At 67.9% G+C, this 53901-nt stretch carries 60 protein-coding genes, 2 tRNA genes and 1 pseudogene (1 of these 63 only partly in view); 31 read left to right on the forward strand and 32 right to left on the reverse strand.

The window, feature by feature from the left end; translation table 11 throughout:
• A pseudogene (locus ACTF4R_RS20015) lies at window positions 1-81 on the forward strand (phosphate ABC transporter ATP-binding protein); the annotation flags it as partial.
• 23 nt (window positions 82-104) lie between these two features.
• On the opposite strand, the gene ACTF4R_RS20020 reads toward ACTF4R_RS20015, so the two are convergent.
• Window positions 105-1061 carry a diacylglycerol/lipid kinase family protein gene (locus tag ACTF4R_RS20020; protein ID WP_440010226.1) on the reverse strand — a complete coding sequence of 319 codons (957 nt, stop codon included), beginning with the start codon at window positions 1059-1061 and terminating at the stop codon, window positions 105-107.
• 56 nt (window positions 1062-1117) lie between these two features.
• On the opposite strand from ACTF4R_RS20020, the gene ACTF4R_RS20025 reads away from it, so the two are divergent.
• The 4 genes from ACTF4R_RS20025 to ACTF4R_RS20040 all read left to right on the forward strand — a co-directional run bounded on the left by ACTF4R_RS20025 (window position 1118) and on the right by ACTF4R_RS20040 (window position 5671).
• Window positions 1118-1825: a CehA/McbA family metallohydrolase gene (locus ACTF4R_RS20025; protein ID WP_440010228.1), complete on the forward strand. Its 708-nt coding sequence runs from the start codon at window positions 1118-1120 to the stop codon at window positions 1823-1825.
• Between the two features lie 104 nt (window positions 1826-1929).
• Window positions 1930-3423 carry a heme-binding protein gene (locus tag ACTF4R_RS20030; RefSeq protein WP_440010231.1) on the forward strand — a complete coding sequence of 498 codons (1494 nt, stop codon included), beginning with the start codon at window positions 1930-1932 and terminating at the stop codon, window positions 3421-3423.
• Between the two features lie 124 nt (window positions 3424-3547).
• Window positions 3548-4447 carry an acyltransferase gene (locus ACTF4R_RS20035; protein ID WP_440010233.1) on the forward strand — a complete coding sequence of 300 codons (900 nt, stop codon included), beginning with the start codon at window positions 3548-3550 and terminating at the stop codon, window positions 4445-4447.
• A 141-nt stretch (window positions 4448-4588) separates the two neighbouring features.
• Window positions 4589-5671, forward strand: a complete 1083-nt coding sequence (locus ACTF4R_RS20040) for a PQQ-dependent sugar dehydrogenase (protein ID WP_440010236.1) — start codon at window positions 4589-4591, stop codon at window positions 5669-5671.
• Between the two features lie 70 nt (window positions 5672-5741).
• On the opposite strand, the gene ACTF4R_RS20045 is transcribed toward ACTF4R_RS20040, so the two are convergent.
• Window positions 5742-7025 carry an aryl-sulfate sulfotransferase gene (locus ACTF4R_RS20045; RefSeq protein ID WP_440010237.1) on the reverse strand — a complete coding sequence of 428 codons (1284 nt, stop codon included), beginning with the start codon at window positions 7023-7025 and terminating at the stop codon, window positions 5742-5744.
• A gap of 201 nt (window positions 7026-7226) precedes the next feature.
• On the opposite strand from ACTF4R_RS20045, the gene ACTF4R_RS20050 reads away from it, so the two are divergent.
• Window positions 7227-7451, forward strand: coding sequence for a hypothetical protein (locus ACTF4R_RS20050; protein ID WP_433625727.1), 225 nt, complete (start codon window positions 7227-7229; stop codon window positions 7449-7451).
• Window positions 7452-7499: 48 nt separating this feature from the next.
• On the opposite strand, the gene pyrF is transcribed toward ACTF4R_RS20050, so the two are convergent.
• On the reverse strand, window positions 7500-8345 hold the full coding sequence (pyrF, locus tag ACTF4R_RS20055; RefSeq protein WP_440010240.1) for an orotidine-5'-phosphate decarboxylase: 846 nt from the start codon (window positions 8343-8345) through the stop codon (window positions 7500-7502).
• 99 nt (window positions 8346-8444) lie between these two features.
• Here pyrF and ACTF4R_RS20060 point away from each other — a divergent pair, with 99 nt between their 5' ends.
• From ACTF4R_RS20060 to ACTF4R_RS20070, 3 genes are all read left to right on the forward strand, one after another.
• A complete protein-coding gene (locus tag ACTF4R_RS20060) occupies window positions 8445-9092 on the forward strand; it encodes an HAD family hydrolase (RefSeq protein ID WP_440010241.1) in 648 nt (215 codons plus the stop codon).
• Between the two features lie 71 nt (window positions 9093-9163).
• Window positions 9164-9748, forward strand: a complete 585-nt coding sequence (locus tag ACTF4R_RS20065; RefSeq protein ID WP_433625735.1) for an FxsA family protein — start codon at window positions 9164-9166, stop codon at window positions 9746-9748.
• Between the two features lie 36 nt (window positions 9749-9784).
• Window positions 9785-9858 (forward strand) — tRNA-Ile (locus ACTF4R_RS20070).
• 730 nt (window positions 9859-10588) lie between these two features.
• Here the strand turns inward: ACTF4R_RS20070 and ACTF4R_RS20075 are convergent.
• Window positions 10589-10969: an SHOCT domain-containing protein gene (locus tag ACTF4R_RS20075; RefSeq protein WP_440010243.1), complete on the reverse strand. Its 381-nt coding sequence runs from the start codon at window positions 10967-10969 to the stop codon at window positions 10589-10591.
• Window positions 10970-11069: 100 nt separating this feature from the next.
• Between ACTF4R_RS20075 and ACTF4R_RS20080 the strand changes: the two genes are divergently transcribed.
• A tRNA-Val gene (locus ACTF4R_RS20080) sits at window positions 11070-11143 on the forward strand.
• Between the two features lie 152 nt (window positions 11144-11295).
• On the opposite strand, the gene ACTF4R_RS20085 is transcribed toward ACTF4R_RS20080, so the two are convergent.
• The 4 genes from ACTF4R_RS20085 to ACTF4R_RS20100 all read right to left on the reverse strand — a co-directional run bounded on the left by ACTF4R_RS20085 (window position 11296) and on the right by ACTF4R_RS20100 (window position 13198).
• On the reverse strand, window positions 11296-11922 hold the full coding sequence (locus tag ACTF4R_RS20085) for a DUF7978 family protein (RefSeq protein ID WP_440010245.1): 627 nt from the start codon (window positions 11920-11922) through the stop codon (window positions 11296-11298).
• 76 nt (window positions 11923-11998) lie between these two features.
• Window positions 11999-12439, reverse strand: coding sequence for a DUF7344 domain-containing protein (locus ACTF4R_RS20090; protein ID WP_440010247.1), 441 nt, complete (start codon window positions 12437-12439; stop codon window positions 11999-12001).
• A complete protein-coding gene (locus ACTF4R_RS20095) occupies window positions 12440-12661 on the reverse strand; it encodes a hypothetical protein (protein ID WP_440010248.1) in 222 nt (73 codons plus the stop codon).
• Between the two features lie 207 nt (window positions 12662-12868).
• Window positions 12869-13198 (reverse strand): lycopene cyclase domain-containing protein, encoded by a 330-nt coding sequence (locus ACTF4R_RS20100; protein ID WP_440010249.1) that lies wholly within the window; start codon window positions 13196-13198, stop codon window positions 12869-12871.
• Between the two features lie 93 nt (window positions 13199-13291).
• Here ACTF4R_RS20100 and ACTF4R_RS20105 point away from each other — a divergent pair, with 93 nt between their 5' ends.
• Window positions 13292-14434: a CBS domain-containing protein gene (locus ACTF4R_RS20105; protein WP_440010251.1), complete on the forward strand. Its 1143-nt coding sequence runs from the start codon at window positions 13292-13294 to the stop codon at window positions 14432-14434.
• A gap of 22 nt (window positions 14435-14456) precedes the next feature.
• On the opposite strand, the gene purQ is transcribed toward ACTF4R_RS20105, so the two are convergent.
• Together purQ and purS are read right to left on the reverse strand one after the other, a co-directional pair.
• Window positions 14457-15131, reverse strand: coding sequence for a phosphoribosylformylglycinamidine synthase I (gene purQ / locus ACTF4R_RS20110; protein WP_440010253.1), 675 nt, complete (start codon window positions 15129-15131; stop codon window positions 14457-14459).
• Window positions 15128-15379 carry a phosphoribosylformylglycinamidine synthase subunit PurS gene (purS, locus tag ACTF4R_RS20115; protein WP_440010441.1) on the reverse strand — a complete coding sequence of 84 codons (252 nt, stop codon included), beginning with the start codon at window positions 15377-15379 and terminating at the stop codon, window positions 15128-15130. Before purS ends, purQ begins: the two co-directional genes overlap by 4 nt.
• Window positions 15380-15541: 162 nt before the next feature.
• Between purS and ACTF4R_RS20120 the strand changes: the two genes are divergently transcribed.
• On the forward strand, window positions 15542-16492 hold the full coding sequence (locus tag ACTF4R_RS20120; protein ID WP_440010254.1) for a formyltetrahydrofolate deformylase: 951 nt from the start codon (window positions 15542-15544) through the stop codon (window positions 16490-16492).
• A 60-nt stretch (window positions 16493-16552) separates the two neighbouring features.
• Here ACTF4R_RS20120 and ACTF4R_RS20125 read toward each other — a convergent pair whose 3' ends face one another.
• The 4 genes from ACTF4R_RS20125 to ACTF4R_RS20140 form a co-directional block, all read right to left on the reverse strand.
• Window positions 16553-16948 (reverse strand): Ig-like domain-containing protein, encoded by a 396-nt coding sequence (locus ACTF4R_RS20125; RefSeq protein WP_440010256.1) that lies wholly within the window; start codon window positions 16946-16948, stop codon window positions 16553-16555.
• A 40-nt stretch (window positions 16949-16988) separates the two neighbouring features.
• Window positions 16989-18227 carry a hypothetical protein gene (locus ACTF4R_RS20130; RefSeq protein ID WP_440010258.1) on the reverse strand — a complete coding sequence of 413 codons (1239 nt, stop codon included), beginning with the start codon at window positions 18225-18227 and terminating at the stop codon, window positions 16989-16991.
• A gap of 47 nt (window positions 18228-18274) precedes the next feature.
• On the reverse strand, window positions 18275-18658 hold the full coding sequence (locus ACTF4R_RS20135; protein WP_440010259.1) for a DUF7993 family protein: 384 nt from the start codon (window positions 18656-18658) through the stop codon (window positions 18275-18277).
• Window positions 18659-18723: 65 nt separating this feature from the next.
• Window positions 18724-19176: a DUF2240 family protein gene (locus tag ACTF4R_RS20140; protein WP_440010261.1), complete on the reverse strand. Its 453-nt coding sequence runs from the start codon at window positions 19174-19176 to the stop codon at window positions 18724-18726.
• Window positions 19177-19266: 90 nt separating this feature from the next.
• Here ACTF4R_RS20140 and ACTF4R_RS20145 point away from each other — a divergent pair, with 90 nt between their 5' ends.
• A complete protein-coding gene (locus ACTF4R_RS20145) occupies window positions 19267-19641 on the forward strand; it encodes a 30S ribosomal protein S8e (protein WP_440010263.1) in 375 nt (124 codons plus the stop codon).
• A 91-nt stretch (window positions 19642-19732) separates the two neighbouring features.
• Here the strand turns inward: ACTF4R_RS20145 and ACTF4R_RS20150 are convergent, their stop codons facing one another.
• Window positions 19733-20437 (reverse strand): DUF7001 family protein, encoded by a 705-nt coding sequence (locus tag ACTF4R_RS20150; protein ID WP_440010264.1) that lies wholly within the window; start codon window positions 20435-20437, stop codon window positions 19733-19735.
• Window positions 20438-20442: 5 nt separating this feature from the next.
• Window positions 20443-21372 carry a sulfide-dependent adenosine diphosphate thiazole synthase gene (locus ACTF4R_RS20155; RefSeq protein WP_440010266.1) on the reverse strand — a complete coding sequence of 310 codons (930 nt, stop codon included), beginning with the start codon at window positions 21370-21372 and terminating at the stop codon, window positions 20443-20445.
• A gap of 196 nt (window positions 21373-21568) precedes the next feature.
• Here ACTF4R_RS20155 and ACTF4R_RS20160 point away from each other — a divergent pair, with 196 nt between their 5' ends.
• Entirely contained in the window at window positions 21569-21751 is a 183-nt protein-coding gene (locus tag ACTF4R_RS20160; protein WP_433625778.1) for an HVO_0416 family zinc finger protein, read from the forward strand.
• 29 nt (window positions 21752-21780) lie between these two features.
• Here the strand turns inward: ACTF4R_RS20160 and ACTF4R_RS20165 are convergent, their stop codons facing one another.
• Window positions 21781-22677 carry an EamA family transporter gene (locus ACTF4R_RS20165; RefSeq protein ID WP_440010268.1) on the reverse strand — a complete coding sequence of 299 codons (897 nt, stop codon included), beginning with the start codon at window positions 22675-22677 and terminating at the stop codon, window positions 21781-21783.
• A gap of 172 nt (window positions 22678-22849) precedes the next feature.
• Between ACTF4R_RS20165 and ACTF4R_RS20170 the strand changes: the two genes are divergently transcribed.
• Together ACTF4R_RS20170 and ACTF4R_RS20175 are read left to right on the forward strand one after the other, a co-directional pair.
• Window positions 22850-23008, forward strand: a complete 159-nt coding sequence (locus ACTF4R_RS20170; RefSeq protein ID WP_440010270.1) for a DUF7563 family protein — start codon at window positions 22850-22852, stop codon at window positions 23006-23008.
• A 74-nt stretch (window positions 23009-23082) separates the two neighbouring features.
• A complete protein-coding gene (locus ACTF4R_RS20175; protein ID WP_440010272.1) occupies window positions 23083-24924 on the forward strand; it encodes a UvrD-helicase domain-containing protein in 1842 nt (613 codons plus the stop codon).
• A gap of 69 nt (window positions 24925-24993) precedes the next feature.
• On the opposite strand, the gene ACTF4R_RS20180 is transcribed toward ACTF4R_RS20175, so the two are convergent.
• From ACTF4R_RS20180 to ACTF4R_RS20190, 3 genes are all read right to left on the reverse strand, one after another.
• On the reverse strand, window positions 24994-26163 hold the full coding sequence (locus ACTF4R_RS20180; RefSeq protein WP_440010274.1) for a zinc-dependent alcohol dehydrogenase: 1170 nt from the start codon (window positions 26161-26163) through the stop codon (window positions 24994-24996).
• Entirely contained in the window at window positions 26160-26885 is a 726-nt protein-coding gene (locus ACTF4R_RS20185) for an SRPBCC family protein (RefSeq protein WP_440010276.1), read from the reverse strand. Before ACTF4R_RS20185 ends, ACTF4R_RS20180 begins: the two co-directional genes overlap by 4 nt.
• A 237-nt stretch (window positions 26886-27122) precedes the next feature.
• Complete coding sequence (locus ACTF4R_RS20190; protein WP_433625796.1) at window positions 27123-27362, reverse strand: DUF7533 family protein; 240 nt, start codon at window positions 27360-27362, stop codon at window positions 27123-27125.
• 93 nt (window positions 27363-27455) lie between these two features.
• Here ACTF4R_RS20190 and ribE point away from each other — a divergent pair, with 93 nt between their 5' ends.
• Window positions 27456-28097 carry a riboflavin synthase gene (ribE, locus tag ACTF4R_RS20195; protein ID WP_440010278.1) on the forward strand — a complete coding sequence of 214 codons (642 nt, stop codon included), beginning with the start codon at window positions 27456-27458 and terminating at the stop codon, window positions 28095-28097.
• 6 nt (window positions 28098-28103) lie between these two features.
• Here ribE and ACTF4R_RS20200 read toward each other — a convergent pair whose 3' ends face one another.
• Window positions 28104-29276 (reverse strand): PrsW family intramembrane metalloprotease, encoded by a 1173-nt coding sequence (locus tag ACTF4R_RS20200; protein ID WP_440010281.1) that lies wholly within the window; start codon window positions 29274-29276, stop codon window positions 28104-28106.
• Between the two features lie 129 nt (window positions 29277-29405).
• Between ACTF4R_RS20200 and ACTF4R_RS20205 the strand changes: the two genes are divergently transcribed.
• Window positions 29406-29609, forward strand: a complete 204-nt coding sequence (locus ACTF4R_RS20205; RefSeq protein WP_440010282.1) for a hypothetical protein — start codon at window positions 29406-29408, stop codon at window positions 29607-29609.
• Window positions 29610-29777: 168 nt separating this feature from the next.
• Window positions 29778-31199: a ribonuclease FAU-1 family protein gene (locus ACTF4R_RS20210; RefSeq protein ID WP_440010284.1), complete on the forward strand. Its 1422-nt coding sequence runs from the start codon at window positions 29778-29780 to the stop codon at window positions 31197-31199.
• A 12-nt stretch (window positions 31200-31211) separates the two neighbouring features.
• Here the strand turns inward: ACTF4R_RS20210 and ACTF4R_RS20215 are convergent, their stop codons facing one another.
• The 4 genes from ACTF4R_RS20215 to ACTF4R_RS20230 all read right to left on the reverse strand — a co-directional run bounded on the left by ACTF4R_RS20215 (window position 31212) and on the right by ACTF4R_RS20230 (window position 35759).
• Window positions 31212-32636: a PKD domain-containing protein gene (locus ACTF4R_RS20215; RefSeq protein WP_440010287.1), complete on the reverse strand. Its 1425-nt coding sequence runs from the start codon at window positions 32634-32636 to the stop codon at window positions 31212-31214.
• A 242-nt stretch (window positions 32637-32878) separates the two neighbouring features.
• Entirely contained in the window at window positions 32879-34438 is a 1560-nt protein-coding gene (locus ACTF4R_RS20220; protein WP_440010289.1) for a right-handed parallel beta-helix repeat-containing protein, read from the reverse strand.
• A gap of 48 nt (window positions 34439-34486) precedes the next feature.
• On the reverse strand, window positions 34487-34852 hold the full coding sequence (locus ACTF4R_RS20225) for a DUF7534 family protein (RefSeq protein ID WP_440010290.1): 366 nt from the start codon (window positions 34850-34852) through the stop codon (window positions 34487-34489).
• Between the two features lie 25 nt (window positions 34853-34877).
• Window positions 34878-35759 (reverse strand): TIGR01548 family HAD-type hydrolase, encoded by an 882-nt coding sequence (locus ACTF4R_RS20230; RefSeq protein WP_440010292.1) that lies wholly within the window; start codon window positions 35757-35759, stop codon window positions 34878-34880.
• Window positions 35760-35828: 69 nt separating this feature from the next.
• On the opposite strand from ACTF4R_RS20230, the gene ACTF4R_RS20235 reads away from it, so the two are divergent.
• From ACTF4R_RS20235 to ACTF4R_RS20255, 5 genes are all read left to right on the forward strand, one after another.
• A complete protein-coding gene (locus ACTF4R_RS20235; protein WP_440010293.1) occupies window positions 35829-36443 on the forward strand; it encodes a methyltransferase domain-containing protein in 615 nt (204 codons plus the stop codon).
• Window positions 36444-36536: 93 nt separating this feature from the next.
• Window positions 36537-36986: a universal stress protein gene (locus ACTF4R_RS20240; RefSeq protein WP_440010296.1), complete on the forward strand. Its 450-nt coding sequence runs from the start codon at window positions 36537-36539 to the stop codon at window positions 36984-36986.
• A 244-nt stretch (window positions 36987-37230) separates the two neighbouring features.
• Window positions 37231-38205, forward strand: a complete 975-nt coding sequence (locus tag ACTF4R_RS20245) for an ROK family protein (RefSeq protein ID WP_440010442.1) — start codon at window positions 37231-37233, stop codon at window positions 38203-38205.
• Window positions 38206-38282: 77 nt separating this feature from the next.
• A complete protein-coding gene (gene dcd, locus ACTF4R_RS20250) occupies window positions 38283-38873 on the forward strand; it encodes a dCTP deaminase (protein WP_440010299.1) in 591 nt (196 codons plus the stop codon).
• A complete protein-coding gene (locus ACTF4R_RS20255; protein ID WP_440010300.1) occupies window positions 38870-39769 on the forward strand; it encodes a thiamine-phosphate synthase family protein in 900 nt (299 codons plus the stop codon). The genes dcd and ACTF4R_RS20255 overlap by 4 nt, the downstream gene beginning before the upstream one ends.
• A gap of 7 nt (window positions 39770-39776) precedes the next feature.
• Here the strand turns inward: ACTF4R_RS20255 and ACTF4R_RS20260 are convergent, their stop codons facing one another.
• The 5 genes from ACTF4R_RS20260 to engB all read right to left on the reverse strand — a co-directional run bounded on the left by ACTF4R_RS20260 (window position 39777) and on the right by engB (window position 43180).
• The gene (locus tag ACTF4R_RS20260) at window positions 39777-40094 is read right to left on the reverse strand and encodes a hypothetical protein (protein ID WP_433625834.1); all 318 of its coding nucleotides are present in this window, start codon (window positions 40092-40094) and stop codon (window positions 39777-39779) included.
• A gap of 361 nt (window positions 40095-40455) precedes the next feature.
• Complete coding sequence (locus tag ACTF4R_RS20265) at window positions 40456-40695, reverse strand: PRC-barrel domain containing protein (protein WP_440010303.1); 240 nt, start codon at window positions 40693-40695, stop codon at window positions 40456-40458.
• Between the two features lie 27 nt (window positions 40696-40722).
• Window positions 40723-41295, reverse strand: a complete 573-nt coding sequence (locus ACTF4R_RS20270; RefSeq protein WP_440010305.1) for a halocyanin domain-containing protein — start codon at window positions 41293-41295, stop codon at window positions 40723-40725.
• A 4-nt stretch (window positions 41296-41299) separates the two neighbouring features.
• Entirely contained in the window at window positions 41300-42439 is a 1140-nt protein-coding gene (locus ACTF4R_RS20275; RefSeq protein ID WP_440010308.1) for a multicopper oxidase domain-containing protein, read from the reverse strand.
• A 120-nt stretch (window positions 42440-42559) separates the two neighbouring features.
• On the reverse strand, window positions 42560-43180 hold the full coding sequence (gene engB, locus ACTF4R_RS20280) for a GTP-binding protein EngB (protein ID WP_440010310.1): 621 nt from the start codon (window positions 43178-43180) through the stop codon (window positions 42560-42562).
• A 154-nt stretch (window positions 43181-43334) separates the two neighbouring features.
• Here engB and ACTF4R_RS20285 point away from each other — a divergent pair, with 154 nt between their 5' ends.
• Window positions 43335-44672: a TIGR00341 family protein gene (locus ACTF4R_RS20285; RefSeq protein ID WP_440010312.1), complete on the forward strand. Its 1338-nt coding sequence runs from the start codon at window positions 43335-43337 to the stop codon at window positions 44670-44672.
• A gap of 98 nt (window positions 44673-44770) precedes the next feature.
• A complete protein-coding gene (locus ACTF4R_RS20290) occupies window positions 44771-45721 on the forward strand; it encodes a PhzF family phenazine biosynthesis protein (protein WP_440010314.1) in 951 nt (316 codons plus the stop codon).
• 43 nt (window positions 45722-45764) lie between these two features.
• Here ACTF4R_RS20290 and ACTF4R_RS20295 read toward each other — a convergent pair whose 3' ends face one another.
• The gene (locus ACTF4R_RS20295) at window positions 45765-46112 is read right to left on the reverse strand and encodes a KTSC domain-containing protein (RefSeq protein WP_433625853.1); all 348 of its coding nucleotides are present in this window, start codon (window positions 46110-46112) and stop codon (window positions 45765-45767) included.
• 150 nt (window positions 46113-46262) lie between these two features.
• On the opposite strand from ACTF4R_RS20295, the gene ppsA reads away from it, so the two are divergent.
• The 3 genes from ppsA (at window position 46263) to mfnA (ending at window position 51100) form a co-directional block, all read left to right on the forward strand.
• Window positions 46263-48572 (forward strand): pyruvate, water dikinase, encoded by a 2310-nt coding sequence (gene ppsA / locus ACTF4R_RS20300; protein WP_440010317.1) that lies wholly within the window; start codon window positions 46263-46265, stop codon window positions 48570-48572.
• Between the two features lie 118 nt (window positions 48573-48690).
• Window positions 48691-49887 carry a DUF7537 family lipoprotein gene (locus ACTF4R_RS20305; RefSeq protein ID WP_440010319.1) on the forward strand — a complete coding sequence of 399 codons (1197 nt, stop codon included), beginning with the start codon at window positions 48691-48693 and terminating at the stop codon, window positions 49885-49887.
• Between the two features lie 148 nt (window positions 49888-50035).
• The gene (mfnA, locus tag ACTF4R_RS20310; protein WP_440010321.1) at window positions 50036-51100 is read left to right on the forward strand and encodes a tyrosine decarboxylase MfnA; all 1065 of its coding nucleotides are present in this window, start codon (window positions 50036-50038) and stop codon (window positions 51098-51100) included.
• 9 nt (window positions 51101-51109) lie between these two features.
• Here mfnA and ACTF4R_RS20315 read toward each other — a convergent pair whose 3' ends face one another.
• On the reverse strand, window positions 51110-51715 hold the full coding sequence (locus ACTF4R_RS20315) for an HVO_2922 family protein (RefSeq protein WP_440010322.1): 606 nt from the start codon (window positions 51713-51715) through the stop codon (window positions 51110-51112).
• 101 nt (window positions 51716-51816) lie between these two features.
• Here ACTF4R_RS20315 and ACTF4R_RS20320 point away from each other — a divergent pair, with 101 nt between their 5' ends.
• Both ACTF4R_RS20320 and ACTF4R_RS20325 read left to right on the forward strand, forming a co-directional pair.
• Window positions 51817-52386 (forward strand): YqaA family protein, encoded by a 570-nt coding sequence (locus ACTF4R_RS20320; protein WP_440010323.1) that lies wholly within the window; start codon window positions 51817-51819, stop codon window positions 52384-52386.
• 161 nt (window positions 52387-52547) lie between these two features.
• Window positions 52548-53901, forward strand: the 5' portion of a protein-coding gene (locus ACTF4R_RS20325) for a single-stranded DNA binding protein (RefSeq protein WP_440010324.1). It continues 74 nt past the right edge of the window; only the first 1354 of its 1428 coding nucleotides appear in the window; it begins with the start codon at window positions 52548-52550; its stop codon lies off the right edge, out of view.

Below are 53901 nucleotides of genomic sequence, written 5' to 3' on the forward strand. Positions count from 1 at the left end.
GAGTACGGCGACACCGACGACATCTTCGAGAACCCCAACAGCCAGCGCGTCGAGGACTACATCACCGGCAAGTTCGGGTAACGCGCACCCCCGTTCTCGCGGCGTCAGTCGCCGTCCGGCACCGGTTCGTACTTCGGACCGACGGGGAGTTCCAGGACGCGCGAACGCACGCCGAGCGTCAACTTCTTCCAGGCACCCATCTCGCCGTCGAGGCTGAACTGGACCGGTTCGTCGTTCTCCGCGGCGATGTCGAGTCGCGGCGCTTTCAGGCTGGTGACGTGCTCGGTCTCGCTGCCGAACAGCCGGTGGGCGGTGGTCTCGCTGAGAAGGTTTTTGGCTGGCATCTTCTCGATGATGGTCACCTCGAGCTGGCCGTCCTCCATGTTCGCCTGGGTGCGGCCCTCCGCCGGGAAGCGCCGGCCGTTCCCGACGAGCACGAACAGAGCGTGACCGGACCACGACTCCGCCGCGGTCGTGCCCGCCTCGACGCGGAGTTCCAGTCCCTCGAAGTCGGACATCAGCCGGAGCGTCTCGACGACGTAGGCGAGCACGCCGAGACGCTCCTTCTGCTCGGAGTCGGTCTCGCCGCTGGCGGCCGCGGTCAGGCCGCCGACGCAGGAGTTGACGAACGTCCGGTCGTCGGCGGTACCGACGTCGATACGGCGGCGTTCGCCGTCTTCGAGCATCTCGAAGGCGTGTTCGATGCCCGTGATACCGACGTTGCCGGCGAAGTTGTTCCCGGTTCCGGTGGGGACGACGCCGAAGGTCACGGAGTCGAACGCGTCCGCGAGGTTGAGACCGTGAACGACCTCGTTCACCGTTCCGTCCCCGCCCGCCGCCACGACCATCGAGGCCCCGCCCTCGGCCGCCCGGCGCGAGAAGTCGACGGCCTCCCCCTCGCGCTCGGTTCCGAGGACGGTGAAACCGTGTTCGGCGGCGAGTCCGCGGACCTGGTCGCCGTGGCCGCTGTCGCCGCTGACGGGGTTGAGCACGAGCACGCGCTCGTCTTCGATCGTCCCGTCGACCGCGGAGAAATCGCCCGAGGTGTCGGCCTCGTCCATCTCTTCTGCCTGTTCCGGCGGAAAAGGCAAAGTCCTGTCGGCCTCGTAATCCAATCGTGTTCAATATCGATTTACACGTCCACTCCCGGTTCTTCCACGGCCACGAGACGGCTGCCCAGCTGTTCGACCCCCTCGGTTTCCGCATGGTCGCGCGCATGGCCGACTACCGCGACCTCGACGCCATCGCGGTGACGAACCACGACTACCATCGCCCGTTCCGTGGCGGCGCGGTACCCGCCGTTCCCGGCATCGAGATATCGACGACGAAGGGCCACGTCCTGGTCGTCGGACCGGACCCGCCGACCCGACTCGAACCGGGGACGCTGACGCCGGCCGAGACGGTCGAACTCGCCCACGACCGCGACTGCGCCGCCATCATCGCCCACCCGTATCGCAACAGCACGGTCCGGGACGTCGACGCGGAGTTCGACGCCATCGAGGTGAACGGCAAGCATCCTCGGACCGAGGAGTGGGTCCGCGCGCTCGCCGACCGCCACGACCTCCCGCTGGTCGGCGGCAGCGACACGCACTACCCCGTAGAGGTCGGTCGCGCCTACACGCGCGTCGACGCGGACGAACTCACGCCCGAGAGCGTCGTCGACGCCATCCGTGACGGCCGGGTCGACGCGCGGGTCAGGTACGAGACCGCCGACCAGTTCGTCCGGCGAGCGTACCGGCGCATCCACAGGGAGAAGGATAACCTCCACCGACCGGACGAGGAGTCGCCCGGCGTCGGCGAACCCCCGACGGCGGAGGGCGAGTAGGTCGACGAGAGTCCGGCGCGCGCCGACCCACCGTTCCAGGACCCGGTCCACGGCGACGCGACGGACTCAAAAGGTCCTTGGTCGGGCGCTGCTAACCTCCCCGTATGCCGAAAGAACCGCCGAAGACCAGCGAGGGCTGGTACTCGCTCCACGACTTCCGGACCGTCGACTGGGACGCCTGGCGCGACGCGCCCGACCGCGTCCGCGAGAACGCACTCGACGACGGCATCGAGTTCCTGCGAGCCCACGAGGACGTCACCGACGCCGAAGACGGCTCCTCGGCCGTGTTCTCCGTCATGGGTCACGAGGCGGACGTCCTCGTCGTCCACTTCCGACCGGAGATGAGCGACCTCGACACCGCCGAGCGAGCGTTCGAACGGACGACGTTCGCGGACTTCACCGAGCGCTCGAACTCCTACGTCTCCGTCACGGAGGTCGGGGGGTACAACTCCGAGGAGATGGTCAAAGACCCCGAGGACATCGAGGACACGGGGCTGGCGCGCTACGTCGAGAGCAAGCTCTACCCCGACATCCCGGACAGCGAGTTCGTCTGTTTCTACCCGATGAACAAACACCGCCTGCCGGACGCCAACTGGTACGACCTCGACTTCGAGGAGCGCGCGGAGATGATGGACAGTCACGGCGAAATCGGCAAGGGGTACGCCGGCCAGGTGACCCAGATAATCACCGGCTCCATCGGCATGGACGACTACGAGTGGGGCGTCGACCTGTTCAGCAACGACCCGACGCACATCAAGGACCTGCTCTACGAGATGCGCTTCGACGAGGCGAGTTCGCGCTACGGCGAGTTCGGCCCCTTCTACTTCGGTCGGCGGTTCCCACCGGAGGACCTCCCGGCGTTCATGGCCGGCGACGAGGTGCCGACGCCCGAGGACGAGTCGGCCCACGGCCACGGTGGGAGCGAACACCACCACGGCGAGGGAGGCCACCACGGCGAAGGCGGTCACGGCGGCGGTGACCACCACGGCGGCCACGGAGAGAGCGACGACGCGAGCCGGTCCGAGAGCATCCGCGACGAACTGTCCGACCTAGACATCTACGCCGGCCGACCCCACGGCGAGGACGTGTACGCGATGGTCCTCTACTCCGAAGTCGACGCCGACGACCTGTACGAGGAGGTCGAGGGGCTGCGGGGGAACTTCGAGCACTACGACACGCACGTCAAGACCGCCGTCTACGAGGGCGAGGAGCGCTCGGCGGTCGTGAGCATCTGGGACACGATGTCCGCCGCGGAGACCGCGGGCGGCTTCCTCTCGGACCTCCCCGGCATCGTCGCGCGCGCCGGAGAGGAGAGCGGCTTCGGCACGATGGGGATGTTCTACACGGTCGAACCCGACCGCCGCGAGGAGTTCGTCGAGAAGTTCGAGACGGTCGGCGGACTGCTCGAGGAGATGGACGGCCACCACGACACCGAACTGCTGGCCAACCACGAGGACGAGAACGACATGTTCATCGCCAGCCAGTGGGCCTCGAAGGAGGACGCGATGGAGTTCTTCCGGAGCGACGAGTTCAGCGACACGGTCGACTGGGGCCGGAACGTGCTCGCCGACCGACCGCGGCACGTGTTCCTGGCGTAGGTGGGTTCGGTCGACGTGCGGCCGAGCGTCGCGCGCCGCGGAGTTTCAGCACTCACCGCCGGAACCAAAACCCCCATGCCGTCGGGAAGCCAATCGTCAGTAACCAACCGACGGTGATCTCATCATGACAAAGCGACACGTCACTCTCCCGGAGTCCGCCGAGGCGGGATTGCGCGGCTTCATCGACGAGGTGGACGAGCGACTCGCCGGCGAGGAGGACACCTGCGCGGTGGTCGAGGACGTTCTCGTCGACCTCTACGGCGACCGAGAGGCCTACGAGGCCTGGCAGAACGGCGAGCCGGTCTCGAACGCCGAGCGGGTCCGTCTCCAGGGGTACGACCCCTGCAACTCCACGCTGGAGAGCGAGTACTACGCCGAGAAGGACGAGGAGAAGTTCCGGGAATCGAAACACCTCCAGTGGCTCTGGCGGCAGTTCGACGCCACGCCGATGGCCGACAACGTCGAGTTCGCGCTCCGGTTCCGCCGGATGCTCGCCAAGCACCTCTTCGAGGAGTGCGGGGACGGCTGCCGCTTCTTCAAGGGCATCACGTTCACCTACGGGCACAACATCTCCATCGGCGACAACACCGTCGTCCACGACGACGTCCACCTCGACGACCGTGGTCGACTCACCATCGGCGACCGGGTGTCCATCTCGGACGGCGTCCACGTCTACAGTCACGACCACGACGTGGTCGACCAGACCCGGGTGGAGAACTACCACACCATCGTCGAGGACGACGCGCGCCTCACCTACGACTCGATGATTCGCGCGGGCGTGAAAGTCGGCGAGAACGCCATCGTCGGCGCGAAGTCGGTCGTCCCCAAGGACGTTCCCGCCCACCACATCGCGGTCGGCCAGCCCGCAAAGAGCGTGAAGGTGAAACCGGGCTGGGAGGACGCGGCCGACCCGCTGGAGGACGCCAACGTCTCCCGGAAGGAGGACCGTCGCATCGAGTACGAACTCGACGACGACTTCGACGTGTTCGACGAGTTCCAGCGCGACCTCCAGCCGCCGAAGTAGCCGACGGGCCCCGGAACCGTCGCCGAGCGGACGAGTCTACGCCCGGTCGAAACGTCCAGTCACCGGAAACCGAACCCGGTAGCGAGGCGCGAACGCGGGTGAATCCCTACGTTTTTCTCCCGGGAGCGTCTGCAAACGAGCATGCGACGCCGCACGTACCTCCGGTCGCTGTCGCTCGGACTCGCGGGACTCACAGGTTGCGTCGAGACGTCCGGCAGTTCGACGAAGACGACGACGATGGAGCGGGGACCGGGGGTGCGCGTCAAGACGGTCGCCATGCACCTGGAGGTCCCCTGGGGGGCGGCGTTCGGCCCCGACGGCGACCTCTATCTCACCGAGCGTCCGGGGCGCGTCCAGCGCATCCGCCAGAACACCACCGAGGTGCTCGCTGACTTCACCGACACCGTCGCGAGCCGCGGCGAGGGCGGACTGCTCGGCCTCGTCTTCCATCCGGGGGACCCGGACGTCGCGTTCACCTACCAGACGTACGAGGCCGCCGACGGACTGCGCAATCGGGTCGTCCGTCACCGGGTGGACGACGGGTTCGCGCCGGACGGCGTGGTCCTCGACGGGATTCCCGGCGCGTCGATTCACGACGGCGGCCGGCTCGCGGTCGACGGCGACGCGCTGTACGTGACGACCGGCGACGCGGGCGACGGCGACCTCGCCCAGAAGAAGTCGTCGCTCGCGGGGAAGGTCCTCCGGCTCACGCTCGACGGAGCGCCGCATCCGGACAACCCCTTCGGGAACGCGGTGTTCACCTACGGCCACCGCAATCCGCAGGGGCTGGCGTTCCGGGACGGCACGCCGTTCCAGACGGAGCACGGGCCGGACCACGACGACGAGGTCAACGTCCTCGAAGTCGGCGGTAACTACGGCTGGCCAGGGGAGATGGGCGTGGAGGGCGACGACTACGTCGACCCCATCGCGACGTACACGCCGACCATCGCCCCGGCCAGCGCGACCATCTACCGCGGTCCCATCGAGGAGTGGCAGGGCGACCTCTTCTTCGGCGCGCTCGCGGGCACCCACCTCCACCGGGTCGGTCTCGACGGGCGGAGCGTCGTCGAGCAGGAGCGCCTGCTGGTGGGCGATTACGGTCGCCTCCGGACGGCGTTCACCGGTCCGGAGGGACATCTCTACGTGACGACCAGCAACCAGGACGGGCGCGGCGGGCCGCCGGCACCGCAGGACGACCGCGTACTCCGGCTCCAGCCCGCGTGAGGCGTCTCGGCGTGCGGTCGCCCGGGCGTCCGGGCGGTCGACCGCGCACCGTCGTCGGTCGAGATCCGGGCTACTCTTCGCTCGCGTAGTCGCGGTACGCGCCGACCACGAGTTCGCCGAGCAGCCAGAGGGCGACCACGACCATGGCGGCCATCGTCACGAGTTCCGGCAGGCGGACCCACCCCGGGAAGACGAACGCCGCGTACGCCTCTGCCTGCTGGAGCATGCCGGTCGCGGCGTTCGGGTCGCGGAAGTGGCTGTCGAACTGCGTCGCCGGCACCGTGTCGGTGGAGTTCTCGGGGACGGTCATCCGGTCGGCCGAGTAGGGCATCATCACGCCCTCGTAGCGCCAGACCACCTCGCCGTCGGGGTTTATCTCGACGACGCGGTTGTTGAACGTGTCCGTGATGAGCGTGTTGCCGTTCGGCAGGCGGTCGGCGTCCCGCGGCCAGTGGAGCAGGCTCTTGCCGCCGTACTTCCAGACGACGTCGCCCGTCGTAGCGTTCAACTCGACCACGCGGTCGTTCTGGCTGTCGGCGACGAGCAGGTGGTCCGACCCCTCGAGGCGGTCGGGGTTGTGCTGCTCGTTCATCACGGCGTGGTTGCCCGGTCGACCGACCACGTCGACTATCTCGTTCGTCTCCGGGCTCACCTCGATGACCACGTCGAAGTTCCGGACCGATATCTGGAAGTTACCGTTCTCCAGCTTGTCGATGTCGTTCATGTGGGTCCAGTCCTTCTCACCGCCGGGGTCCGGCGGGCCGCCATACTTCCGGTGGAACTCGGTGCCCTCGGCGAGGTGGTTCTCGGCCTGCCACTCCCACGTTATCTCGCCCTGCTGGTTCACGGTGAACGCGCGGTCGTTGCCCATGTCGATGATGGCGGTCTCGCCGTTCGACAGGCGGTCGACGTCGTGGACCTCGTGGTGGGTGATGTACTCGTCGTACCACGAGTAGTTCCAGACGACCTCCTTGCTCGGGTAGTCGAGTTCGAGCACCTTCGCCTGGATGCACTGCTTCGAGGCGACCTGGAGGTGCTCCTCGGGGCACTTCGAGGGCGGGAGCTTCGTCGTCACCGCGACGAGTACGTTCCCGTTTTCGAGCTGTTCGGCGTCGAACACCCGGGAGTTCGGCGGGTCGTACTCCCAGACGACGTCGTTCGTCGAGGTGTTCACCTCGATGAGCCGACCGTTCAGCTTGTAGCTCTGGACGCTGATGAGCGTGTGGCCCTCGTACGGTCCCTCCGCGACCGTCTCGGCCTTCACCTCCTGGTCGGCCGTCACTGCCTGGATTCCGAGGACCGCGGCGAGGACGACGAACGCCGCGGCGAGGTATCGGACGCGGGGACGGTTCATATCGTCCACTTGTCCACGACGGTTCTAAACCTGCCGATGGGAGCGCAACGCCTCGGGTGGGGTCGCCACCGCGGCCACGCTCGGACAGGTCGAGAAGGCGACATCGACGGCGGATTTCCGCCGAGCGACCAGTGGTGCGCGCCGACCGACGGACCGGATTCTACCCGCAGACTGAAACCGCTCGCCGCCGAACGCCGAGTCATGAGCGTCAGTGGCCTGTGCCAGATCTGCGAATCGCGCGAGGCGACGCACGACTGCGACCGGTGCGGAAAGCTGGTCTGCGACGAGCACTGGAGCCGCGACAGCGGCTTCTGCGTCGAGTGCGTCGCGGAGCTGGGCGGCGACGTCGAGAAGGAGCGACCGTCCGGACCGGGTGCGGAGGACGTGACGCCACCGGACACCGACGACAGCACGCACCAGCTCTGAGGGGGTGCATCCCCGTGTGGGCGTCGAGCGCTCGGCCCGACCGTCGGCTCAGCGATACTGGTTCAGCTGTCGTTTGAGTCGCTTCGCGGCCTGGCCCGCGGCGGCGGCGAACTCCTCGCCCGCGTCCCGCGACTCCGCGACTCGGCTTCCGGAGGCGCCGTGGGCCTCGCTCTCCTCTCCGGCGAAGATGATGCCCCGCGAGGAGTTGACCAGTCCCGCGCCGTCCGCGAGGGCGTGCGTCGCCGCCGCCTCGGCGTCGCCGCCCTGCGCGCCGACGCCCGGGACGAGGAAGGGGAGGTCGGGCACCTGCTCGCGTATCGCTTCGAGTTCGTCCGGCGAGGTCGCGCCGACCACGAGGCCGACGTTGTCGTTCGCGTTCCAGAGGTCGGCCAGCGACGCGACACGCTCGTACAGCGGTTCGCCGGAGGCGAGTTCGAGTTCCTGCAGGTCGGCCGCGCCCGAGTTGGAGGTGCGACAGAGGACGAACACGCCCGCCTCCTCGCGCGAGAGGAACGGCTCCAGCGAGTCCCGGCCCATGTAGGGGTTGACCGTGATGGCGTCGGCCGTCTCCAGCAGTTCCGCGTACTTCCGGGTCGTGTTGCCGATGTCGGCGCGCTTGGCGTCGAGGACGACCGGAACGTCCTTTCCGTGGGCGTACGCCACGGTCTCCTCCAGCGCGGCCCAACCGTCCGAATGCTCGTAGAACGCCGCGTTGGGCTTGTACGCCGCCGCGTGCTCGTGGGTGGCGTCGATGATGCGACGGTTGAACGCCCACTGGGGCATGTCGTGCGCTTCGAGGTGGTCCGGAATCCGGTCGCGGTCGGCGTCCAGCCCCACCGAGACGATGCTGTCGGTCGCCGCGATGCGGTCGGCGAGCCGGTCGAAGAAGTTCATATCAGTCGGTTTTCGTGAGAGGACATGGCTCTGTCGAACGCGGTCCCCGCGTCGTCGGTTTCAGTACCCTAAAGGTCCGCCAGTTCCAAGAGTCGACGAATGGTACCGTCTGCCGTTGCCTTCGACCTCGACTCGACACTCGCCGTGACCGAGCGCCCACGGGACCGGCTGCTCGACGAGGCGACGGACGCCGCAGACGCACCTGCGCTCGCCCGCGAGGACTACCTCGACGCCCACTCCCGGCACCTCGTCAGCGAGACGCGGGAACCGATATTCGACGACCTCCTCTCCGGAGACGACGACGTCACCGCCGAGGACGTCGCCGACGCGTACCGCGAGGCCATCCTCGACGCGCTCGAACCGGTGCCGGGCGCGGCCGGGATGCTCGCCGACCTCCGCGAGCGGTATCGCGTCGGCCTGCTGACGAACGGACCGGTCGTGGCCCAGCGCGGGAAGATCGCCGAACTCGGCTGGGAGGACAGCTTCGACGTCGCCGTCGTCACCGGCGAACTCGACGCCGGCAAGCCCGACGAACGCGCGTTCGCGGCGGTGCTCGACGCCCTCGACGTCGACCCCTCGGAGGCCGTCTACGTCGGCGACCACCCCGACCACGACGTCCGCGGCGCGAAAGCCGCCGGGATGTACGTCGTCCAGGTCGTGTTCGACGGCGGTCCCGACCCCCATCCGGCGGCCGACGCCCACGTCGAGCGCGAGGACCTCCCCGAACGCCTGCCCGAACTGCTGTAGGTCGACCGCCTCGATTTCTCCGTCGCGGGCAGGGAGAAAAGCGTTTACAGCCGGAACCACTACGTCCGGACATGTGGAAACGGCTGCTGGCGCTCTTGCTGCTCATCCCGCTCGTCGACGGGCTCTTGCTCGTGTTCGTCGCGGGGATGGTCGGCTGGGAGGTCACCGTCGCGCTCGTCGTGTTGACCGCGCTCGTCGGAACGCTGCTCGTCCGCGCGGAGGGACGCCACACCATCCGCGAACTGCAGGCGGAACTCGCTCAAGGCGAGATTCCGACCGACCGCATCATCGACGGCGGATTCCTGCTCGTCGCCGGCGCGTTCCTGCTCACCCCCGGCCTCGTCACCGACGCCCTGGGGTTCCTGTTCACGCTCCCGCCGACGCGATACGTCTTCCGCGTCGCCGCCAAGAAGTGGGTCATCGTGCCCTACGTCGACAAGCAGACCGGCGGGTTCGCCTCGGGCAACGTCTACACCTTCGGATTCCCGAACCCCGGCGACCTGGGCGGCTCGGGGAGCGACTCCGGCGGGTTCGGTCCCGGGACCGGCGGAGCCGGGAGCGCCGGCGACGCCAGCGACGACGACACCTACCGGGTGGACGACGACGCCTACGACGTCGACTTCGACGACGGCGACGAGAAAAAAGGAAACCCTTAACAGTAGCAAGTGGCAACCACTGAATGCGCTCACTGCGGGCCAATAGCTCAATCAGGTTGAGCGCTCGGCTGATAACCGGGAGGTTCGCGGTTCAAATCCGCGTTGGCCCATCCGTTTTCCACGCGCTTACTATCCGACCGGGAACCGCCGGTTCACCCATTTCAACGGTGTGCCGCGATGTATCCGGCCGAGTGGCTACACAATCGCCTCGACGTGGCGTCAGAATCATAATCGTGATAACGGCCGCTCTGACGTCGAGCGACTATATTCTGCGACGAATTGGACTCGGTCGTGGTTCATAATCGGCTTTCCTGCCCGGAAGAAGGACTGTGGGGTTGTTTGAGAGCGGAGTATGGTGCGAAAGTGCAGGAAAAGCGACTGAGAATTGGGCGGGGATACGATTCGATGTCCGCGAATGCGGTCGCGTCTGTTGATTTCGGTGGAGGTGTTCACTCCAAGAGTTGGAGAGTTCGCGCCTTCGTAATCGCATGACTGGGACCGATTATGAAGAACGAGACGCGCTACATCAGCGTCGATTCGGTTGCAGACAGCTGGCGCCATCCCTTGTAGACCGCGTCTCACCCGCGATATGGGCGTTTTCAGCCGGTGTACTCTGTCTTCGATACCACTTCCTAGTTCAGTTTTCACTCTTTCTCCACAGTCTATTACCGGGGGCGAGCACCGATTATGAACTCCGTTCGACGCCGCGGCCAGGGTAGAGAACGTTCATAATCGGTTCTCGTGCCGCAGTTTCGATTCTGGAATGAGACTGCATCGGAGGGGTGATCGATTGGCCTGTACAACGAAGTAGAGGAGCCTGCTTCGACCACTACCACGGAGTCAGTTCGACGACCGTTCGCGCTCTCGTCGGGCTTCTACGTCTTCGACCGTCTCGTTCTCAAGCAGGCGCTCGACCCGACGCTCGAACTCCGCTTCGTCGATTTCGCCGCGAGCGTAGCGGTTCCGGAGGGTGTCGAGGGCGTCCTGCGTCTCTTCCCGTTCGTCTCGTTCCTCGCTCTCGCCCTCGTCCGCCGCGTCGGCGTCCGGCGCGAACGTATCGCTGAGGATGGCCACCAACGGCAACACGACGGCGAACCCGACGGGGAACACCATCCACCACCAGGGCTGGCCGGTGAACAGCGCCACTAGCCCGATTCCGAGCACGAGGAAGACGGTGATGGCCGGCGCTTCCTCCAGCAGCGATGCGAGCGCGTCGTTCATGCGGGAGTGCTCGCTCACCGTCCCTAAAAATCCTGTCACGTCACGCGGGGCCGAGGGAGAAAGTAAACGTTATTCCTGCCGAGCGGTTTCTTCCGTGTACGGGTTCGTGGTCTAGTTGGTCATGACGCGGCCTTTACAAGGCCGAGATCGGTGGTTCGAACCCGCCCGAACCCATTTCTGACGACGCGACGTGACGAGCGAAGCGAGGAACCGCGCCGTCGAACTGTTCCAGAAGGGTTCGAAACAGGCGAGGACGGTCGCACGGCCTACCGCTTCCCGCAGTCGCTTGCAGGAGACCCGTGCGTTCGAGAACGCTGGCCTAACTGCTATCCGGTCACGCCGGACTCCTGCGTCGCGCGTCGCTTGCGCAGTTCGTGGCCGAGTGCGCCGCCGATGCTCCCGAAGACGACGGGGTAGGCGACGCCAGCGACGGCGGCCGCGGGGAGGTACCTCGGGTGGACGAGCGTCGCGTCGACGCCGACGGAGAACGCCAGCGTCCCAGCGAGCGAGAGCGGCAGGTAGCCGAGGAAGACGAGCGCTCCGACGGAGGCCGAGTGCCAGACGGTGCGGCCGTCGGACGCGTGGGCCGCCAGCGCACCCGCTCCGACGAGGAGGACCGGCGGCACGAGATAGAGGAGTTCGTACGCCGGTCTGGCCGCGGCGATGAGGTTCACCGACCCCTCGACCGTCTCCGAGGAGAACGAAACGAAGTGAGCGCTGTAGAACAGCCAGCCCGCGCCCTTCCAGGCCGGAACGACGATGCCGTTCGTGCCGAGGTACGCGGCGAGGTCGTCGATTTCGGCGGTGCTCGCGAGTTCGACGTCCGCCAGCGCCCCCCAGACTGCGCCGCCGGTCCAGAGGAACGAGAGGAGATACCCGAAGAGGTACGCGACGATGCCGACGACGCCGGTCAGGAAGAGCGGGGACCGGAACGCGTCGCGGTCGAGTGCCATGACGCGAGTACGCCAACGTGACACAAATGTTTTCTGTACGATCGAAGACAGAAGCGGTCCAGAAGAGCGCCGACCGCTATTCGCCCTCGATAGCGGGAGATTGCTCGCCCGTCGTCGGCGCGTTCCGGGCGTCCACCGTGTGCGCGATGGCCACCAGTGCGAAGGCGACGACGACGAGAACGGCGAGAGAGAGGTCCGCCAGTCCGCCGAACGGTGGGATTCCGAACGACGACGCCGCGACGGCGACGGAACCGACCCCGGCCAGCGCGAGGTATCGCTTGCACCAGGTGATGTCGTCACGGGCGTCCATCTCGAGATAGGGGTCGATCTGTTCGGCCGCCGTCGAGAGTTCGACGATGCCACGATTCTGATTGTAGTCGACGATGCCAGCGTCGTCGAGCTTCGGAAGATGAGACTGGTAGAGAGCAGTGTAGACTCGCTTACGTTCCGCGGCCGATATCGCGTCGACGGCGGTGTCGTTCTCCCACGCCGCGACCTGCTCGGCGAGGTCGCTCAACTAGACCGTTCCGTCGATCTGCTTCAGGTAGTGGAGCGCGTACCGACGCCGCTGGTTCTTCAGGACGTCGAACACCATGTCTCGCGAGAGAGGGTCGTCACGTTCTTTCGATGCGTCTGAATCGAGGATATCGGGGACGCGGCCGGCCATCCCTGATTCGTCCCCGTCCGTTTCGCCTCGGTCGTTGCCGTCTGTACCGGAGGAGTCGCCGATAGTACTCATTACTATGCCACCCCAAGCTCGTAACCCAGCATGGATTCGTACATTACTCGGTCCAGCCTTTGTTATTCACCATTTACCGGTTGTAAACTGGGGCTTACGGAAAGCAGTAGACTATCCCTATCGGAACGTTTTACGGCGGTAAGCGGTGGTTACCAGCCCGATTTCGATTCCCGCCGATAGAAGTGGTACGGGTCGAACAGGTCGCGGCTACCGGCCGTGGAGATTCTCGTGGAGCCCGATGACGAGCGCGGGGACTACGACCATGAACAGGTGTTCTTCGATTGGAATGCCGAGCAGGTCGACGCCGGTCCGGAGCCGGATGGCGAACACGCCGATGGTGAGGGTGTACCAGTCCCAGAAGTACGCCACGGGATAGAGCACGAGGATGGTCTTGCCGGCCCGGCGGAGGGCGTCGGCGCGGACGAGGAGCGCCAGGGCGACGGTCCCGAACGCTATCTCGGAGGCGAGGTACGTGTACGGTCCGAACACGGCTCCGATGTCGGGGAGCGCCGTCGACGCTACGGAAGATACGAGCACGTTACGGAGTACGCACCGAGGCGAGAAAAGTATCCAGAAATGAGGGAATTGCGACAAAGTTCAAGACCGACGAGTGCGATGTTCGAAACGACGATGGATATATCTACCATTGCGAGGACGGACTACTACGAGATCGAGAGCGAGGAGCGACTGGGGAAGGCCCGCTCGATGTTCGAGGAACACAATCCCAAGGGCATCGTCGTCACCGAGGCGGGCGAGTACGAGGGAGTCATCACCCAGAAGCAGCTTCTCCAGTCTCACATCGAGGACCACACGAAGGTGGCGACGCTGACCAAGCCCGCGCCGAGAATCGGGCGCGACGACGACGTCCGGGACGTCGCTCGCTCGCTCGTCGAGGGCGGGACGAAGGTCGCCCCGGTGTTCGAGGACGGCACCCTCTGGGGCATCGTCGACGAGGACATGATTCTCGAAGGCGTCCTCGACAACCTCGACGCGCTCACCGTCGAGCAGATATACACCGAGGACCCGATCAGCGTCCCGGAGGACGGGACGCTCGGCCGGGTCATCAACCTGATGCGCGAACACGGCATCTCCCGCCTGCCGGTCGTCAACGACGACGGCTTCCTCACGGGCGTCGTGACGACCCACGACGTGGTCGACTTCGTCACCCGGAACATGGACAAGCCGACGCAGGGCGACCGCGGGGGCGACAACGACCGGATGCTCGACCTGCCCGTCTACGACGTCATGAACAGCCCGGCCGAGACCATCTCGCTGTCGGACACGGTCGAGGCGGCGGTTCGGAAGATGTTCGAGAAGGACTACGCCGGCCTCGTCGTCACGCCCGAGGACGACGACCGGGTCGTCGGCGGCATCATCACCAAGACCGACGTGCTCCGGGCGCTGACGTTCACCGAGGAAGAGCACATGGACGTCCAGATAACGAACGTCAGCCTGCTCGACACCATCTCGCGCCAGGACATCCGCGAGAGCATCCAGGAGATCACGAGCAAGTACCGGGACATGCAGGTGCGCCACGCGCACGTCCGGTTCCACGAGCACAAGGAGAAGCTCCGCGGCACGCCGCTCATCCAGGCGAAGATTCGCCTCCGGACGAACCGCGGACAGGTCGCCGGGTCCGGCGAGGGGTACGGCGCGGCGCAGGCGTTCAACGTCGCCCGGGACACGCTGGAGCGCAACGTCCTCGAACTCAAGGGCGTCCAGAGCGACCGCGAGTACGAAGGTCAGCTCCTCCGGAAGCTCGGCGAACTGTAGTCCGAAACCGACGTCGACCCTTTCAGGCGAACGCTCGCAACACGCCCTGACCGTCGGTACCACCGATGTCCGGGAGCGACGCGCGCTCCGGATGGGGCATCATCACCGCGACGCGCTCGGTGTCGCCGAGCACGCCCGCGACGTTGCCCTTCGAGCCGTTGGGGTTGGCGGCGTCGGTCACGCGTCCGTCTTCGTCGCAGTAGCGGAAGAGTATCCTGTCCTCGTTTGCCAGCGTCGCCAGTCCGTCGTCCGTTATCTCGAACCGGCCCTCGCCGTGCGCGATGGGAACCTCCACGACCTCGCCCTCGTCGTAGGCGCTCGTCCAGGGAGTGTCGGCGTTCTCGACCCGGAGGAAGACGTGCTCGCACTGGAAGCGGGCGCTCCGGTTGACCGTGAACGCGCCCGGCGTCAGGCCGGCCTCGCAGCCGATCTGTGCGCCGTTGCAGACGCCGAGCAGCGGGACGCCGTCCGCGACCGCGTCCCGGACGTCGGCCATCACGGGGGAGTTGGCGGCGATGGCGCCAGCGCGGAGGTAGTCGCCGTAGGAGAATCCGCCGGGCAGCATCACGCCCGAGACGTCCTCGGGGAGGCCGTCCTCGTGCCAGACGATCTCCGCGTCGACGTCGAGATGCGAGAGCGCGCGCTCGGCGTCGCGGTCGCAGTTGCTCCCGCCGAACCGCAGTATCGCTACCGTCATCGCTCCCGAACGTCGACCGCGTAGTCGTGGATGGTCGGGTTGGCGAGGAGTCGTTCGGTCATCTCCTCGGCACGCTCGCCGGCCGCCTCGGCGTCGGCGGCGTCGAGGTCTATCTCGAACTCGTCGGCCCTGCGGAGCGACTCCAGTTCGAAGCCGAGTCGCTCCAGCGCCCGCTGGGTCGTCTCGGCCTCGGGGTCGAGGACGCCCGATTTGAGACGGACGGTCACCGTCGCGGTGTAGGCAGTCATCGTCTGGAGGTGGTCGTCCATGCTCAAAAGCTCTTTTGGAACGTCGTCGTTGTGCACGAACGTGCGGTGCATCGACGAGTGTTGCGCCAGTGCGAACGCTTTTGCCCGACGACCTCGATTGAAACGTTCAATGGCTGCCCTCCTACCGCGGCTAGTGGTACGATGAGCGCCCGCGAGCTGACCGAGATAACCGTCGTCGGCGACGACGACACCGGACTCATCGCCCGGATTACGACGCTCCTGTTCGAGCACGGCGTCAACATCGAGGACCTGGACCAGGCGGTCAGGGACGACCTCTTCCGGATGACGATGCGCGTCGACGCGACGGAGATGGACGCGAGCGAACACCACCTCCGGCGCGAACTGGCGGCGCTCGGCGACGACCTCGGCGTCGACGTCCGGGTTCGGTTCCCCGCCGACCGCGACGCTCGCCAGGTCGCGGTGCTGGTCACGAAGGAGTCCCACTGCCTGGAGAAGCTGCTGGCGGCCCAGGCCGAGGGGGAACTCGACGCGGAGATCGGCGTCGTCATCGGCAACCACGACGACCTCCAGCCGGTCGCCGAGCGCCACGGCGTCCCGTTCCACGACGTCGGCGACGAGAGCGGGAACCACGACGAGCGACGGTTGCTCTCGCTGCTGGACGACTACGACGTCGACCTCGTCGTGCTCGCGCGGTTCATGCGCATCCTCAGCCCGAAGGTCGTCTTCCGCTACGAGGGGCGCATCATCAACGTCCACCCCAGCCTCCTGCCGGCGTTCCCCGGCGCGAAGGCGTACCGCCAGGCGAAGGAGGCCGGCGTCCGCGTCGCCGGCGTCACCGCCCACTACGTGACGACCGACCTCGACCAGGGACCCATCGTCACCCAGCGCGCGTTCGACGTGCCCGACGACGCGAGCGTCGAGGCGATGCGCGAGCGGGGGCAGCCCCTGGAGGCGGAGGCGCTGCTCGAGGCGGTCGAACTGCATCTCAACGACGACGTGGTCGTCCGCCGCGGCCGCACCGAACTCCGCGACCCCGACCGGGAGTACCAGCTCGGGCTGCCCGACGCCGTCGACGGCGCGACGCCGAACTCTCCCGTCGACGGCGAGCGGAAAGCGACGAGCGACGACTAGCGGATTTCCGCCGGGACGAGCGGACTCAGCCGGGGCCGGACGAACTCGTTCCGGATTCCGCTATCGGTCGGCGCGGACGTAGTCGAGCCAACATTTGGAGGAGGAGAGCGAGATTCCGCCGCCGTCGTAAATCGCGACGTGGATGGCCGGGTCCCAACAGAACTCGTTGGAGACGTCCCGCTCCAGACGAGTGCTCTCGTTTTCGATGGCGAGGTGGTAATCACCGTTGCTCAACACGTTCTCCTCGGTCACGTCTCCGTTCGGCGGAAGAGTGAACTCTTCCGTGTACTGTTTTTCACCACCGTCTTTCCGTTGGATCGAGATAGAGATGGAGCGGGCGGAGTTCGTGTTGTTTTTTATACGGATGTCCGTGGACTTGGTCGACGTTATGTACAGCCCGGTTGTGGCTAAAATGGTAGTTGGCACGCCTATTTTTAGCATATTCCTCCGCTTCATTGTACGTGTGTGAGTGTAGGGAAAGAGTTAAGAGTTACTCTTAGACGATATCGACGGTGAGATTAGAAGTCAAGGGGAGGTCTACGCTGTCCCTGACGTAGATAGTTCTACCCGGATCACAGGCCGTTCCCGCTTCGTCGTAGTTCCAGTTGTACTGTGATTCCGCCCGTACTTCTTTCGTATCTTCGCTCGTGGAAGGTTCCATATCGAACCACACGCCGCGATTGTCTTCTTGCCCGGTCGGGAACTGATTGAGGTTCATTATCCATTCCGAGTACATGTGGTCATCGTTCAGATCGTACGTGTTTCGATCCAGATTGACCGATAGGGACGGACCCACCGAAACCGAACCGAACGCGTATCCGATTCCAACGGAGAACGAATAATCATCGTCTTCACCCCGCGTGTCTGGACGTTCGGACGTTATCTTTAATCCGGAATCCCGTCCCGACTTGTACCCTGAATCGGGGGCGACGTCGATGTAGTCGGTGTGACTCGTAAGGTCGAGACTGACGTCAGAAGTATCGGAGGACGGTACTTTCGTGAAGTACGACTGCAGTGACCAGCGATTGTACCCGTTGTTCGGCAGTTGATCCACGTCGTACGACTTGTCTGCATCACCAGTCAAGTAGGCGAACCACTCCCATCCATCGTCGTCGAAATCGTTGCCGTAGTCCCTGGTTCGAACCCACGTGATGTCTTTGTAGTTTTCGTCATCGGTGCTAGCGATAGACCCACTCTGTTCCGTAACCTCCTGCTCGTACGTCCTGTTACGATCAGGCTTCGCTCTCTTTATAAATTCTTCAAGCTGATTGGCTTTCGGCGCGGATTTCGGTAACAGGGTGAATGCCACCGAATCCAACGACGGCTTTCTGATGTTTCCAGTTATGGAGTTATCAGAAGTGACGACGACCTCGGTGTGTTTGTACGGGTTCTTCTCCTCTTTTCTTTCGTTTTTGGTGAACAGTCGCGATTCTGAACTTGAATTTCGTCGAGGAGTTTCAGGCTGAGATCGAGAAAGGGAAACGGAGGTACTCGGGACCGAGATATTTCCGCTTAGTCCCTTTTTTATTTCGCTGAATTCTCCGGACGCATTGCCTACGATTTCTAGACTCTCGGGATCGTACGCGAGCCCAGTGAATTTGGTGTTCGACACGCTACGGCACTGGACGTCCGATTTAGCGCCGGTCGTAATCGGTAGCGAAGTGAGACCAACTGCACCGGCTCCGATCGATTTCAGGGCTTTTCTTCTGCTGGGGTTATGGCTATTTTTAGCCATACTCAGAAAGAAATATGTGTTGTAATATAAAAATTATGTATCGTAATTTAGATGTGTTCGAAAGCGTTGGCGAAGCGCTTCACCTCCGCGCCGCTCTCGACGAACACCAGCACGCGCGGCGGTCGGACGGCCTTCGGGCGGGTGCGGAGGCCCGCCTCGCGCGCCGCCTGCGCGACGTCCTCGACGTCCTCCCGGAGTTCGACGTGAATCCGGTCGGGGTGGACGTAGACGCCGCCGAGGAGTTCGCCGTCCTCGTCGTCCGCGTCGCGTCGTTCGACCTCGTAGGCGAGCGCGCCGTCCTCGGTGGGTTCCACGTCGCGGTCGGCGTTCACGACGGCCAGGGCCTCGAGCGCTCCGTCCTCGCGGCCGTCGAGTTCCGACGCCAGCAGTTCCGCGATGCGCCGACCGTCCGTGACTCGGTCCTCGACCATACCGGGCGTTGGCGCGGCCGGCGTTTAGGTTTCCCGTCTCACGGACCGAAGCGCATCGCCGCCGCTCACTCCGACGATTTCAGCTCCTCGCGGGCCTCCTCCGCCTCGGCGCGGACGGTGACGCCTCTCCGGCGAGCGTAGACGACGGCCGCGGCCTCGACGGTCAGGCCGGCCTCCTGCTGGAGTTCGTTTATCTCCGCGACGGCGGTCCGCTTGTCGGTCCCCGCCGAGACCACCTTGTCGAGCACCTTCTCGAACGTCGACTGCTCGCGCAGCAGGCTCTCGTCGGGCACGAACTCCTCCGGTATCTCGACCTCGCTCGGGTCGAACTCCGCCACCAGTTCGCCGTCCTCGCGCGCGAGCAGCCCCTGGCTCGTCGCCACGTCCACGAGGCGCTTGGCCTGGTCGGGCGAGAACCAGTCGCGGTCCAGCGACAGCGCGACGACGTACTCGCTCTCGCTCATTCGGTCACGACCCGTCTGCCGGAACGGCGCTGCCACCGCTGTCCGCAGGCTCATCGTCCCGCCGTCCCGCCCGCGCCGGCCTAAATCTGCCGATGTCGGGGCGCAATCGAGCCATTGAAGTGTGACCTGCCCGACCTGCCGTACATGAAAGACCAGGGACGCTCCACGCGCAAGCGGACCGGCGGCCGACTGAAGCATCTCCACAAGAAGAAAAAGCACGAACTCGGTCGCGAGCCGACCGAGACCCAGGTCGGCGAGAACGACTTCCGCACCGTCGACGCCCGCGGCAACACCCAGAAGATCCGGGCGCTCACCACGGACGTGGCCAACGTGACCGACGGCGACGAGACGGTCAACGCGACCATCCAGGACGTCGTCGAGAACGACGCCAACCCCAACTACGCTCGCCGGAACATCATCACGAAGGGCGCGGTCATCGTCACGAACGAAGGCAAGGCCCGCGTCACGTCGCGTCCCGGCCAGACCGGACAGGTCAACGCCGTCGTCGTCGACGAGTAACCGCCGCTTCCGTTCCCCCTCGTTTTCCACACGCGACCCTCGACAGCCCCGGGTCCGTCCTCCGATTCGGTTCCGCGGGGCCGACTCGCGCCTATCCGTACCGCCGCGCGTGGCCCTCGCAGAACGCGGGGTCGTCGAGTTGGGCGCGAAGGACGCCCTCGTGGCGGTGCGCGTTGTGCAGGCGACACCGCTCGTCGTCGCAGAACGCCTCGCCGGTCGCCAGGTAGTGGACCGCCTGGAGGACGTACCCCTTCAGCGCCTCGGTCGTCCGGGGGTCCTCGCGGCGCAGGAACGCCGCCTCGACTCGCTCGGCCAGGACGTCCTCCGGCGGCACCTCGCCCGTCGCCCGCGCGTACCGCCGCCGGTGCCAGTAGTACTCGGTCGGCTTCGCGGGCGCGCTCCAGAGCCCCGGGACCGAGACGACCGCGGGCCGACCGAGGACGCTCACTCGGCGGTGCCAGCGGTCGTTCCCCCACGTCGCCAGCGGCAGGTCGAGCAGTGCGACCCGGCAGTGCGAGAGCGACCGGTCGCTCCCGGCAGCGTCCAGAGCGGCGTTGCACGCCCGCTGGACGGCCCGCCCGTCGTACAGTCGCCCCTCGACGTCGTCGCTCGTCCGCGGCCCCGTCCGGGGACGGTCCGGGTCCGCGACCTGCCGGTCGACGACCGCGGACGGGTCGAGCGGGAACGGGTCGCGCACGGTCACGTCGGCGGTGAGACGTCCGCGAAGCCAGTCCGCTATCGCGTTCGCGTCGACCGCGTCGGACTCGGGCCGGTACAGCGAGACGCGGTCGGGCACGGCTCTCAGTCGTCGGCCGGCGACGGGGTGCGCGTCATCTCGACGGGGTCGGCGTCGGCGTCGAGTTCGTCGAGCGCGACCTGGGCGGCGCGCTTGCCGGAGAGCAGCATCGCGCCGAACGTCGGTCCCATCCGGGTGAGGCCGTACGTCGTCGCGGTGGCGAGACCGGTGGCGACGAGGCCCTCGTGGACTTTTCCGGTGTGCTCGACGACCTCGTCCTCGCTCTTGGCGACCCACATCGAGTCGTGGCCCGGCGAGTCGTGGCCCGGCGCGCCGTACTCGTCGTCGCCCGACTGGTCCATGCCCGTGTTGTGTTCCTGGGCGTGTTCGATGCCCGGCGCGTCGAGGACGCCGCGCTCCTGGAGCTTCGAGACGGCGACCGCCTCGTGACCCGTCGCGTCGATGACGAGGTCGGACTCGACGGCGATGGGGTCGACGCAGGTCAGCTCGCGCGGGAGCGCGTGGACCGGCGTCCAGTTCATCACGACGCCGCCGACGCGGTGGCCCTCGCGGACTACCACGTCGGTGAACTCCGTCATGTTCTGCATCTTCGCGCCCGCGTCGCAGGCGGCCTTGATGAGCCCGGAGCAGGCGTGCGGGCCGTTGGCGACGTAGAGGTCCTCGCTCTCGTCGCTCTCCTCGTAGGGCACGTCGAGTTCGTCGAGGACGGACTGGGCGGGGTCGCGCACGGTGACCTTGTTCATCAGGAAGCCACCGAGCCAGAACCCGCCGCCGAAGTAGTTGTTCTTCTCGACGACCATCGTCTTGACGCCGCGCTCGGACAGTTCCTTCGCGGCCATCAGCCCGGAGGGACCGCCGCCGACGATGACGACCTCGCTCTCGCTGAACTCCATGAACTCGTCGCTCCACTCCTGACCGATGGCGCGCGTTACCTCCGCTTCGCCTACCTCGCTGAAGCCTTCGAAGTCGCTCATACCACCTAGTGATATTCCAAGGTGGTTGAAAACTGTTTCCCTCCGCTCGCGTCCCCCTCGACGACGAAACGCGAGCGACGACGGAACGGAAACGCGATAGCGGCGTCGGTCGGACCGGAGCGGACGGTCGAAGCCGGGCTATCCCACCTGTTCGACCATCAAGGTTATATGAATGGTGTGCCTTACCATAGCACGTATGGCCTCCGCACCGACCGGTGACGCTGACGAATCTGTTTTCGACCAGTTCCTGTCCGACCGCGGCCACGAGACCGAGCAGGTAGACTGGCAAGAGGAGTACAACAAGAAGCAGTGTCCGGAGTGCGGCGGACTTCACGAACTCGCGGCCTCCAGGTGCTCCGTCTGCGGGTGGGCACCGTAACCGTCGAACCGACGAGGCCCGTCGTCCGTTCACAGCGCGGTTATCATCCCGGCCCCGACGACGACCAGCGCCGCGCCCGCGACGACGCCGTACGTCACGCGCTCTATGTCCCGGAGCAGGAAGTAGGCGAAGAGAGTCGTGAAGAGCGGCGCGGTCCCCGTCAGCGGGTCGACGACGGCGATACGGCCGGCGGGCAGCGCCAGCGCGGCGAACAGCGACAGCAGCGCGACCGCCGTGAGCAGACCGCTGACGGCGAACCGGGCGTACGTCCCCCGCGGTGCGGTCAGCACGTCCCGCCGCCCGCGAACGGCGGCGTACCCCGCCAGTGCGACGAGCGCCGCCGTCTCGTTCAGCGCGACCGCCTGCAGCGCCGTGGCCGGCGACGTTTCGAGGCCGTACCGCCGGACGACGTTGCCGACCGCGAACGCGGCCGCGGCCGAGAGGGGAAAGAGCAGCTCGCGGGGCCGCCAGCCGCCGATGTCGCCACCCTTCGCGAGCGCGAGCACCACGAGTCCGGCGACGAGAACGACGATACCCGCGGCGGTCGCGAGCGAGACCGGTTCGCCGAGCCACGCGAACGCCAGCGCGGTCGCGAACAGCGGGCGAGCGCTGATGCCGGCGCTGTTGATGCTCGCCCCGACGCGGTGGACGCCCGTGAACGTCGCCAGCCGTCCCAGCGCGGTCCCGACCAGCCCGGCGACGAAGAAGACGGCGACGGCGGCCGGCGAGAGCGAGGCGAGCGGATCGGTGCCGCGCAGCGCCAGCAGTGCGAGCCAGTAGAGGCCGCTGTCGACGACGACCACGACCAGCGACGCCTGGAGCGCGCTCCCGCCGGCGTCCATCCCTCGCTTCGAGACGACCGGCTCGAACCCCCAGAGCACGGCCGGTACGAGCGAGAGGGCGTACACCGCTAGCGGAACTGCCATCGGACCTACTCGCGTCGCTTTCGGCTTAGCTGTCGTGGCGGCGCACGCCCCGGACCGACGCCGACGTGGAGACGCCGGGGACGGCGTCCCGAAGCGGACGGTGCCGCCGTCACGTCGGAGAGATGTCGACAGACATTTATTGTAAGATTTCGAACCCATGCGCCGAGCCAGAATGCCAGAGTGCCAGAACTGCGGGGCGTTCGTGACCGCGGCGTACGCGCGAGTGTTCACCCCACGAGACGTCGACGAGCCGCGCGTCTGTCCGGAGTGTGAGGACAAGATTCGCGACGGTTCCGACGTCCGGAAGGCGCGGTCACCACGTGGCAATTGAGTGACAGAACGTCCGGCGAAACGGCGGTTTCGATTCACGTCGTTTTATAGGTTCCCGTCACTTGTGGTGGTGTAATGACTACGACAGAGGCCGAGGCGGAAGCGAAAGTAACCCGACTGTTCGGCGGCCCGGGAAGCGGTAAGACGACCGAGCTGCTGGACCGCGTCGAGGAGATCCTCGACCGCGACGACGTCGCCGTCAACGACGTGCTCGTCGTCTCCTACACTCGCGCGGCCGCGAACGAGGTCCGCGAGCGCCTCGCGGAACGCCTGGACGTCGACCCCCGCACACTCCAGGGGAACGTCTGCACGATGCACGCGAAGGCGTACGAACTCCTCAACCTCTCGCGAGGCGACGTGGTCGGCGAGTCCGACAAGAAGGAGTTCTGCGAGGAGTACGGCCTGGAGTTCGAAGACGAGTACAGCGGCTCGGGCCGCCGAACCGCGCGTTCGACGACGCTCGGAAACAAGATAATCGCCACCTCGCAGTGGCTCCAGCGCACCCGCCGCGACGTGGCGGACTGGTACGACGTCCCCTTCCAGTGGAACGAGGAGGAGGTGCGTCTACCGCCGGACATCGACTCGAACGCCCAGGAGGGCAACAAGTACACGCCGACGTGGCCGAGCGACGACGACCGCTTCGACGTCCCCGAGGCCATCCGTGGCTGGCGGACGTACAAGGGCGAGAACGGCCTCATCGGGTTCGCGGACATGCTGGAGCGCGTGAAGCAGCGGTCGCTGCTCCCGAACGTCGACTACCTCGTCATCGACGAGTTCCAGGACATCACCCAGCTCCAGTTCGACATCTACGAGGAGTGGAAACCCCACATGAAGAACGTCCTCATCGCGGGCGACGACGACCAGGTCGTCTACGCGTGGCAGGGCGCGGACCCCAAGCTACTGCTCGGGGAGGGCGGCAACGACGTCATCCTCGACACCTCCCACCGCCTTCCGTCGCGCATACTGAAGGTCGTCCAGCAGGAGGTCGGCCACATCGAGGAGCGCCAGGAGAAGAACCTCTCGCCGCGCGTCGAGGGCGGCACCGTCGAGGCCGTCGAGAGCCCGTCGATGCTGGAACTCGTCCGCAACGTCCGGTACACCGTCGAGAACCACGACGGAACGATGATGATACTGTTCCGGGCGCGCTACCAGATGTTCCGGTTCATCGACGAGTTCATCGACGAGGGCATCCCGTTCCGCACCCTGACCGACCAGCGGATGTGGACCGACCGCCTGAACCAGTACGTCGACGCCGTCGACAAGATCGACCGCGACGAACCGGTGAACGGTCTGGAGGCCCGGCGACTCGCCGACATGCTCGCCGACTCGGCGTTCGGAACGAACGAGCGCGACGACTTCTTCGACGACATCGACGAGCGCAAGGAGGAGGCCGGCGTCGACGACCTCACCGAGATAGAGGTCGACGCCGACGTCGTCACCGACCACGTGCCGTTCATGCCCGGTCCGGCCGCGGCCGCCGACATGGTGCGGAAGGTCACGAGCTACCAGCGCAACTCGATGGAGTCGTACTTCGAGGGCGACTACCGGGAGATGGACCGCAGCCGCGTGCGCGTCGGCACCATCCACAGCGCGAAGGGTCGCGAGGCCGACCACGTGTTCGTCTCGACCGACCTCACGGAGAAGGTCGTCGAGCAGATGGCCGCCTCCATCGACGACGAGACCGAGGTGCCCGGCGTCAACGAGTTCACGTCCACCACCGACCCCGTGCCCGTCCTCACCGACAACGAACGCCGCGTGTTCTACGTCGGCATGAGCCGCGCCCGGAAGCGTCTCGTAATCATGGAGAACCTCGTCAACGGTGCGCCGACGCTCCCGCTCGACGTCCTCCTCGACAACGAACCGGGCGACACCACGGTCGAGGACGTGCTCGGCGAGGAAGTCGAGAGCACGCCCTGAGCGTCCGTCCCGGTTCGAACGTTCGACCGTTTTGGAGGCACCGTGGTCGCCGTTGCCGACGCGCGGTCGTCAGGGCTCGAACACCGGTCGAACGCACCCGTCCTGCTTCTGTTTGAACAGTTCGTATCCGCGCGGCGCGTCCTCCAGCGAGAGCCGGTGGGTCGCCAGATACGACGGGTCCATCTCGCCCTCCGCGACGTGCTCCAGCAACTGGGGGACGTACCGCTGGCCGTGTTGCTGGGCGGTGCGGACGGTGAGACCCTTGTTCATCACGATGCCGAGCGGGAACTTGTCCATCAGCCCGTAGACGCCGAGAATCGACAGCGTTCCGCCCTTCCGGCAGGCGACGATGGCCTGCCGCAGCGCCTCGCCGCGGTCGGTGTGGAGCCGGAGCGCCTGCTTCGTGCGGTCGTAGGCGTGCGCGATGCCGGTTCCGTGGGCCTCCATCCCCACCGCGTCGATGCAGGCGTCGGGACCGCGTCCGCCCGTCATCCTCTTCAGTTCGTCGACGACGCTGTCGACCTCGGTGTAGTCGATGGTCTCGGACCCCGCCTCCTCCCGCGCCATCCGCAGTCGCTCCGGGATGCGGTCGATGCCGACGACGCGCTCGGCACCCATGAGAGCGGCGCTCTGTTGGGCCATGAGCCCGACTCCGCCGCAGCCCCAGACGGCGACGATGTCGCCCTCCTCGATGTCGCAGAAGTCCGCACCCATGTAGCCCGTGGGCCAGGCGTCGGAGGCGAACAGCGCCTGCTCGTCGTCCAGTTCGTCCGGGACGAGGAAGCAGTCCTCGTCGGCGTGGGGCACCCGCACGTACTCGGCGTGCGACCCCGCGTAGCCGCCGAAGGCGTGCGTGTAGCCGTAGATACCGGCGGTCGGGTAGCCGAGGACCGGCTCCTGGAGCTCCGGATTCGGGTTCGTGTTGTCACAGAGCGACCAGAGGTCGTCACGGCAGTACGCGCAGTTGCCGCAGCCGACGAACGAGGGGACGACCACGCGGTCGCCCTCCTCGACCGTCTCCACCTTGCGACCGACGGCCGCGACCTCGCCCATGAACTCGTGGCCGATGACGTCCCCCTCGCGCATCGTCGGGAGGTACCCGTCGATGAAGTGCAGGTCGGAACCGCAGGCCGTCGACAGCGACACCCGCAGGACGACGTCGCGAGGGTTCACGATTTCGGGGTCGGGAACGTCCTCCACCTGCAGGTCGTTGACGCCCTCCCAGCAGAGCGCTCTCATATCAGGTCACCGCTCCCGCGGGCGGACGGATTGCGTTCGAGCGTCGGAATCTCGCCCGTCTCGGCGAGGCTCTTGAAGCGGCGGAGCGCCGTGCCGGCGAGCGCGTCGGGCACGATACCGAGGCGGTTCATCGCCACGTCGCCGACGCGTCCGCCCGGCGGGTCGAACCGGACGCGGAGGGTCACTTCCGTCCCCCGGTCGCCCGGCGCCGGGCGGAACTCCACCGACCCCTCGTTGGGCACCGCCGTGCCCGGAAGCGACTCCCAGCGCAGCGGTTCGCCATCCGCGTCGAGTCGCGTCTCCCACGAGATGCTCCGTCCGAGCGGTCCCCCGACTTCCCAGCGGTGACGTTCCTCGCCGGCGGGCGTCACCGCCGCGAAGTGGCCGACGACGCGCGAGAGCCGTTCGGGGTCGCGCCAGTACTCGGCGAGTTCGTCCGCGGGTTCGCCGACGGTGATGGACCGCTCGACCGTCCGGCCGTCCGTCGCCACCCCGGGACCGCGTCGGTTCCGGGCGGGCGCGACGAGCGAGCGGTCACCGTCGACGGCGCGGTACAGCAGCCACCCGCCGACCAGCGCCGCCGCCGTTCCGACCAGCGACCGTCGTCTGAGCCCGAACGACAGGAGCGCCCCGCCGAACACCGCGGAGGCGACGCGTTCGACGTTGCCGGCGTCGGCGGCCGACGGGGAGTCCGCCGGCGCGTTCCGGGCCGGCGGGCTCACGCCGGACCCTCCGGGTCGCGGTCGAAAGGGGCGACCGCGGCGTCCCTCGAACCGTCGTTTTCCCGCACGAAACTCCGTGAGTCGACCGCACCGGTCGGACCGTCGGCTACGGCTCGACGGTCGACGGCGTAGGTGAACATGTCGTTTCTCCCCCCGGCGAAAAATCAGCAGTTCTCGTATTGTGCTTTGTGCCCATATGACAGACGCACGCGGCTTCCTCGTCGACCGATTCCTCGGTCACTCCTCGTCGTCCGACTCCGCGACCCGACCGACGACGCGCTGGGCGGCTTCCGCCGGGACGTCGGTGGGCGTCGTCAGCCACTCCTGGAGAACGACCATCAGGACGCCGACGGCGAGGAAGCCGCCGCCGACGAGCGTCTGGCCCGCGAGCAGGCGCTCGACACCGAGCAGGGCGACGGGGAGCGCGAACACCAGCGTCGCCGCCAGGCTGACGGTGTCGAGGATTCCCAGGTCCATGGAGGTCGGTAGTCGGGCGGCGGGCAAAAGTCCGCCGGAGCCTCCCGACCGGCATCCGGAAGGATTTTCACCGCACCGCTTCACGAATCTGGTATGTTTACCGGAATCGTTGCGGAGGCGGGCGAAGTGCGCGCGGTAACCGACGACGAGGGTGGTCGCCGCCTGACCATCGCCGCTGACGAGGTGCTTTCGGACCTGAACCACGGCGCGAGCGTCAGCGTCAGCGGTGCCTGCCTCACCGTCGAGTCGTTCGACGAGGAGTCGTTCGAGGTGTTTCTCGCGAGCGAGACCGTCGAGAAGACCTACTTCGACGAGGTCGCCGTCGGGGACGCGGTCAACCTCGAACGTGCGCTCCGGGCGGACGACCGCCTCGACGGTCACTTCGTCCAGGGCCACGTCGACACCGTGACCGAGGTCGTGGACGTGCGGCGAGTGGGGGAAGACGGCGAGGTGCTACGGACCTCGGAGGAACCGAGCGGCGATCCGCCGCGAGGGGGCTGGGAGTACGAGTTCGCCGTCCCGGAGGGGTACGAAGCGTACGTCGCCGACAAGGGGTCGGTGGCGCTCGACGGCATCAGCCTCACGGTCGCCGAGCGCGGCGAGGGGACGTTCACGGTCGCCGTCATCCCGACGACGCGCGAACTGACGAACCTCTCCGAGAAGGAACCGGGGGACCCCGTCCACCTCGAAGTCGACGTGCTGGCGAAGTACGTAGAGCGCATGCTGGCGGAGTGAGGCCGGTCAGTCGTCGAATCTCGACCGGGAATCGTCGTCGGCGTCGTCGGACCCCGTTCCGGAGTCGGCGTCCAGCCCCAACGCGGAGTCGTCGAACTCCGTCCCGGAGTCAGCGTCCCGACCGACCGGGGAGTCGGCGGACTCCGCTCCGGAGTCGGCTTCGACCCCGACAGCGGAGTCGTCGAGACCCGCCGCGCCCGCGGCGTCCGCGGTCGGGGCGGCCGCGAACTTCTCGTACGCGTTGCGGTAGCGCGCTATCTTCCGGTACAGCAGGTAGCCGAAGATGCCGTCGTAGACGAGCACGAAGGCGACGAAGGCCGCCGTGGCCGGTATCGACGGGAAGAGTCCGGTCACCACGGCGGGAACGACGCCGACCAGGGAGTTGTACGTCGCGTGGATGAACGCCGCGATGAGCAGCCCCTTGACGACGATGGGGCCGGCGTTCTCCTGGTTGAACTTCGCGAGGCCGAGGTAGTAGCCCGCGAACGCCGAGTAGATGACGTGGCCCGGGCCGGCGAACAGCCGGAAGACGGCGGTCCTGCCGGCTTCGACGAACGGCTGGGGGGTGGTGGAACTGGCGAGGAACTCCTGGCTGATGTAGATGGCGTTCTCGATGGTGGCGAAGCCCAGGCCGGCCGCCGCGCCGTACACGGCACCGTCGACGACCGCGTCGAACTGGGGTCGCCGGAAGGGGTACAGCCGGACTGCGAGCATCTTCACCGTCTCCTCGACCGGCGCGACGACGACGTAGAAGAAGAGGACCATCCCGACGAGCGGAACGGACTGGAACAGCGGTTGCGCGAGACTGTTCAGGACGGCCGCGAACCCCGCGAACAGGATGCCCAGCATGAAGGTGCCGACGAGCAGCGACAGCGGTTCGGAACTCGTCACGTCCGCGTACCAGATGTACGCCACGATGCCGAACGCGGGGACGACCGACAGCAGGACGAACGCGCCGATCCAGGGGTCGGTGATGGCCGCCAGGCCGCCGAGCGCGAACTGGGCGACGAGGATGAGGAGCGCGAGCAGGACGACGACGGTGTGGGTAGTCCGTACGATTCCGGCGTAGACGCGGGTGGCGAACCCGTCGAACCGACTCCGCCGCTCCCACGTCGAAACCTCGTAGAGGTCCGTCGATTCGTCCGCCGAGCGGGCGACCGGGTCCCGTTGCTCGTCCATGCCGGGCGTTCCGGAGCGGAGAGGGTAAATCGTTCGGCATACGTACCTTATAGTCCTTATATGTATACAAATAACATTGATTCTCGTAGGGGTGGCCTTATGAAGGATGCTCTGCGACCGTGGAACGATATGGCACCGAGAAGCTCCAGTCGGGGGTTCCTGTACTCCTCCCCGCCGACAGAGACAGACGACGCCGACGAAGAGACCGCCCGAGAGCGAGACGAACCGACGAACGACGTGGCCTCCCGCGACGAATCGCCGACGCTCGCCGAGGGTGCCGCACGCGGGACGACCGACGCGAACTGGACCGGCGACGTCCCCGCCGACGACTGACCGGCCGACGACCGGCACAACGAGCACGTCCGTCCTCGCCACCCTGAAGAGGACCCCGTTCGAACGGCACGCTATGCCAGCTATCCGCGACCGCTCGTCCGCCGCGCCGACCGCCGACCGAGTTCTTCGGCCGCCTCGACCGGACGCTCCGCGAGCGGCGCGCCGACCATGAGTCGGGTGCGCGTCCGCGGTATCTACACGACGGCGCTGACCCACCTGCTCGCCGACGCGTTCGACGTCGTGCAGGCCTCGCCACCCATCCGCCGGCGCTTCGACCGCGAGTTCGAGACGGGCGAGTACGACGCCACCGTCGAGACGACCGACGACCGTCAGGGCGTCGGCGTCTTCGGTCCCGACGCCGGAACCGTCGTCGACGAACTCGCCGACGTGGGACGCGACACGCTCCACTGGACCGACGCCGCCCCGCGCGGTGCCGTGTTCGACGGCGTCGTCGACGAGACGATGGGCAGCGGCGCGGTCGTCGACCTCGGCGAGCGCGAGGGCTTCCTCCCCTTCCGCAACGTGGACCGGCGCGTGCACGAGGGCGACGCGGTCAGGGTGCAGGTCCACGACCCCGCTGCACCGTGGGACCGCGACCGCCCGCTCCTCGACACGGACGTCGCCGTGTTCGGCGGCGTCGCCAGCCTCTCGAAGGGCGTCGAGCGCGTCGTCGCCGACGCCCCCGACGAGGCCAGCCAGCGGGAACTCGCCCGGACGACGGAGATGCTCCCGACCGACGTGCCCGACGGGTGGGGCGTCCGCTGGGAGTACGCCGCCGCCGCCGCGAGCGTGGACGAGATGGACGCCGCGCTCGGCCGCGTGGCGACCACCGCGGAGACGGTCGACGACGCGCTCGCCGACGCCCCCGACCCCGGAGACGCCGGGGCCGGCGAAGGCCTCCCGCGCCGCCTCGCCGCGCCGGAGGGGACGGCGTGGCTCTGGTTCGGCCGCGAGTCGCGGTTCGAACTCGACGCCGCCCGGCGCGCGGTGACGACCACGATGGCGGGACACCACCGCGTCAAGGCCGCCGCCGAGTCCGCGAGCACGGCCGTGGACTTCGTCGAGGACCTCTGTGACCCCGGCGAATCGTTCCCCACCGGCCCCGTCCTTCGGCAGTTCGGCCCCACGGAGGGGGAGACGGTTCGCATCCGCCACGGCAAACCCGACGGCCGCTGCTTCTCGCTCGGCCGGGGCGAGGTGACCGAACTCGCTCCGGCGGAGGGCAAACTCACCGTGCGCCGCCGGATGAGCGCCGGCGGCGACTACGACGCGCTCGGCGTCCCCCGCGAGGACGGCGACGTCGCGGTGACGAAATTCCGCGAGGGGCGCTGGTGGTATCCGACCGTCTACCGCGACGAGGACGGCGACGTCAAGGGCACCTACGTCAACGTCTGCACGCCGGTCGAGGTGTTCCCGTCCTCGGTCAAGTACGTCGACCTCCACGTCGACGTGGTGAAGTTCCCGGACGGCCGCGTCGAGCGCGTGGACGACGACGAACTGGACGACGCCGTCCGGGCGGGTCACGTCCCGGAGGCGCTCGCGGAGAAGGCGCGCGCCGTCGCGGCGAGCGTGACGTCGGCGCTCGGGTGAGTCGGGAGTGCCTCACCGCCGCGACGCGACGAAGTTGACGAGCAGCAGCGCCAGCAGCGCGACGCCGCCGAGTTCGGGATGGTCCAGCAGGAGGTCGAACGGCGAACCGCCGCCGCGCTCGCCGGGCGTCGGCCGCGTCGTCTCGCTCGTCGTTGTCGGCGCCGTCACCGCGAGCGTCCCGGCGTCGACGCCGCCGACGGCCAGGCGCTTCCGTCCCGCGGACTCGGCGCGGTAGGTGAAGGTCACCCGCCTCGTCTCGCCCGCGGGAACCCGGACCTCCTCGCGGGCGACCACCTCGCCGTCGACGGTGAGGTTGGCGGTGTACGTCCCGGAGGCGTTCCCCTCGTTCTCGACGGTGGCGCTCACGGTGACGTTCTCGCCCGCCGCGGCCGCCGTGCTGGAGAGCGTGGCGTCGGTGACGGCGATGTCTGCGACGGGCCGGGACACGGTCACGTTCGCCGTCGCGGTGGCCGCGTTCCCGCCTTCGTCGACGACGGTCACGTTCGCGGCGTAGGCCCCCGGTTCGTCGTAGGCGTACCGGACGGTCGGGGCGGACGTGGTCCGGTCGACGCTACCGTCGCCGTCGAAGTCCCAGCGGTAGCGCGCCACGTCGCCGTCGGGGTCTGTCGTCGCGTTCGCGTCGAAGGTCGCCTGCCGACCGACGAGCGCCGAACCGGGGGCGTCGAGCGCGGCGTCGGGCGGAGCGCCGCAACCGCCGGATTTGACGACGACGGGCGCCGACGTGTCGAGTTCGGTCCGGTTCGGACCGCCTGCGCCGCTGGAGAGGACGCTCCAGGAGGTGACCGGTTCGAACGGCCGGTCGGGGCGGTAGAGCGCGGCCCGCTCGTTGAACGCCGGCGCGATGCGGATGCTGAAGTCGCCGGCCAGTCCGCGGAAGACCGCACCGTCGGTCCGCGACCCGCCCCACCGCCAGTCGATCCGGTTCCGGGAGAAGCGGTCCTCGCGCCCGTCGTAGGTGTCGTCGACGAGCACCCACTCGCCGGACTCCGGCAGGCCGCCGAACCGGAAGGTGACCGCGCTGTGGGGGAGCGGCCGCACCTCGCGGTTCCGGCGAGCGTCGTGGACGGCGACGAGGCTAACGACGCCGTCAGGCCCCTCGTAGAGGAACAGCGAACTCCCGTTGTCGGTGGTGAACCGCCCCGGCATGAACGAGCTGTAGAGCCAGCTACTCCGGGAGGTGTTCGGGTTCCGGTAGTCGTAGAACGCGGCGACGTTTCGCTCGCTCTCGAACGGCGTCACCGGGACGCAGGTGTCGCCCTGCTCGACGGCGTAGGTCTGGTTCGACGCGGCGGGCGCGTCCGGCAGGTCGTCGCCGGGGATGCCGGGCGGCGGCACGTCGGGGAGACCTGTCGCCGCGCCGCCCAGGACGGTCGACGCGACGACCAGGAGGGCGAGCACGCGACGGAGGCGTCTCATCGGTCGCTCACGGGGAGTTCCTCCCCTCCGCGCGGACCGCGGTGCCGTTCGCGCCGCGTCTCCCGGCATCGCGTCTCGGTTCTCGACCACCCGTCGGGGCGGCGCTCGGACGGAACGGTCGTCGCTCTCTTCGCTCGGAGTGTCACTGTCGGCCGGACGCTGAACGTGGACTTTGTTCCACGCCGGTTGACCGGCGTTAGTCGGGACCTGTAACCGGACGCGGGCGGCGGGACCCGTCGGCGTCAGCGAGCGCGGGCTTCCCAGTGGACGGCCTCCGGCGCGTCGACCGGGTCGCCGTCGACGTCCACCACCGCGACGGTCACCGTCTCGGCGTCGACGGCTTCCGGGAACGCCCGGTGCTCGGACTCGGTCTGCAGGAGGACGCTCGTCGGCGGTTCGGCGAGGCCGTGCCGAACCGCTTCGCCGTGCGCGAGGGTCGCGCGACCGCCGTTCTCGGTCGGGTAGCCGACGTTGTCGCGGACGAGGCTCGGTCGGGTCCCGTATCGGAGCGCCGCCTCCGGGTGGCCGGCGAAGGCGTTGCCGACCACGCTCGTCCCGTCGTGGTCGCCCTCGACGTCGATTCCGACCCGCTGGCTGGGCGACGCCCGGTCGTCGTAGCAGTCGTTGTTCGCGAGCGTCGCGTACCGGTACGGTCCCTCGCCGGCGGCGAGTCGGATGCCGGCGGCGTCCCCGTCCGCGCCGTTCCGGAACACCGAACAACCGGTGACCCGGAGGTGGTCGCCGCCGTTCTCGAACCGGACGCCCGACCGGCCGTTCTCGAACACCGTCGAGTCCGCTATCGACACCGCTCCGGCGGAGGCCGCGACGAAGACGCCACAGCCCTCGTTCCCCGAGCAGTGACAGTCTGCCACGTCGAGGACGGGGGTCGCGCCGTCGAACGCCGCGATGCCGTGGCCGCCGTTGTCGACCGCGTGGCAGTCGCCGATGCGGTGTTCGGTCGCGGCGGGCGACGTGTCCGCCTTGTCGCTCACGACGAACCCGTGCTCGTCGTTCCCGGTCGCGGAACAGCAGACGAACTTCACGGCGCGGTCCGCCGAGTCCCGGAAGCCGATGCGGTTCCCCCGCGCGGTACAGCCGACGGCGGCCATGAACCCGGCGAGGACGTTCTCGTCGTCGGGGCCCTGGGCCTCGAACATCACGCCGTTGTTCCCGTTGTCCGCGGCGTGGCAGTCCGAGACGACCACGGTCTCGGCCGTGGAGCGACCCGCCCCGATGCCGATGCCGTTCGCGCCGATGTCGCCGGGCGACCAGAGTCGACCGTTGCGCTCCGCGACGCACCCGTGGACGAGGCTGTCGACCATGAAGTCCGTCCCGATGCCGGTCGCGGGCGCGCCGTAGGCGTACACGCCGAGGATTCGACAGCGCTCCACGTGCTGGAGGTAGATGCACTTCTCCCCGGTCGAGTACGTCTCCCCGTCGCCGAGGGCCGAGCAGTCGACGGCCAGTTCCTCGACGGAGAGGTCGGTCAGGGGGTCGTCCGCCGTTCCGAAGCCCTCCAGCGCCGCGTAGTCGTCCCCGTCCGCGAGCAGCGTCGTCGCGCCCGGTCCGTCGCCGCGGACCCGGACGCCCGAGCGGAGCGTCACCGGCGACGCGACGCGGTAGGTCCCCGGTGGGAGGGAGACGGTGCCGCCGTCGTCCGCCGCGGTGTCGACGGCCGCCTGAATCGCCGCCGAGTCGTCGGTCGTCCCGTCGCCGGTCGCCCCGTGGGCGGTCGCGTCGTGCCACTGCCCGCCGGCGGATGCGGTACCGGTCGGCGCGTCGTCGTTCGGTGGGTCGTCCATACGTCTTCCACCGCACGACTCGGCAAATCGCTCCCGGCCGTCTCCCGACTACCCGGAGTCGGGGCCCGGAATCTCGGCGTCCGGGACGTACGCGACCCACGCCGCCAGCAGGAGGGCGGCGGCGAGCAGTCCGACGCGCAGGACGGTCTCGACGAGTCCCGTCACGCCGAGGCCGTCGAGGACGAGGAGGCTGACCCAGAGGGCGGCGGCGGCCGCGAGCAGGAACAGGACGTGCCGGCGGAGGCCGGGAGTCCGCCCGGCGACGACGTAGGCCGCGGGGAGCGTGAAGAGCAGCGCCGGCCCGACGAACAGCAGTTGCGAGTACGGGTCCGGCGGCGTGAGCGTCGCCCCGAGCACGAACGCGAGCGTGACGCCGACCAGGAGGGTCGAGGCGATTCGCTGGAGTGAGACCACGTTCGAACGTTCTCCCGCCGGGCCGTCAATCTTCTCCCAGCAGTTCCGGCAGGTCGTTCACAGAGTCGACGACGGCGGCCGCGCCCGCGTCCTCGTACTTCCGGCGACCCTCCGCGCCGGTGAGGCCGCCGGTCAGCACGCCGACGCCGTAGTAGTCGCGGTCGGGGTCGGCCTCGGCGGCGTTGACCGCCGTCTCGACGTCGTCCAGCGTGTCGCCGACGAAGACGACCGCGTCGGCGTCGAACCGTTCGGCGAGCGTCGTCAGCGCTTTCGGGTGGGGTTTGCCCTCCTCCCAGTCGTCCATCGTGAACCGGCGGTCGTCGGGGACGGAGAGACCGGCCCGCTCCAGCGCGATGTCCGCCTCCGCCGCGGGGCGGCCGGTGACGACGCCGACGGGGTAGCCCGCGGTGAGCGTCTCGACCGTCTCGGCGGCGACCAGCACGGGTTCGTCGTCGATGTACCCCTCGTCCGGTCCGTCGAGCGCGGCCGGGTCACCGCCCTCGATGTCGGCGTACAGGTTCGGGCCGAGGTAGAGTCGCTGGAACACGTCGCGCAGGCGCTCGGGGTCCCAGGCGTCGCGGACGCGCTCGACGGCGGCGTCGGCGAGCGCGTCGTCGACGACCGCCTCGGCCGCGTCGAGGCCGCCGCCGCGCTCGGCGATGCGGTCGGTGAACGCCCCGACGGAGCAGTCGAGGCCCTCCCGGCGCGCGAGGACGTACAGCGCCGCGGCGTACGTGAGCTCCCAGTCGTTGTTGAATCCGCCGGCGTCCTTGAACGACTGCACGTCGGCCTTCGGGACGGTGTCGCCGTAGACGCGCTCGACGGAGTCGACGATGGCTCGGCGGTAGGAGTCGGCCACGTCCACGAGCACGCCGTCCACGTCCAGCACGACAGCGTCGGCTTCCATGGTCGTGCGCTTGCGGCCGACCGACAAGGGTCTGCCGGATTTATTGTCCCCCGCCGGGAACGCGGAGCCATGCAGTACGACGAACTCCAGCGGGTGTACGGTCGCGAGGAGTACTACTGGGGCACGGAGCCGAACGAACTGGCCGAGCAGGTGGTGGCGTTCGCGCCCGACCGCGACCGTCCCCGGGTCGTCGACGTGGGTGCCGGCGAGGGCCGGGACGCCGTCTACCTCGCCGAGCGAGGATGCGACGTGCTCGCGGTCGACGTCGCGCCGAACGGGCTGGCGAAGGCCGAGCGACTGGCCGACGAGCGCGACGTGGAGATAGAGACGCGGCAGGCGGACGTGAACGACCTCTCCCTGCCGCCGGTCGACGCCGTCTACTCCATCGGGACGCTCCAGTACCTCCGGCCCGAGAACCGCGCGGCGCGGTTCGACCAGTTCGAGGAGGCGACGACGCCCGGCGGCGTCCACGTCCTGTTCGCGTTCGTCGACCACCCCGATATCCCGCCCGCGCCCGACTGGGGCGAGGAGGAACACTTCTACCGGCGGGGAGAGCTCCGGTCGTACTACGACGACTGGGAACTGCTGGCCGAGGACGCGCTCGTCTTCGACGACGAGTCCGGCGGCGAACCGCACCGCCACGCCGCCGAGACGCTGGTCGCTCGGAAGCCAGCCGACGAGTAGCGTAAGAGACGACGACAGTCGTGACAGAAACCCTGTTATTTCGAGTTCGAGTGAACTCCCTAAGTTTTTAATTCTGGATGGAGAGATGCTAACATGGCGATAGAGACTATCCTGCTCGCCGTAGGACCGGGCGACGCGGAGAGAACCGACAAGCTCGCTTCGGCCGTCGCGGACGTCGCCGGGCCGACCGGCGCGACGGTCGTGCTCGCACACGTGTTCACCGAAGACGAGTTCGACGAGGTCGTCGGGCGACTCGACTACGACCCGTCGGGGACGCCGAACCCCGACGAGGTGGCGGCCCGGCACGCGACCATCCGGTCGCTCGCCGACTCCCTCGACGAGGAGGAGGTCGGATACGCCATCCGGGGAGCCATCGGCCAGCACGGCGAGACCATCGTCGACCTCGCGGAAGACGTCACCGCCGACAGCGTCTTCGTCGGCGGGCGCAAGCGTTCGCCGACCGGGAAGGCGGTCTTCGGGAGCACCGCCCAGGAGGTCATGCTCTCGGCGCCCTGTCCCGTGACGTTCGTCAGGTCGGACTGACCGCCGGACGACGCGGCTCCGAAGATACTCCCTTCTTTCGAACGGACCGTCCGTCGTCCGGGGAGCCGACGGCGTATCGTCCCGAGGGACGAGCGTCGCTCCGGGAACCCGATTCGACCGGATGGACCAGTCTCCCCGCGGACAGTATCCGGGGAGTGAACGGTTCAGAGTGCGGAAAACTCCGGTACTCGCTGGCGAGTAAATGCTTGTAGTTAAGTGGGACGACGGCCCTCTTTGGAAGCAAATGGGCTACTACGCGGGCGTCGACCTCGGCGCGACGAACGTCAGGGCGGCAGTCGCCGACGACGAGGGAACGGTCATCGCCGCCCACGAACGACCGACGCCGCAGGGGCCGACCGGCATCGCGGTCACCGAGGCGGTCCTCGACTGCCTTCGCTCGGCCTGTTCCTCTGCGAGCGTCGACCCGTCGGCGGTCCTGACAGCTGGTATCGGTAGCATCGGTCCCCTCGACCTGGCCGAGGGTGCGGTCGACAATCCGGCGAACCTCCCCGACAGCATCGACCGCATCCCGCTGACGGGACCCGTCGAACAACTCATCCACAGCGACCGGGTGTTCCTCCACAACGACACCAACGCGGGCGTCATCGGCGAGCGGTTCCACAGCGACCGCAACCCCGACGACATGGTGTACGTCACCATCTCCAGCGGCATCGGCGCGGGCGTCACCGTCGACGGCGAGGTCCTCTCGGGCTGGGACGGCAACGCGGGCGAAGTCGGCCACATGATAGTCGACCCGCAGGGCCGGCGCACCTGCGGCTGCGGCCGCGACGGCCACTGGGAGGCGTACTGCTCGGGCAACAACATCCCCGAGTACGCCGAGATGCTGTACGAGGACGCCGACGTGGACACCGCACTCCCGGTCGAAGACCCCGACTTCTCCGCGAAGGACGTGTTCGACTACGCGGGCATGGACGCGTTCGCCGACCACGTCGTCGAGCAACTCGCGCACTGGAACACGCTCGGCGTGACGAACATCGCCCAGGCGTACGCTCCCATCGTCGTCCACGTCGGCGGCGCGGTGGCGCTGAACAACGAGGAACTCGTCGTCGACCCCATCGCCGAGCGCGTCGACGAGTACGTGTTCAACAACGTTCCGGAGGTGCAGCTGACCTCGCTCGGCGACGAAGTGGTGCTGAAGGGAGCCATCGCGAGCGCGCTCACCGACGGAACCGGCGACCGGACCCGGATGCGTCGCTGAGGGCGGCCGCCGCTTCGCGGACGCCGACCGTCGGCGGACACCGAGATATTTACCCGCCCCGGGCCGAACCTCAGCACATGATACTCTCGGACGCGGACATCCTTCGTCGCCTCGAGGAGGGCGACCTCGTCGTCGACCCGCTCGACGACCCCGCACTACAGATTCAGCCGGCGAGCGTCGACCTGCGACTCGGCGAGCAGTTCCTCGAGTTCCAGCACGCGAACATCCCCTGCATCCACCCGGACAGCGAGCAGGAGGTCGAGAACTACGTCACGGAGACGACGGTGCCGGAGGGCGAGGAGTTCATCCTGCACCCCGGCGACTTCGTCCTCGGGACGACGAAAGAGCGCGTCGAGATTCCGCCGGACCTGCTCGCACACGTCGAGGGGCGGTCGTCGTTCGGTCGCCTCGCAGTGGTCATCCACGCGACGGCGGGCGTCGTCGACCCGGGGTACTGCGGCCAGATAACGCTCGAACTGTCGAACCTCGGAACCGCGCCGGTGGCGCTGACGCCCGGCACGCGCATCTCACAGCTCATCTTCACGGAGCTGAAGACGCCGTCCGACCGACCCTACGGCAGCGAGCGCGGGTCGAAGTACCAGGACCAGGAGGGGCCACAGGCATCCCGCATCGGCGGCGACGAGGAGTTCGGTGGTGACCAGACGTGAAGTTCGCCGAGGAGGTCGTCGTCGAGGAGTTCCTCCCCACCTTCCGGTCGATGCTCGCCGCCGACCTGCGCGAACGCGGCCTGACCCAGAGCGAGGTGGCGGACGCGCTCGGCGTGAGCCAGAGCGCCGTCTCGAAGTACGCGCACGGCGAGGTGGCACAGAACGACCGCGTCCGCGACGACGAACGCGTCCAGCGCCTCGTCGAGGAGATCGGCGAAGGCCTCGCGACGGGCAGCATGAGTCAGGTGCAGGCGCTCGTCGAGGTCGAGGTCCTCGTCCGGCGACTGGAGGACCACGACCTCATCGCGCAGTTGCACGAGGAGGCGATGCCGGCGCTGGAGGGGTACGGCGGCGACTTCGACGTCCACGACCCCGACGACGAACTTCGGTCGACCGAGCGCGTGCTCACGTCGATGCGCCGGGCCATCCGTATCGTCGAGAACACGAGCGGGTTCGCCGCGCTCATCCCGGCCGTCGGGGCGAACCTCTGTGAGTGCCTGCCGGACGCCGACGGCATCGACGACGTCGCCGGCATCCCGGGGCGCATCTTCGACGTGAAGGGCCGGGCGACCATCCCGGCCGAACCGGAGTTCGGCGCGAGCGAACACGTCGCCTCCGTCCTGCTGGCGGCCCGGGAGCACGGTAGCGACGCCCGCGCGGCGCTGAACCTGCGCTACGACCCGGACCTCATCGAGCGCCTCGAGGAACTCGGCCACGTCACCGCGGAGTTCGACGCCGAGTACGACGACGTCGCGTCGGTCGTCGGCGAGGCACTGTCGGAGACGTCGGACGCGACCGTGCTGTACCACACAGGCGGGTACGGCATCGAGCCCATCACGTACGTCCTCAGCGACAGCGCGGCGGACGCCGCCCGCGTCGCGCGGAAACTGGCGTAGGGCGTCGTCAGTTCCGGAACGCCCGGACGACCTCGTCCGGCGACGACCCCTCGTCGAGTTGCGCCTCGGCCGTCTCGGCCAGCGAGACGAGTTCGGCGACGGCCGCCTTCCGCGTCCGGACCTGCCCGACCGGGCGAGCGGCGGAGTAGCCGTTCTCGACGCCGTGTTCGAACTGCAGGTTCCAGTCCCCGTCGCCGCCGGTCAGCGCAGACCATATCGCGCGCACCGTCATCCGTCCGTCCCGTCGCTCCATGGCGATTTCCCGGCCGCGGTCCGGCGAGCGCTCCCATCCGTCGGGGAAGTCGGCGGTTTCGAGTGCGGACATACGTTCGAAAAGACCGCTTCGGGGCCAGTGTCTCCTGCCTGCATCTTCATCCCCCTTACGAGGCCCCCTGAATTTGCGGCCGAGAGCGAGAGACGACTCGCCTTCGCCCGCCGTCGGTGGTCCCGGGCGTCCTCGACTTCGGACTGGCGTCGGCGACCTCGCACACGTGTCAACTTCCCGACCACGGCGGATTCGTCATGCACAAAGTATATACTTTGTCAGTGTGTCGGTTTACTTACCTCGGGTAGGGGTACACGAGGTATTCTTTCGGTGCCGACGGCGAGCGGCGGCGCTGGCCGGTTCGAGCGACGGACGCCGTCGCGGACCCCGTCGGCCGGGCGAAAAACGTCCCCGGGGGGTCTCAGTCGGCGGCGAGGACGAGGCGGTCGTCGTCGACGCTGGCGACGTCGTCGTCCTGGAGCGCGTACGTGTTCTCGCCGTACTCTCCCGCGTCGAAGCGGGTCTTCATCTCCTCGGCCCTGTCCTCGTCGGCCTCGACGTGCGCGGTACCGTGCTGGACGTCGGCGACCACGCCCACCTCGGTCCCGTCGGCGTCGACGACTCTCTTCCCTTCGTCTTCTTCCGAGAGTGCCACTGTCATCGGGTCGAAGGAGGGTCGCGGCGGGTTTCAGGGCTGTGGCCGACCGGGCGTCTCCGGCGCGGTCGCACCCTCGTCGCGGCCGCGAGCGAACAGGAACGCCGCGAACGCCAGCGGCGACAGGAGCGCGGCGACGAAGCTACCGCCAACCGCCAGTTCGCCCGGCCCCATCGAGGCGCCGCCGCCGCCGTCGGCGGACGCGACGCCGGCCTCCTCGCCGACGAACACGACCCCCGTCATCCCCATCGACTCGTGGGGTGAGCAGACGTACTCCGTCGTTCCCGTCTCCTCGAAGGTGTGTTCGAACGTCGCGCCGGCTTCGCCGAACATCTCGCTCTCGAAGCTCCCGTCCTCGGCGACGACGTTGTGCATCCCCTCGCCGGTCCACTTCCACCGCACGGTGGTTCCGGGGTCGACGCGAACGGCTTCGGGGCCGAACGCGTACGGTCCGCCGTTGCCCTGGACGCCCACCTTCACGGTCACTTCGCTCTTTCCCGTCTCGTCGACGACGTCCGGCGCTGCGTTCGCGGCGGCCGGGGCCGACGCCAGCGCGGCGGCTCCGACCGCCCCGCGGACGAACGTTCTGCGGTCTATTTCGGTCATCGAATCACCCCTCGTAGCCCGCGTACTCCATCAGTTGTCCGAAGATGTCCGAGTTCATCGCTTCCTTGTAGACGATGGCCGACAGCATCCCGCCCGGATAGCTGGCCCCGTTGCGGACGTGGTCGACCTTGTGACAGTGCATCAGGTAGATGCCGGGGTCGGCGTCCGCCTCGAACTCCAGCGTGTACCGCTCGGCGGGCGAGACGCTCACCACGTCCTGGGGGAACTGCATCGCCTCCGGGTAGTCGGCGCCGTCCTTCTCGACGATTTTGAACCGGTGGTTGTGCGTGTGCAGCGGGTGCGACATGAACCCGGCGTTGACGAAGTGGATGCGAACGGTGTCGCCCTTCTCGACGATGAACGGCGTGCCGTCCTCGGGGTGGAGCGTGCGCGGCGCGCTCTTGCCGTTGACGGTGAACACGTCCGGGTTGCGCTTTCGCAGGTCGAAGCTGCTGTTCTTGCCGGCGTACATCCGCGAGAGACTGGAGTCCCACTCTCGTACCGTCGCGAAGTACTCCTTGTCGGCCTCCTCGTACCCCTCCGGGTCGACGCGGAGGATGCCGTACATCCCCATCTCCATGTGCATCGGGGTCTGGTAGTGGCAGTGATAGAGGTGAGTGCCGGGGACGTTCGCCGGGATCGTGTAGGTGTGTTTCTCGCCCGGTTTTACCGTGACGCCGGTCGTCGTCGGGACGCCGTCGTTCTTCCACGTCTTCCGGACGCCGTGGAAGTGCAGCGTGTGCGGGTTGTCCATGCCCGAGTTGTCGAGCGTTATCTTCAGGTCGTTGCCCTCGGTCGTCCGGAGGATGGGTCCCGGGACGCTCGGCTCCCTGTCGTCCGCCTGGAACGCCCACGTCTTCGGCAGGTTGACCGGACCCCCCATCGTGTCGAGGGGGTGTACCTCGTGGCGGGCCGGGACGGCGCTCATCGTCACCTCGTGGTTCTGCTCGTCGAGGTCGACGACTTGTGGGGCGCTCGTCTTCGGCAGTTTCGCCGCAGCGCCCTTGTTCGTCGCCTGCTGGTCGCGCTGTTCCGGCTGGGACGGTGCGGTACAGCCAGCGGCGGCCACGACGCCCGTCGCGCCGGTCGCCTTGACGAAGTCGCGTCGCGAGATACCGGATCCGGGTGCTCCAATTTGAGTCATACACGTACTGCTTGGAATAGAGGAAGTATAAGACGGAACGCCCGTTCTCGCGCATTGAGATGCGTTCTCAGTTGCTGGGAACGGCTCGAACATGTTCGTAGAACGACGTTCTCCGGAGGTTCACGAGAAGTACTGCAGCAGGTCGTCGCGCTTCTGGTCGTGCAGGTGTGTCTTCACCGCCTCCTGGAGCGTGTCGATATTGCCACGTTTCGCGCTGATCGGCGCGACGGTGTCTCGCCACTGCTTCCACGGCGGATACAGTCCGAGGCGGTCACAGAGGTCGTTCAGGCGCTCGTCGCGGTCGTCGACCTTGTCCATCTTGTTCACCGCGACGACGGTCGGAACGCCCACGTCCCGGAGGAAATGGAACATTTCCACGTCGTGGGGGACCTCGTCGCCGCCGGAGTGGCGGTCGATGATGTCGACGACGCTCTTGCCGTCGACGACCAGCACGCCCACGAGGATATTGTCGGCGTGTTTCTCGATGTACTGTACCACGTCGGTCTTGATCTGCTCGCGGCGCTCCTCGGAGACGCCGGACATGAACCCGAAGCCGGGCAGGTCGGTGAGCACGAAGTCGTCACCGGCCCAGTCGTAGAAGTTCGGCGACCGGGTGACCCCCGGCTTGCCGCCCGTCTCGAACTGGTGGCCGGTCAACTCGCGCATCAGCGTCGACTTGCCGACGTTCGAACGACCGACGAACACGACCTCCGCATCGCGGTCCGGACGACCCTCGAACATATCCGCCCTTTCGCCTCTCGGGGCTTAACCTCCGCGGTTGCACGAACGCTCCCGCAAGCAGGTGGACCAGACCCCCACGGCCGAGCGAACGTCGCCTCTCGCACTCGATGCGATGCCAGCGGTTATTTCGTCCTGCGCGCTCGAAGCGAAGACTGTGCGTCACGTAGAGGTCACGATTCCGGCCGGTGAGCGGGAGACGGTAGTCGAGACGCTGGAGAAGATGGAGATCGACTACTACCTGACGGACGCGACCAGCGGACCGGCAGGCGACCGCAAACACACGGCCGTTGCAACGTTCCCACTGCCACAGGGTGCGGTTCAGCCGGTGATCGACGAACTGCACAGTTCGGGCCTGAGCGAGGACGCCCACGTGGTCATCATCGACGCCGAGGTCGACACCTCGCGGCGCTTCCAGGAACTCACCGAACGGTTCGAGACCGACAGCAGCATCACCCGCATCGCCCGGGAGGAGATACTCATCCGGGCGCGCGAGCTGTCGCCCCGCTTCTGGACGTTCATCACCATGACGATAATCAGCTCCGTCGTCGCCGCGGCGGGGCTGTTGCTCGACTCGCCGGCGGTGGTCGTCGGGTCGATGGTGATCGCGCCGCTGGTCGGTCCCGCGCTCTCGACCGGCGTCGGGACCGTCCTCGACGAGGACGACCTGTTCCGTCGCGGGGTGAAACTCCAGGCCATCGGCGGGGTCGTCTCCATCCTCAGCGCGACCGTGTTCGCGTTCGCCGTCAGGAGACTGTACCTCTTCCCGCCGAACACGGACATCGCGACCATCGGCCAGATAAGCGGGCGGTTGACCCCCGACTTCCTCTCGCTCATCGTCGCGCTCGGGGCGGGCGTAGCGGGCGTCTTCAGCCTCGCGACCGGCGTCTCGGTCGCGCTGGTGGGCGTCATGATCGCGGCGGCGCTCATCCCGCCCGCCGCCGCGGTCGGCATCGGCATCGCGTGGCTGAACCCGTCCGTCGCTCTCAGTTCCGGCGTTCTCGTGCTGGTCAACGTCCTCTCGATAAATCTCGCCGCCATCCTCACGCTCCGGTACATGGGCTACCAGCCCAAGAGCTGGTTCAAGATGGAGCGCTCCCGGCGGGAGATGGTCAAGCGCATCGGCGTACTGGTCCTCGCCATCTCCCTCCTCTCGGTGTTCCTCGGCGCCGTGACCTACTCGACGTACCAGGACGCCCAGTTCGAGCACAACGCGGACGATACAGTCGGCGACACGCTCGGCGAGGCGCCCTACGAGGACGTCCAGAAGATCGGGATCGAGGTGAACTACCGCCAGGGGTCGATGTTCGGCAACGGGATGTTGCCCACGAGCACGCTGTTCCACGAACCCGACCGGGTGATCGTCACCGTCGGCGTACCGTCCGACGGCCGCTACCCGCGCCTCGCGGATCGGATCGAACGGAACATCGAACGGAGGACCGACGCGGACGTGACCGTCGAACTCCGCTACATCGAGACCGACCGGGCGAGCTAACCGCGTCGGGCCCACCACGACCCGACGGGGGGTCGACCTCGGCAGCGTGGGGACGGGCGAGCGGAGGATTGAACCACCTACCCTGTGACGTTCCGGGCATGGAGACGGTACGCACCCTCCTCGTTGACGCCTTCACCGACGAACCGCTCGCCGGCAACGCAGCGGGCGTGGTCCCGGACGCAGACGACCTGACCGGGGCGCAGATGCAGGCGGTCGCCCGCGAACTGTCGGTCAGCGAGACCGCGTTCTTCGTCGAGAGCGACGACGCCGACCGCCGGGTCCGGTACTTCACGCCGACGACGGAAGTGGACCTCTGCGGTCACGCGACCATCGCGTCGCACGTCCGCCTGCTCGAAGACGGCGAAATCGAACCGGGAACCCACTCGCTGGAGACGAACGTCGGCGTGCTCGACGTCGACGTGGCCGAGGACGGCACCGTCTGGATGACACAGGACGACCCCACTGTCGAGCGCGTGGACGTCGACTACGACAGCGTCGGCGACGCGCTCGGCATCGACCCCGCGGCGCTACGCGACGTCGGCGCGGACCTGCCGCTGGCCGTCGCCTCGACTGGCCTCCCCTTCCTCGTCGTCCCCGTGAACTTCCTCGAACACCTCGGGAACGCCGACCCCGACATGGCTGCGGTCGAGGCGCTCTGCGAATCGGTGGACGCGGTCGGCGTCTACGCGTTCAGCTTCGACGCCCTGGACGGAGACTCGACGCTCCACGGCCGGATGTTCGCGCCCCTCGCCGGCGTCCCCGAGGACCCCGTGACCGGCACCGCCAGCGGCGCGACCGGTGCGTACCTGCGGCGATTCGACGCCTTCGACGAGCCCGAGGCACAGGCCGCCCCGGACGACGCGACCGGTGACAGCGGGAGCGTTCCGGAGGAGATGCGCTTCGAGCAGGGACACTTCGTGGACCGTCCGGGTCACGTCCGCGTGCGCGTCGGCGACGACGTTCGGGTCGGCGGCCGAGCGGTCACCGCGCTGGAGGGGAGCCTGGTCGTCCCCGAAGCGGACGACGGCGACGACATCCTGGAAGCCTGACCGCGGACGCGTCGGCGGCGTCGACGGCCGGGCGTCCGGGTCGCTACCGAATGCGGCGGTACTCGTACTGGTCGCGGACGTTCTCGTGGAAGTACGACCCGTGGGAGCGCGCGCTCAGCAGGTCCCGGTAGACGTCGTCGGGCACGTCGAAGTACCGGTAGACGCCGCCGCTCCGGAACGCTATCTCCAGGACCTCCTCCTCCGGTTCGTAGCCGACGCTGGCCAGGTTGGACGAGGCGACGGGCGTCCTGGTCCGGGCGACGTACTCCAGATTCCCGTAGGGAACGTACCCCACCGTGGCCCCCTCGTGGTCGCGGAGGACGACGCCGTGCTGTCCCTCCTCGAAATCGTGGCATTCGACCTGTTCGCCGCCGGAAACGTTGGCTTTCATCGGCGGTTCCACGACGGCGACCGGCGTCAAACCATCGGCTTACCGGCCGGCGGGAGGCGGGTTGAGAAAATACTCGGTTGCGAGTTAATTTGACCGTCGTGACTGGTCGGAAGGTTCTTTATCTATCTTCGTGTGTCCACTCGTACGCACATGGTTGTACTCTGGCTGGACGAGATCAGCGCAGACGACCTCGAACTGGTGGGCGGCAAGGGCGCGTCGCTCGGTGAACTCACCGGGGCCGACCTGCCGGTGCCGCCGGGGTTCGTCGTCACCGCCGGAACTTACCGCGAGTTCATCGAGGAGACCGGCATCGAGGACGAGTTGTTCGAGGCCGTCTCCGTGGACACCGAGGACTCCGCCGCGCTTGCGGAGGCCGAGGAGCGCGCCGAGGAGCTCATCCTCGGGACGGACATCCCCGAGGACATGCGGGCGGGCATCCTGGAGGCGTACGATAACCTGGACGACGGCGAGGCGTTCGTCGCCGTGCGCTCGTCTGCGACCGCCGAGGACCTGCCTGACGCATCCTTCGCCGGCCAGCAGGAGACGTTCCTGAACATCACCGGGGAGGACCTCATCGACCGCGTCAAGCGCTGCTGGGCGTCGCTTTTCACCCAGCGCGCCATCTACTATCGCGAGGAGAAGGACTTCGCGCACGACAAGGTCGACATCGCTGTCGTGGTCCAGCGCATGGTCGACGCCGAGAAGAGCGGCGTCATGTTCACCAGCCACCCGTCGACGGGCGACGACAAGATAATCATCGAGGCGGCGTGGGGGCTCGGCGAGGCGGTCGTCTCCGGCTCCGTCTCCCCGGACAACTACGTCGTCGACCGCGCCTCCGGCGCGACGGAGGAGGTCACCATCGCCGACAAGAAGGTGATGCACGTGAAAGACTCCGAGACCGGCGAGACGGTCGAGCGCGAGGTGTCCGACGACAGGCGCGAGGAGCGCGTGCTCTCGAAGGACGACATCGACCGACTCGTCGAACTCGGCGAGGAGGTCGAGGACCACTACGGCACCCCCCAGGACGTGGAGTGGGCCATCGTCGACGGAACCGTCTACATGCTCCAGTCGCGACCCATCACCACCATCGACGAGGGCGACATCGGCTCCGACGCGGCCGAGAGCGCCACCGAGGGCGTCGCCGACGGCAGCGGCGCGGTCGAAGCCGCGGGCGGTGGCGGTGGAAGCGGCGGTCAGCTCGTGAACGGTCTCGGCGCGAGTCCCGGCATCGCCAGCGGCCCGGTCCGCATCGTCGACAAGCTCGACCAGCTCGACAAGGTCGGCGACGGCGACATCATCGTCACCGAGATGACGACGCCGGACATGGTGCCCGCGATGAAGCGCGCGGACGGCATCATCACCGACGAGGGCGGCATGACCAGCCACGCCGCCATCGTCTCCAGGGAACTCGGCGTTCCGGCGGTCGTCGGCTCCACGGACGCGACCGACAAGCTGGAAGACGACATGACCATCACGCTCGACGGCGACAAGGGCACCGTCACCGAGGGCCAGCCAGAGACCGAACAGGAGCGCGAACCCATCGAGGACGCCCGCCCGAAGACGCCCGTCAAACCGATGACGGCGACCGAGGTGAAGGTCAACGTCTCCATCCCGGAGGCCGCGGAGCGCGCGGCCGCCACGGGTGCCGACGGCGTCGGCCTGCTCCGGATGGAGCACATGATCCTCTCGACCAACAAGACGCCCGCGAAGTACCTCGAGGACCACGGCGAGGACGCCTACGTGAACGAGATAATCGAGGGCGTCCGGGGCGTCGCCGAGGAGTTCTACCCCCGACCGGTGCGGGTTCGCACCCTCGACGCGCCGACCGACGAGTTCCAGCAACTGGAGGGCGGCGAGAACGAGCCGACCGAACACAACCCGATGCTGGGCTGGCGGGGCATCCGGCGCAGCCTCGACAAGCCCGAGGTGTTCAAGCACGAACTCGAGGCGTTCCGGGAGCTGTACGACATGGGCTACGACAACGTCGAGATAATGTTCCCGCTCGTCAACGACGCCGAGGACGTCCACCAGGCCCGCCGGCTGATGACCGAGACGGGCGTCGACCCCGAAAAGCGCACGTGGGGCGTGATGATAGAGACGCCAGCGAGCGCGCTCCAGATAGAGGAGATGGCCCAGGCTGGCATCGACTTCGCCAGCTTCGGTACGAACGACCTCACGCAGTACACGCTCGCGGTCGACCGGAACAACGAGAACGTCGCCGGTCGGTTCGACGAACTCCACCCCGCCGTGCTCGAACTCATCGGGCAGACCATCGAGTGCTGTCGTGAACACGACATCGACACCAGCATCTGCGGCCAGGCCGGGTCGAAGCCCGAGATGGTCCAGTTCCTCGTCAACGAAGGGGTCTCGTCCATCTCGGCGAACATCGACGCGGTCCGCGACGTCCAGCACGAGGTCAAGCGCGTCGAGCAGAAGCTGATGCTCGACTCGGTGCGCTGACCGCGCCGTCGGCGGGACACGCCGTCACGACGCGACCCGGCCGTCACGGCTCGTCGTACGTGCCACGTCCGGTCACGCGACCTTTATTATCCGTGAGTCGATACGTGTGCTCGTAGACATGAGTACGCGACCGCTTGCCGCCCTCCTCCTCGCCACCAGCCTGCTCGTCGCAGGGTGCGTCGGCGGACCCACAGGCGGAACGACGACTGCACCGACCACCGACACGACCGACGCGGCCGACGCGACCGAAACGACCACCGCGACCACGCTCGACCCGGCGAACGCCGACCTCCCGCCGGGCGTCGACGAGTCGGGCGTCGAGAACGCCAGCGCGCTCGTGGCAGCCCACGAGGACGCCCTCGCCGGGACGGGCTACGAGTTCGAGTACCGACTGCAGCGACGGTACGACGACGAGACCACCACCGTGCGTCAGCACGGCGCGGCCACCGCCGGCCTGTCGTCGTTCGTCGCGAAGGCGACCGTCGACGGCGAGGCACCGATCACGACCAGCGCGACGTGGGCGAACGAGTCCGTCGTGCTCCGCCACTACGAGACGAACGAGGGAGAGCAATACAAGAAGCAAACGCGCACCGACGAACCGCAGCGAGAGACGGAGAGTCTGGTGACGAAGGCGACGGTCCTGCGCTCGCTGCTCGCGTCCGGCGAGTTCTCGGTCGCGACGGTCGAACGCGTCGGCGACCGGACGCTGACGACGTTGCGCGCTGACGAGTACTCCGGCGACGGCCACTTCCAGGACGTCGAGACGTTCGACGCCACGGTCGTCGTCGACGCCTCGGGCCGCGTCCACGAGTTCACCCGGACGGTCGAAACCGACGACGGCCACCGCCGGTCGGAGTTCGAGATAACGTCGCTCGGCCCGACGACCGTCGAGCGTCCCGACTGGGCCGGCCAGGCTGCCGCGTCGGTGAACGCCGACCTCGAGGTGACGACGAGCCACGAGGACTTCATCGTCGTCTTCCACCGCGGCGGCGACGTACTCCCCGCCGGGTCGACGATTCGCGTCGAACACGACGGCGAGACGCGCACGTTCGAACTCTCGTCGGCGCTGAAGCCGGGCGACGACCGCTACGTTCACTACCCGGCCGACGGCGGCGACCCCGTCATCAGCGACGAGCGACCGACCGACGTCGACGCCGAACGCGTCGAGGGGTCTTACTCCGTGACGGTGACCGACCCGGACGGCAACGTCGTCCTCTCGCTCGGCTTCGGCGTCGGCCACGGCGAGTCCAGCGAGGGCGGGTCGTCCTCGGACGACCCCACGACCGAGACGGCGACCGCTTCCGCCGACGGCTGACCGACCGCGGGACGACGACCGCATCGTCCGGTGACGACCGGCGACGCGACCGCCGGGCGCGGCGAGAGTCGCCGCGAGAGCCGAGAACAGCAGCGACGAGAAGACCGAGAACGGAACCGCTAAACCGCGGGAACGTCTTCTCCCCGACATGAGCAAGCAGGGGACCGCGCCGCCGGAACCGCAGGATTTCGAGCGCGTCCTCTCCTCGATGTGTACGGTACCGCACCCGGCCGCTCGCGAGGCCGCGGAGCGCTTTCTCGCCACCAACCCCGGCGACCCGACGACGTACCAGACCGTCGCGGAACTGGAGCGTGAGGCGGTCGCGACGCTCGGCGAGATGACCGGCCTCCCGGACCCGGAGGGGTACGTCGCCAGCGGGGGCACCGAGGCGAACCTCCAGGCGGTCCGGGCGGCGCGGAACCTCGCCGCGAGCGACGACCCGAACGTCGTCGCACCCGAGAGCGTCCACTTCAGCTTCCAGAAGGCCGCCGACGTGCTCGACGTGGAACTGCGCCTCGCCCCCACCGACGACCGGCGGGCCGACCCCGCGGCGATGGCGGACCTGGCGGACGAGGACACCGCGCTCGTCGTCGCCGTCGCCGGGACCACGGAGTACGGGCGCGTCGACCCCGTTCCGGCGCTCGCCGAGGTGGCCGAGGACGCCGACGCGCTCCTGCACGTCGACGCCGCGTGGGGCGGGTTCGTCCTCCCCTTCACCGACCGCGACTGGCACTTCGGCCACGCCGCCGTCGACACGATGACGGTCGACCCGCACAAGATGGGCCGGGCGGCCATCCCGGCCGGTGGCTTCCTCGCTCGCGACGAGCGGGTGCTCGACGCGCTCGCGGTCGACACGCCGTATCTCGAATCCACCTCGCAGGCCACGCTGACGGGCACGCGGAGCGGTGCGGGCGTCGCCAGCGCGCAGGCGGCGATGGCGGAACTGTGGCCGGCGGGCTACCGCGAGACGTACGAGCGCGCCCAGACCAACGCCGAGTGGGTCGCCGACGCGCTCGAAACCCGAGGCTACGAGGTCGTCGACCCCGTGCTGCCGCTCGTCGCGGTCGACGTTCCCCGGGCGACCGTGGCGGCGCTCCGGGACCGCGGCTGGCGCGTCTCGCCGACGAGCGCTGGGGAACTCCGGGTGGTCTGCATGCCCCACGTCACCCGCGAGATGCTGTCGGCGTTCGTGGACGACCTGGACTCGGTGTAGATTCCGGCGTCAGGACTCCTCGACCGGCGAACCGAGGGCGTTCCGCTTCACGCTCTCGATGCCCTTCTTCGCGGCGCGCTTCGAGGAGTAGCCCTGTCCGCTGTCCGCGACGACGTTACCGTTCTGGTGTCGGAGCCGCCAGCGCCACGCGCCGCTTTCGTCCTCGTACACCTCGAAGGTGGCCTGTGCGGGCGGGCGGAACGCCTCGACGGTCGTCCCGTCGGCCTGCGTCACGGCGATGGGCCACGACGCGGGTTCGGCCGTCTCCTCGACGTTGCCGGCGAGGCTCCGGTCGCTCTCTCGAACGCGCCCGACGGCCTGGCGAACGTAGTTCGCGGCCGTCGTCCCGTAGCGCTCGACGATGCCGGAGGCGAGTGCCGTCGAGAGGTCGCGGTCCAGCAGCGGTTCGCCGTCCCGCGAGAGGACGACGCGACGACCCTGCAGTTCGACGCCGGCGTCTGGGTCGGCCCACTCCCCTTCGGCGTCGCTCCGGCCGTCACGACGGTACTCCAGGTCGACGGCCAGCCGGTCGAGGCTGCCTTCGTCGGTTGCGACGGCGGCGGTCACGCGCAGGTTCGGACGAACGACGACGCTGTACTCGTGATCGGGTTGCACAGCCGGATTTGGGTGCGGGACGGTATGAGTCTGTTTGCCAGCGGAACTCGCGGTTTGCGTGGAGACGAAAGTTTACAACCCCCGACGACCGAGAGGGACGTGTGCTATCAGGGCTTCTCGCCGCGTCTGCGGACGCAGCCACAGGTGGAGTCGTCCTCGACCTGTTCGGATTGCAAGCGGCCGTCGAGACCGCGACTGGCTGGCTCGGTCTGGTCATCATCGGCGTCTACTCGTTTCTCATCGCGTTCATCCTGCCGCTGCCGAGCGAGGTGGTCCTCGCCGCCCCGCTGGACCTCGGACTGGGGCAGTCGCTCCGACTGGGAACCATCATCCTCGTCAGCGGGGCCGGCAAGGCGGTCGGGAGCGTGTTCGCGTTCCACATCGGGCACGAAGCCAAGCAGTCGGGGCCGGTCATCCGCGCACTCCAGCGCTCGCGGTTCGACGTGGTCGAGTGGTCGGAGAAGAAGACGGTCGCGATAGCCAGGAAGTGGGGGTACGTCGGGCTGGCGATGGCGCTGTCGGTGCCGTTCTTCCCCGACACGCTGTCCATCTACGCGTTCACCATCCTCGAAGAGGACTACGTGAAGTTCGCCGCCGCGACGTTCGTCGGGAGCGTCGGCCGACTGCTCGTCACCGTGGGTGCCGGGGCCGCCGTCTTCGCCGTCTCCTGACCCGCGAAGTCGTCGGGAACGCGGCGGCGCGTACGTTTATCCCGGATGACGGACCAAACGTCGGGCGTGACCGAAACGACGGCGGTATCGAAAGACGGCGGAGGGGTCTCGATGCAAAGACAACGCTTAAGCGACGTCCAATCTACCATAAAAGTACGATTATGGGCGTTATAGAGGACGTGTACGGGGACCTCGACGCCGACGTCTCTCTGGAGGAGTTCCGGGAAGCGGTCGAGGACAAAGTCGACCAGATGGGTGGACTGGCGGACGAAGAGACCGCCGCGATGCTCATCGCCCACGAACTCGACGAGGACGAGGTGAACGGGGTCGCCGACGTCGAACCTGGCATGGAGGAGGCGAAGTTCGTCGCGAAGGTCGTCAGCGTCGGCGACGTCCGGACGTTCGAGCGCGACGGCGAGGACGCCGAGGACGGCCACGTCCTGAACGTCGAGGTCGCGGACGAGACCGGCTCCATCCGCATCTCCCTGTGGGACGAGCAGGCGCAGGCCGCGAAGGAGGAACTGGAGAAGGGCCAGGTGCTCCGGATCAAGGGCCGCCCGAAGGAGGGGTACAACGGTACCGAGGTCTCGGTCGACAAGGCCGAACCGGACGAGGACACCGAAATCGACGTCCAGGTCCAGGACACCTACGCCGTCGACGACCTGTCGCTGGGCCTCTCGGACGTGAACCTCCGCGGGAAGCTACTGGACACGGACACGGTCCGCACCTTCGACCGCGACGACGGCTCCCAGGGGAAGGTCTCGAACCTGACCGTGGGCGACGAGACGGGCCGCGTCCGGGTGACGCTCTGGGACGAGCGCGCCGACCTCGCCGAGGAACTCGACCCCGGCATCTCGGTCGAGGTCGTGGACGGATACGTCCGCGAGCGCGACGGGAGCCTCGAACTCCACGTCGGTAACCGCGGCGCGGTCGAGGAGATAGAGGAGGACGTCGAGTACGTCCCCGAGAGCACCGACATCGCCGACCTCGAACTCGGCGACACCGCCGACGTGGCGGGCGTCGTCAGGTCGGCCGACCCCAAGCGCACGTTCGACCGCGACGACGGTTCGGAGGGCCAGGTCCGCAACGTCCGGATTCAGGACGACACGGGCGACCTCCGGGTCGCGCTCTGGGGCGAGAAGGCCGACCGGGAGATAGCGCCCGGCGACGAGGTCCAGTTCGCGGACGTCGAAATCCAGGACGGCTGGGAGGACGACATCGAGGGATCGGCCGGCTGGCAGTCGACCGTCACGGTCCTGGAGAGCGGTGCGGAGGTCGGCACCGCCACCGACGAATCGAGCGACGACGGCGGCTCCAGCGCGGGGCTCGACGCGTTCGGCGACGACGTCGACGACGGCGGGGACGGCGGGGACGACGCCGCGACTGTCGACGCGAGCGACGGCGAAAACGAGGACGGCGAGTACGTCGAGTTCACCGGGACGGTCGTCCAGGCGGGCAGTCCGGTCGTGCTCGACGACGGCGAGGAGACGGTGAGCGTCGACACGGACTCGGACG

The organism is Halomicrococcus pelagicus (genome assembly GCF_051917725.1).
GTDB lineage: Archaea > Halobacteriota > Halobacteria > Halobacteriales > Haladaptataceae > Halomicrococcus.

What these genes read in the sequence shown, in the direction of transcription:
- ACTF4R_RS20020 (WP_440010226.1), bottom strand. Translation starts at nt 1,061, where the DNA reads ATGGACGAGGCCGACACCTCGGGCGATTTCTCCGCGGTCGACGGGACG.
- ACTF4R_RS20030 (WP_440010231.1), top strand. Translation starts at nt 1,930, where the DNA reads ATGCCGAAAGAACCGCCGAAGACCAGCGAGGGCTGGTACTCGCTCCAC.
- ACTF4R_RS20035 (WP_440010233.1), top strand. Translation starts at nt 3,548, where the DNA reads ATGACAAAGCGACACGTCACTCTCCCGGAGTCCGCCGAGGCGGGATTG.
- ACTF4R_RS20040 (WP_440010236.1), top strand. Translation starts at nt 4,589, where the DNA reads ATGCGACGCCGCACGTACCTCCGGTCGCTGTCGCTCGGACTCGCGGGA.
- ACTF4R_RS20045 (WP_440010237.1), bottom strand. Translation starts at nt 7,025, where the DNA reads ATGAACCGTCCCCGCGTCCGATACCTCGCCGCGGCGTTCGTCGTCCTC.
- ACTF4R_RS20050 (WP_433625727.1), top strand. Translation starts at nt 7,227, where the DNA reads ATGAGCGTCAGTGGCCTGTGCCAGATCTGCGAATCGCGCGAGGCGACG.
- pyrF (WP_440010240.1), bottom strand. Translation starts at nt 8,345, where the DNA reads ATGAACTTCTTCGACCGGCTCGCCGACCGCATCGCGGCGACCGACAGC.
- ACTF4R_RS20060 (WP_440010241.1), top strand. Translation starts at nt 8,445, where the DNA reads ATGGTACCGTCTGCCGTTGCCTTCGACCTCGACTCGACACTCGCCGTG.
- ACTF4R_RS20065 (WP_433625735.1), top strand. Translation starts at nt 9,164, where the DNA reads ATGTGGAAACGGCTGCTGGCGCTCTTGCTGCTCATCCCGCTCGTCGAC.
- ACTF4R_RS20075 (WP_440010243.1), bottom strand. Translation starts at nt 10,969, where the DNA reads ATGAACGACGCGCTCGCATCGCTGCTGGAGGAAGCGCCGGCCATCACC.
- ACTF4R_RS20085 (WP_440010245.1), bottom strand. Translation starts at nt 11,922, where the DNA reads ATGGCACTCGACCGCGACGCGTTCCGGTCCCCGCTCTTCCTGACCGGC.
- ACTF4R_RS20095 (WP_440010248.1), bottom strand. Translation starts at nt 12,661, where the DNA reads ATGAGTACTATCGGCGACTCCTCCGGTACAGACGGCAACGACCGAGGC.
- ACTF4R_RS20105 (WP_440010251.1), top strand. Translation starts at nt 13,292, where the DNA reads ATGGATATATCTACCATTGCGAGGACGGACTACTACGAGATCGAGAGC.
- purQ (WP_440010253.1), bottom strand. Translation starts at nt 15,131, where the DNA reads ATGACGGTAGCGATACTGCGGTTCGGCGGGAGCAACTGCGACCGCGAC.
- purS (WP_440010441.1), bottom strand. Translation starts at nt 15,379, where the DNA reads ATGACTGCCTACACCGCGACGGTGACCGTCCGTCTCAAATCGGGCGTC.
- ACTF4R_RS20120 (WP_440010254.1), top strand. Translation starts at nt 15,542, where the DNA reads ATGAGCGCCCGCGAGCTGACCGAGATAACCGTCGTCGGCGACGACGAC.
- ACTF4R_RS20125 (WP_440010256.1), bottom strand. Translation starts at nt 16,948, where the DNA reads ATGAAGCGGAGGAATATGCTAAAAATAGGCGTGCCAACTACCATTTTA.
- ACTF4R_RS20130 (WP_440010258.1), bottom strand. Translation starts at nt 18,227, where the DNA reads ATGGCTAAAAATAGCCATAACCCCAGCAGAAGAAAAGCCCTGAAATCG.
- ACTF4R_RS20135 (WP_440010259.1), bottom strand. Translation starts at nt 18,658, where the DNA reads ATGGTCGAGGACCGAGTCACGGACGGTCGGCGCATCGCGGAACTGCTG.
- ACTF4R_RS20140 (WP_440010261.1), bottom strand. Translation starts at nt 19,176, where the DNA reads ATGAGCCTGCGGACAGCGGTGGCAGCGCCGTTCCGGCAGACGGGTCGT.
- ACTF4R_RS20145 (WP_440010263.1), top strand. Translation starts at nt 19,267, where the DNA reads ATGAAAGACCAGGGACGCTCCACGCGCAAGCGGACCGGCGGCCGACTG.
- ACTF4R_RS20155 (WP_440010266.1), bottom strand. Translation starts at nt 21,372, where the DNA reads ATGAGCGACTTCGAAGGCTTCAGCGAGGTAGGCGAAGCGGAGGTAACG.
- ACTF4R_RS20160 (WP_433625778.1), top strand. Translation starts at nt 21,569, where the DNA reads ATGGCCTCCGCACCGACCGGTGACGCTGACGAATCTGTTTTCGACCAG.
- ACTF4R_RS20165 (WP_440010268.1), bottom strand. Translation starts at nt 22,677, where the DNA reads ATGGCAGTTCCGCTAGCGGTGTACGCCCTCTCGCTCGTACCGGCCGTG.
- ACTF4R_RS20170 (WP_440010270.1), top strand. Translation starts at nt 22,850, where the DNA reads ATGCCAGAGTGCCAGAACTGCGGGGCGTTCGTGACCGCGGCGTACGCG.
- ACTF4R_RS20175 (WP_440010272.1), top strand. Translation starts at nt 23,083, where the DNA reads ATGACTACGACAGAGGCCGAGGCGGAAGCGAAAGTAACCCGACTGTTC.
- ACTF4R_RS20180 (WP_440010274.1), bottom strand. Translation starts at nt 26,163, where the DNA reads ATGAGAGCGCTCTGCTGGGAGGGCGTCAACGACCTGCAGGTGGAGGAC.
- ACTF4R_RS20190 (WP_433625796.1), bottom strand. Translation starts at nt 27,362, where the DNA reads ATGGACCTGGGAATCCTCGACACCGTCAGCCTGGCGGCGACGCTGGTG.
- ribE (WP_440010278.1), top strand. Translation starts at nt 27,456, where the DNA reads ATGTTTACCGGAATCGTTGCGGAGGCGGGCGAAGTGCGCGCGGTAACC.
- ACTF4R_RS20200 (WP_440010281.1), bottom strand. Translation starts at nt 29,276, where the DNA reads ATGGACGAGCAACGGGACCCGGTCGCCCGCTCGGCGGACGAATCGACG.
- ACTF4R_RS20205 (WP_440010282.1), top strand. Translation starts at nt 29,406, where the DNA reads ATGGCACCGAGAAGCTCCAGTCGGGGGTTCCTGTACTCCTCCCCGCCG.
- ACTF4R_RS20210 (WP_440010284.1), top strand. Translation starts at nt 29,778, where the DNA reads ATGAGTCGGGTGCGCGTCCGCGGTATCTACACGACGGCGCTGACCCAC.
- ACTF4R_RS20215 (WP_440010287.1), bottom strand. Translation starts at nt 32,636, where the DNA reads ATGAGACGCCTCCGTCGCGTGCTCGCCCTCCTGGTCGTCGCGTCGACC.
- ACTF4R_RS20220 (WP_440010289.1), bottom strand. Translation starts at nt 34,438, where the DNA reads ATGGACGACCCACCGAACGACGACGCGCCGACCGGTACCGCATCCGCC.
- ACTF4R_RS20230 (WP_440010292.1), bottom strand. Translation starts at nt 35,759, where the DNA reads ATGGAAGCCGACGCTGTCGTGCTGGACGTGGACGGCGTGCTCGTGGAC.
- ACTF4R_RS20235 (WP_440010293.1), top strand. Translation starts at nt 35,829, where the DNA reads ATGCAGTACGACGAACTCCAGCGGGTGTACGGTCGCGAGGAGTACTAC.
- ACTF4R_RS20240 (WP_440010296.1), top strand. Translation starts at nt 36,537, where the DNA reads ATGGCGATAGAGACTATCCTGCTCGCCGTAGGACCGGGCGACGCGGAG.
- ACTF4R_RS20245 (WP_440010442.1), top strand. Translation starts at nt 37,231, where the DNA reads ATGGGCTACTACGCGGGCGTCGACCTCGGCGCGACGAACGTCAGGGCG.
- dcd (WP_440010299.1), top strand. Translation starts at nt 38,283, where the DNA reads ATGATACTCTCGGACGCGGACATCCTTCGTCGCCTCGAGGAGGGCGAC.
- ACTF4R_RS20260 (WP_433625834.1), bottom strand. Translation starts at nt 40,094, where the DNA reads ATGTCCGCACTCGAAACCGCCGACTTCCCCGACGGATGGGAGCGCTCG.
- ACTF4R_RS20265 (WP_440010303.1), bottom strand. Translation starts at nt 40,695, where the DNA reads ATGACAGTGGCACTCTCGGAAGAAGACGAAGGGAAGAGAGTCGTCGAC.
- ACTF4R_RS20270 (WP_440010305.1), bottom strand. Translation starts at nt 41,295, where the DNA reads ATGACCGAAATAGACCGCAGAACGTTCGTCCGCGGGGCGGTCGGAGCC.
- ACTF4R_RS20275 (WP_440010308.1), bottom strand. Translation starts at nt 42,439, where the DNA reads ATGACTCAAATTGGAGCACCCGGATCCGGTATCTCGCGACGCGACTTC.
- engB (WP_440010310.1), bottom strand. Translation starts at nt 43,180, where the DNA reads ATGTTCGAGGGTCGTCCGGACCGCGATGCGGAGGTCGTGTTCGTCGGT.
- ACTF4R_RS20290 (WP_440010314.1), top strand. Translation starts at nt 44,771, where the DNA reads ATGGAGACGGTACGCACCCTCCTCGTTGACGCCTTCACCGACGAACCG.
- ACTF4R_RS20295 (WP_433625853.1), bottom strand. Translation starts at nt 46,112, where the DNA reads ATGAAAGCCAACGTTTCCGGCGGCGAACAGGTCGAATGCCACGATTTC.
- ppsA (WP_440010317.1), top strand. Translation starts at nt 46,263, where the DNA reads ATGGTTGTACTCTGGCTGGACGAGATCAGCGCAGACGACCTCGAACTG.
- ACTF4R_RS20305 (WP_440010319.1), top strand. Translation starts at nt 48,691, where the DNA reads ATGAGTACGCGACCGCTTGCCGCCCTCCTCCTCGCCACCAGCCTGCTC.
- mfnA (WP_440010321.1), top strand. Translation starts at nt 50,036, where the DNA reads ATGAGCAAGCAGGGGACCGCGCCGCCGGAACCGCAGGATTTCGAGCGC.